We start from the raw sequence: 57671 nt of genomic DNA, 5'->3' as shown, positions 1-57671 counted from the left end.
CCCACAGCGAGCCACGAAGCCAGATCACCGCTTGGGCTACCCGGTCTGACTGGGCACTGGCCAAGTAGTCAATCCCCGCTGCGAACAATTGCGTCACCGCGACGCCGACCAGCACCAAATGCATCGGGCTGACGCCGCCGCGCCATGCCAACCGGTAGACCAGCAGCGCTGCGGCAATGCCACCGGCAAACGCAGACAACGGCAGAAACCACAGTGGCATGTCTTCGAGCACCAGCACCACAAAGGCGGCGGCAAGGCCGGCCCCGCTGGTGACTCCGATCACGTCCGGTGCAGCCAACGGATTGCGTGTTACCCCTTGCACCAAAGCACCAGAGACAGCCAATGCAGCACCAACTGGCCATGCCAGCAGAGCACGTGGCGTTCTGAGCTGCAGGACCAAATGGCTGTATGGACTGGTTTCAGACCATATGGCATGCCAAGTGTCGTGCAGTGTCAGCGGGACCGCACCGACAGCCAGCGACAAAAGCGTAAGCACCACCACGCTTGACAACGCGATACTCAGCAGCAGCGGGGAATAGGTGGACGGTCCCCTCATCGCCGCTGCTTCCAGGTCAGGTACAGAAAAAACGGCGCGCCGATCAGAGCCGTGACGATACCCACGGGTAACTCGAAAGGGTAGCTGATCAGGCGAGACACCGCGTCGGAGAGCAACATCAGTACACCGCCCAGAAGACCGGCCAGCGGCAACACAAGACGATAGTCTTGCCGCCCAAGCAGGGCACGCGCTGTGTGCGGCACGATGAGGCAGACGAAAGGAATCGCGCCGACATAAGTGACGATAGCGGCGGCGGCCACCACGACCAGCAGTGCGCACAGTATCCGCACGGTGTGAGTCTTCAGGCCCAGGGCATGCGCGGCTTCATTGCCCAGTTGCAACAAATTGAGCGGGTGAGCAAGCACCAGTGCGCCTAGGGTGGCACAAAGAACCCAAGGCCATAGACCGGCTACATCTTGCCATGTCATCCCATCCACGGAACCGGCCATGAAAGCGACGATGCTGACACCCAGCTCGTCGTTGAGTATCACTGCGCCGTCAGTCATTGCCGCAAGCAGTGAAGACAACGCCACGCCGGACAACACAAGACGCACCCCACTTGCACGACCGCGGTGAAGACCAGAAAGTAACAACACCAGTGCGCCGGACAGCATCGCGCCAGCGCAGGCCATCACCAATGTGGGCAATTGCCAACGCTGCAGCACTCCCAGCGACAGCGCAACGAACAGTCCCGCCCCTTGGTTGATACCCAGCACGTGGGGGGATGCCAGCGCGTTGCGGGTCACGGCCTGAAGCAGGCTTCCTGCCAACCCCAGACCCACGCCCACCAATGCACAGACCAACATACGGGGCAGACGAATGTCGCGCACGATCATTGCCGACATATCCTCGCCCCCCCACAGCCCTGAGAGCATCAGTGGGTGCGGAGAAAACGCCAGCAACGATAGCCAGGCAGCAAATAACAGCGCCAGCAGCGTTACCAAATAGACCAGCAGCGCTCGCTTCATTGCCGCAGCAGACTCTGCAGCTGTGCAGTCATCAACTCGGCGGAGATCAGACCGCGCGAGCGAGCCCACATGTTGCCATCCACCCAGTACACGCGCTTGTTTTGTACTGCCTTCAGTCCTCGCCACAGCGGAGTTTTCGCCCAGTTGTCTATCTGGGATGGCTGGCTGTAGCGCCCGAGCAGCAAGATGTCTGGATTGACCGCCAACAATTGCTCAAGCCCTGTTTTGGCGTAGGGCTCGGACCACATTTGATTACGCCCAGGCTTCAATGGGGTGTCGAAACCGAGACGCTTGAGCACGCCAGCCGCATAAGTCGCCTCGGTGTGCAACCAACTGCCTTTGTCGCTGGTGACGCCAAACACCGCCGTGAGCTTCTGATCGTTCTCTATTGAGCGTGCGTGCTTGTCCATCACCTGCGCGTGGCGTCGCAAACGTTGACGCATCAGCTCTTCTTTGCCCAGAGCTCGCGCCACCATCTGCAGTGTTTGAAGGTCCTCTTGGTAGGTGGAAGATCGAACGTCGATGATCAATGTCGGTGCAATGGCCTTCAACTCGCCGTACACCCCCTGGTGCAGCCGCTGGTCCGCGATGATGAGATCGGGTTTGAGCGCTGCAATCGTCTCAAGGCTTGGCTGGTAGCGACTGCCAACCGAGGTATAGCCTTTCACCGCGTCGCGTAGTGGTTCAATGATGCGGTCTGGCTGACGATCGTCGGCGATACCGGTCGGCGCCATGCCCACCGCCACCAAGGCGTCAACGAAGGAAAACTCCAGCGCCACCACTCGCTTCGGCGGCTCCGACAACACCAGCTCGCCCTGTGCGTGCCGAACGCGTATCTCGGCACGCACAGGCGTCAGCCAAGCAGCCGCCAGTGTCAGCGCCGGCAGCAGAATTCGTGCGCTTCGTGCGTTCATCTATTCGTTCCTTGTTCAAGTTTGGATTTCCATCCCACCATGGTCATGTGATCGCTACCTCCCCTCGTTGCGTTTCTTCGACGCGCGGACTGCATTGATCGCATGGAGTTCGGTGCGTCGTTGCGCGCGGCCGGGCTCGTCAGTCCGGCGGGTTGGGCATTGAATATGTGTTGCACGGATTTTTTCTGGGGAGGGATGAGTCAGCTGCTGGGGCGTAACCGGTGGCGAGTCGCCAGTGTCAAGTAGGCCGCGGCGCAAGCCACCATCGCAGCGCCGAGAAAAAACGGCGTGCCCAGACCGAAAGTCTGGGCAACAAAGCCGGCCGACAGGCCCGCAGCTACTGCACCCCATTTGGAGCTGCTTTCAAACCAACCGAAGGCACGACCGGCGCTACTGCAATGCACAGCCCCGGCGATCAGCCGGTGCAGCGCAATGAAACCCGCTGTCATCGCCAACCCCATCACCACTCGCCACCCGATCAGCGCGCCGAGCGAGCCGGACAGGGCTTGGCCCACCAGGCAGAGTGCCAGCGCGGCAAACGCCGCAGCCAGGATGACGGTTCGCCTCCTGTGAGCGAGCCAGCGGGTCAACGGCAGCGCCGCGAGCAGGTAGACAGCATGCGGCAGGCCGAACAGCAGCCCGGCGATGCCGGTGGATAACCCAACGAAGCGCTGCTGTACATACGGGACGAAATAGGGAAAAGTCACCACCGTCGCAAACACAAAAGTGAACTGCAGGGCAAAGACCTGCCTTGGCTTGGCCTCAACCAACTCCACAGCTTTGTGCACGACTGACATTTCATGCGCCGCGTTGCCCGTTGGCAGCCAGAGCGCCAACGCTAAGGCAGCCAAGGGCAACAGTGCCAACCAACGATACATTTCGATCGGTGAGCTTTCAGCCGCCTGTAAGGCCAGGCCTAAAGTCAGAGGCGCGACCACAAGAGCAGCGCGCGCCGACCACTGCAAGGCGCTCATTCCATCTGACAAGGTTGAACCGCTTGCAATGGTCGCCAAGTACGCATTGGAAGCCGCAAAGGTACCGCCCAGCAATCCCTGCAGTGCCAATGCAGCGAAGAAAACCCAAATGTCTGTGGCAAAGCCAGCCAACAGAAAGCTGGCGGCTAACCCGAGCTGGGCTCGGATCAGAAGCTTCTTCTTGCCATAGCGGTCCGCAAGCCGACCCCACCAAGGACTGCTCAGCGCGGCAAACGCGATCGGCACAACGTAGAACCAACCGACAAGATGGTGCGCCTCGCTGTTCAGTGACTGCTCTAGGATCAGTGCGAAGAACGGCGGCATGCCGAGCGCGGCGAAAGCGGCCATGAAATGACCCACCATCACCGCCAGTAAGACAGTGCGCGGTACAGACGGCGGCGTCATGGTGGGACCTTCAGAAAGTTGGGCACGCTATCCCCATCAAACTTGTTGACGTCGGCCAAACAGTTCATGCCCCTATCAAGCAGAGTCGCCGCGCCACAGCAGATACCAGATGAGCAGCCCACTTTTGTCGATCTGTATTTACAGATCCATCTGCAGGCTCGCCAGAACAGCTCGGCCCGGTTGCGGCATGCGCCCCTGGCTGTAGTCGACGCCACGGAAGTAGTAGTCACGATTGAACAGGTTGTTGAGCGCAAGACCAGCCTTCATACGGGTACCGTTCCACTTGAAGGCATACCCGACTTGCGCATTCCACAACCAGTACGATGGGATTCGGCCCACTGAGCCGCTCGCGTTCTCGGCTACTGTGTTGGCGCCATCGCTGAACATCTCGCTCTGGTAATGCCCGTTCAGGCTCCAGGTCCAACCTTCGCTCCGGTAGGTGGTGTCCAGTGCCAGTTGATGGCGCGGCGCGTAGGGCAGCTTATTGCCTTTGAACGAGCCGGACTGCTGCTCGGTGTCCACTTGCGTATAAGCAGTCTTGAACTCTAGCCCTCTAACCGCCTGTGGTCGCCACTTCATCTCGAGTTCTGCACCCTGGTGACGCGCCTGTCCGAGATTACGGAATCCGACAGTGGCATTGACAAACTCCAGCTTGTTGTCGAACTGGAAGCGAAATCCTGTCAGCGACAGATCCAGCTCGGGGGTGACGGCCCAGCGTACGCCAGCTTCAATGTTTTTCGCACGCTCTGCCGCCAGGTCGCCACCGAACGTAATCTGGGTGAACTGGACTGGGCGCAGCGATCTGTGAGCATTGGCAAACAAGAACACGTCATTGTTCGCCTGATAGCCCACATCCAGACCCGGCAGCCAGTCCTTGGTCGTATCACGCGTCTGTACGCCAGTGGCATTGTTGCGATAGGAAAGCCTGACGTCTTCGTGACGCACACCCGGTGTAATTTTCAGTTTGTCACTCAACAATGAAAAGGTGTCGCTGACGTAAGTTGCGTAGGCGTCGTTCTCGAAGCGCCAGTCACGGGTGACGGTGTAGGCGCCACTGGCGAGATTGGTGCTGTCGACCTTGTAATCCACTTCCTCGCGCATGTAGCGCATGCCCAGCATGATTTTTTGCTTGACTGGACCATCGATGTTGAAGCTGAGTCTTGGCTCGGTGCCATACACGGAGAATTCCCTTGGGGACGATTGGCGTTGAGTGGATGCAACGTCTGCATTGCTCGCATTGCCGAAAGCAAAGGTGCGCAGGCTGCGATGACCGAAATTGCTCCAGCTGAGTTCTGCCCCATCGCCGAATTGATGTGTGTAAGTCGCGTAAGCACGCGTGGTATCGCCATCGAAGCGATCGTGCGGACGGGTCGATTGCGTCCGGTCCAGTTCGTATGCGCGCGGCGTTAGAGCGCCGGGCAGTTCGTTGCGAGTCTTGTAACGCTGCAGTCCCGCTTTGATCTCTGTAGTGTTATTTGGAAACCAGTTGGCATCGAGCGTCAGGTTTTGTACGGAGGTGTCGGAATGGGCGCGTTCGCCCTGCCCGTCGATCACATTGGCCTGTACCTGCAGTCCTAAACTCTCGGTGACAAAACCGCCGGCTCTCGCGTAGGTATCGCTCAAGATCCTGCCGCTCTTGGCAAAGGACAAAGTCTCCTTGAGCGAGAAGGATGGCTTTACCGGAATGCGCTTGGTGACAAAGTTGATCACCCCCCCGACGTTGTTGGGGCCATAGTGCACCGCCACTCCTCCACGCGCCACATCCACCGCCTCGACAGCATTGAGCGTGAGGGGAAACAGCGACGCGCCGGTTTGGCCGTATGGTGCGAGCGTCATCGGGATGCCGTCCTGCAACAACAGCACCTGCTCGCTGCGTAGCGGATTGAGGCCGCGCACACCAATGTTCGGCAGTACACCCGTGCCACTCTCGTCAAGGACGGTCACGCCAGGCACTTGCCGCAAGATTTCGTCCAAGGTGCGTGCACCGGTGTCCGCTAGGTCATCTTCACTGATGACGGTTCGGGCACCAGGATGTTTCTTTGCTGCATCGGAACTTGGCGCACCCAACCAATCAGTAAAAATATTTACCGTCGGTAGTGTCGTTGCCGGTACGACTTGCTTCACTGTTTCAGCCTGAGTCAGTTCAGCGGCGTCGGCATGGGATGCGATCACGCCAAACATCATTTGTATGGCAACCATGACGGGATGTCGGGCAAAGTTACTGCGCATTTTTCTCTGGGCCTTTACTGTTTTGTAAACCTACAGCCGTGTATTCACCCATACGGGACATTGCACCAACGGCTTACGAATTGCGAATGCGATTGATTCGCATCATGTACTGTAACATGATGGAAATGTCATCCTCAAGTTTTGACACGGTTTCGCCAGGCCAACATCGTCAGGTCCGGTGCGCTGCGCTGCGCGCTAACCCACAGCCCGTGTACCGCGTATGCCCCGGTATCCCAGATCCACATGCGCCATAGGGGGCTTCATGCCCGTGTCCTGCATCAGAACGGTGGCCTGCTCCAGCTGGGTGCTCAGCGTGTAACCATCAAACGGGTTGCCAGTGAAGGCGCGTGCGCCCACGATCAGGTTGTGCTTCAAGGTGCAGCGATGCCTACCTTCACGCCGAATTCGTAATACGTCCTGCTCTTGCCCTTGGCAATGCACTCCACCTCGGGTGGCGTGCCAAGCGTGGAGCCTGGATGCTCCGCTGGTGTTCTTGCGGTTGCGCGATAGATCGATGCGTATTTCGGTCGCTGCTGGACACACAGTTCGGTTTCTATTGGACAGCGGGAACGGTGGGACCTGGCCACTGGCAACGGCTCTCTTGGGCTCGCGTAATTTGATAGTAGGGGTCGACTCTGCAGCGCGCAGTTGCCATGCAGGTTGGCCGGGCAGGTGCGCGGCCAGCTAGACTTCAACAATCGGTCATGAGCAGGCGTTTGCAGGAGGGCCGGTTCGGAGCGGCTCAGTCGATGAGTTGGGCCAAGCTGCTCAATCCTGAGTTCGAAATAGATCTGATGCACCGCCCGTACTGCGGAGAAGGGTTGAAGACATCGAGGAGATTCTGGAGCAACCGGTGATCAAGAAACTGCTCGCCCACTTGGATCGGCAGGCCCGAGCGCCATCACGAACACCTGCCCGCGCGCCAAACCGTCAGGCTGCGACGAACATCGTCGCGACACCCCAGATGATCAGCAGCAAGCCGGCGCCGCGGCCGATCCAATGTCCGGCGGGGCTGAGTTTTTCAACCATCACGAACAGCGCGATGCCGGCAATCCAGGCCAGGTTCATCACACCGCCGACAAACAGCAGCAGCATCAGCATCCAGCAACAGCCGACACAGACTGTGCCATGGCGCAGACCCATCGCGAATGCGCCGCGCGTACCCGGGCGCCATTGGGTCATGACGAAGTCGAGCGGCGAGCGGCAATGGCGTAGGCAAGCCTGCTTCAGCGGAGTCCACTGATACAGCCCAGCGGCGATCAACACCACACCGGCGAGTACGCGGCTGCTGGTCTGCATCATCGGCGACAGCAGCGCAGCTTGCTCGAGCGCGTATTGCAGCGTCGTCGCCGCCAGGCTGAAGGCAACCCAAGTGGTGAGGTAACCCGCCGCGACGGCGCCCGAGGCTGCGGCCGGTTCGCCGCGTTCGCCCTGGCGCCGCGCCAGCGTTGCATGCAGCAGGAGCATCGGCGCGGCGCTGGGCAGCATCATCGCGGCCATCATCACAGCCCACATCGCCAGCACAAGCAGTGCATGGCCTGGCGTCCACGGCCCGCTGCTCATCGGCATCAACATGTCGCCCATTTCCTCCATCATCCCGGCACCCATGAGCAGGTAGGCCCAAGACAAGGAGATCACGAACAGGAGGCAGCCGACGACGAGGGCGCGCTCGCGACGCAGCGCCCCTTCGATCAGTGTGCCTGCCGTCACGATGGCGCCTGTTCCATGCGCGAGCGTCAGGCGACCACGCCCTGCGGCGTCTGCACCACATGGGCCAGCGTGCTGTGCCCGCCCCTGGTCTCGAACTTAATGGCGCCATCGCTGCGGATGTTGGAAGAAGCCACCTCGCCGACGCGGTGCTCGAAGCCTTCGGGCATCACGATCTGGATGCGGTGGTCGGCGCCCGTTACCGGATTCTTGATCGGCTCAACCTCGGTTTCGAGCACGCCGGGGATCACGAGGCGCGCTTTCCGCGCGGCCTCGTCGAACTCAAGCGTGATCGGCGCGAAGATCGGCTCGTGCATCTTGGTCACGATCAAGCTGCAAATGTGGAACAGCGTGCCTTCGGCTGAATTCTGCCCCGACATGATGTTGAACAGCGCCTCGCGCTGTGCCGGACTGGCGCGCTCATCGATGATCGGCTGCAGCTGGCCGTTGCCTTCGTGCAGCGGGCCCGGGAAGGACACGACAGCGAAGAAGGTCACGCCGTCCATGCTCGTGTTCTCAAAGTGTCCCTTGATGATGCGCATGCCCAAGAAACCCATGCAATGACCCTGTGTCGGCCGGGCGTTGAAGTCGCATGGGCAGCCGTAAGCACAAGTGCAGTTCTTCAGCCATTCGCCTTCGAGGCGCCAGTTTGCGTGTGCCATGTCTCGTCTCCTTGAAGTTGGGTCGTCACGATGTCAGCAGGGAGCCGGGGCCGACGACATACCCCAGCGTTTCAACCCACGCAACCGTCCTGCGTGAAGCGCACCGCCGCAACGGCGCCATACTTGTCCGCGTAGCTCGCCAGCAGGTCGTCGTCACGCCACCACCAGCGCCGGGCGTTGGTCATCAACCCACGCTTGAACTCGATGCCATGCGGCAGGTCTTCGGTCGGGCGGATGACTGTGCCATCGGGGTAGCTCAGCAATTCGCTTTCGGCCGCACCGTAGCTGTCGATGTCCACGCGCCCGCGGCCGTCGTTCAGCTCGAACTCGATCGCAGCGCGCTTGGCCGGCAGCCAGGTGGTTACCAGCTCGGCGCCGAAGAGGACAAAGATGCCGCCGCCGGCCTTGCCCATGCCGATCTGCTCGAGGGCCTGCTGCTGCGCCGCCGTGGCGCGACTGTCGACATACGCGCAGGCTGTTCCATGGCCCTCTTCGACCCGGCCCGGGAACTTGTAAAACAGGGCAAACCTCGCGCCATCTAGTGAGACGTCGCCGAAGCGGCCCTGGTTGATGGCCCAGGCCCCCCAGCCCATGCACCGACCCTCCGTCGGTCGGGCGTTGAAGTTGCAAGGGCAACCCCAGTCGCAATTGCAAGCGGTGAAATAGTCAGCCTCAAAGTTCCATTCCAGCATGGCTCCTCCTCGCTGCTCGGCAGCCCGGGGGTTATCCCAGGTCGGTCTCGCGCGATGTCCATGGTAGTCCCTCGCCGGGCGAACATCAATCCCGCTGAGCACATCCCCCGCCGCCGACTCCTCGAGACGAGTGCAGCGGACACGACCTTGACCACGCGGGCCAGCGGCGTACGCGTTATCACGTTTGGGTTGCCGCATCTGCATACCGCGGTGGTCGGCGTAGTCCATTGAAATTTGTACAGCAGCTGATTTCACGGAGCCGAGCTCGGATCGGCCTGTCGTAGGGCGCCTCGGTGACGTCCCGCAAGAACGGCTGCTTCGCCCCGACCAATCCGGGCCGGTGAATGTCGCCGATGGGCCGAGGCTGTCTGAAAACACTTACTCAAAGTGCATCCCAAAAATAAAAATCGACCACCCCATTTGCAGTGAGGGGACCCATGAAATGATTCATCGAAGGCGCAGACCGACACCAAGTCACGTTGTTGCCAGAGTGCCTTGATGACTACGTCGACGAAGACAAGCCGGTACGCTTCGTCGATGCTTTCGTCAATGAACTCGATCTCGGCGCTCTTGACTTTGAGGGCGCAGATCACTCCTCCACTGGCCGAACTGGTTATCAACCGGCAGTTCTTTTCAAGCTCTACATCTAAGGCTACTTCAATCGCATCCAGTCCAGCCGCCGGCTGGAGCGCGAGACCCAGCTAAAAGTCGAACACATGTGGCTGATCGAATGCGTCGATGGCATGGTGGTGAGCTGGACGCTTGGTACCCGACCGGATTCCGAGTTGGTGAACACGATGCTCCATGCGGACATTGACATGGTGCAATCGTGCGACAGCAAGCCGATCATTCACTCCTACCGTGATGCCCATTACCGCTGACTGGCCCGGCTTGACCGGATGCACAGTACAAACCTGACACGGTCGATTTCGCGCAAGGGGTGCTCACCGGACAACGCGGCCTGCGAAGGATTCTTTAGACGCCTGAAGAATGAGATGTTCTACCCGCGGGATTGGAAGTCGACCACCATCGAGGTGTTCATCCGAGCGGTGCACGAGTACATCCTCTGATACAACGAAAAACGGATCAAGATATCGTTGGCCCCCTCAGCCCCATCGAATACCGCGAAAGTCTGGGCTTAATCAACTAAAACCAGTTCAAGAATTACGCTGCACCCGCAGTGGGTCAGTTTTCAACGGAAGCCAACATGTTATGCAACGTAAAGCAGAGGCAGTAATAAACAAGAAACCAACTCTTATGCGATGGCTAACAAACTGGTGTCACACGGAGAAACTGCAGCGGACTGAGACTGCGAGCAAGCAGCACTGTATGCATTGGAACCATGTGATCTGGGGCTTTGACGCCGGCAATGTGCGAAGCACCACGTTGGCCTGAATCAAAGTAGACAGCAGTTACGACATAGGAGAGAAAAAGCACCGATTGCTCAGCGAGCATGAAGTAATGGGAATAAAGATCTGACAGTGGTTGACAAAGCCCGCAATGTACAAAGCATCCAGAGTGCGTGTAAGCAATCGAGGCGTTAACCAGTAAATACCATCAGGAACAACGACTAAAGCGGCCGAGTGATTACATCAATGTTAAAAGTCATTATTTTAGAGTTTTATTTTTTAACTCTTCCAAATCGGCGCAAATTCTGACTTGACGCATCCGCAATAAAGGCGCTAATACCCTCCATTTTAATATCACTCAATACCGTATTCAAAGCTTCTTGATCAGTTTCAAATTCACCATCCCACACTGTCGTGTTGTGATTTTCGTCAATCACCTCAACAGTCCAGCCTGTATTCGGTAATCTGTAAATTCGAATGACAACACTACGAGAGTTCCATGTACAAGTCTGATTTAAAGCCGAGTAAATTAGTTTGTTTTCGTCTTGCATGGCAGAAAATGATGTCATGATCCGTTAATCGTGACAAATTGACGTTAATTTAATCTTTCGTGAATTGAATTTATATCAAATCGAATTGATGAGAACTCCAGTCAAACTTATAGTGGGCGAGGCATATATTCATCCCCATAAAGCTCGGAGAGCCGTGTAAGGTCTTTCACATCACAGCGAAATAAACGACCGTCCTTCATCTCGTGCAACCCGAGTTTTTGGAGTTTGAACATAGTTTTGTTGGTGTGAACAAGAAACAAACCCAACGCATCAGCAATGTGCTGCGGCGTCAGCGGTCAAACCAACCCACTTTTGCCAGTGTCGCATTGAAACGCAGCTGCGAGCAAAAAGCCTGTACCAAAGCTATTCGTTCACTTGCTGTCCGCTGTCTTACATACAAGAGCATATCGTCAACCAATGATTCTTCATGTACCGAAAGCCAAGCCGCAATGAAACCCATAGCGGGTGAGCGACGGCGGATGTAGGGAATACTCCTTGCATAACATTGCCGAAGAAAGTACTTTGTCGGTCCAGTCTTGCGGAATCAGGATGGGCTCAAGAATGGTGGCATTCATATTCACGACAGCCAGGAGTCACCTTAAATCAACAAAGTGGATTAGAGAAATTTGTCATGGATACAAGAAAGACACCAAGCAAACAATGAATTTGAGCTGGTTAATGCCGTTTAGACTGACTACTTGATGACCATCAGATTCACTATGAGTGAACCTGAATACAAAGATTACACCTCACAGCACAGCCCACCATCACCAACGCTTGGTATTATCAGCCTCGCAGATTGTAAAGGTCCGTAAATGAGCTTGTATCCAGACGATGAATTGATGGAGCTGATAGATCGTGTCGCCCTGCGTGACGAGTGCGCGCTCAAAGCCCTCTACGACCTGACCTCGTCCAAGCTCTATGGTCTGTCCATGCGCGTGGTCGGCAAGAACGAATGGGCCGAAGACGCACTGCAGGAAACCTTTTTGCAGGTCTGGCGCAGCGCCGGCGACTACCGTGCCTCGCTCAGTCCGCCAATGGCCTGGCTGGGCCTAATTGTTCGGAGCCGCTCGCTCGACTGTTTGCGCCTGCGCAGCGCCGAGCGCAGCCACCTCACCGACGAGTTCGATGACGCGATGTCCGACTCCATCGAAGGCAATTCGCCCAATCCGATGGACACCACCCTCGCCAGCCAACAGGCCTGGGCGCTGCACCAGTGCCTGGCCAAGCTGGAGAGCCGCCAGCGCGAGGTGGTGAGCCTGGCTTATCTGCGCGACCTCAGCCACAACGAACTGGCCGAACAACTCAGCCTGCCCCTGGGCACCGTGAAGACCTGGATCCGCCGCGGGCTGGACCAGCTGCGCACCTGCATGGGTCGCTTTGCCTGAGTATCGACACTGCGTTCTCCCAACTATCCCAAGCGTAAGTCCTGACGGAGTATCGGATCGCCATTTGCGGTGCACGATCGCTAGGACATGGCGTCCAGAGCATCGTTGGACAAAATGGTCGAAGCGGCCAGTGTGCAGGTGTCTTTATTATCTTCGAGTGTTGTCGAATGATAACGCAAGATTCAATTTCGGTTTGATAGTTCTTGTACGACCAAGTCGCGCAATCCACCCAAGATGGCCGTGTCCATCCGATCAAATATTCTCGGGGTCTTGTCCATGATACACAAGGTACCAACGTTCAATCCATTAGGTAACCGCAACAAAGCACCAGCGTAAAATCTGACACACGGCTCACCAAGAACAACAGACATTGCGTTAAAGCGACGATCTTCCAACGCATTTCGTACAATCAGTGTTTCCACCATCGACACAGCATGACTGCAAAATGACTCCTGGCGAGCACCCTCGCTGAAACGGACACCAACGGTTGATTTATACCAAACTCTTTCTTGATCAACCAACGAGATCAGTACGATGGGCACATCAAATTCGCTTGCTGCGAATGCTGTAATTCGATCAAATCTTTCTTCGCGCGGTGTGTTCAGAAGTAATAAATCGTGCAATGTCTGTATGCGTAAATTTTCATTCACAGCATGAAGATCGAAATGCATTGGACTCCGTAATTTATTCTTGTGATGTAAACAACATGCTGCAACGAGAATATTCCTCAGATCTTTCGCCGACCAACACCTGTAGAGACACCGTTTAGGTCAGTTGGCTTCTCGGGATCGCAAACGCGTCTCATGCGCGGGCCAAACCGGTCTTGAACACCGCCACCGAACCCACCAGCTGCAGCGCCTGTTGTTTGAGGCTGTCGGCCGCCGCGGCGCTTTCCTCCACCAGCGCGGCGTTCTGCTGCGTGCCCTGGTCCATGCGTGTGATCGCCTGGCCGACCTGCTCGACGCCCGAGCTCTGCTCGGAACTCGCCGCGCTGATCTCGCCCACGATGTCGCTCACGCGGCGGATCGAGGCCACCACTTCCTGCATGGTGGTACCGGCCTGGTCCACCAGGGCAGAGCCCTGCTCGACACGGGCCACGCTGGCGCCGATCAGGCCCTTGATTTCCTTGGCCGCTTCGGCGCTGCGTTTTGCCAAGCTGCGTACTTCGGCGGCCACCACCGCAAAGCCACGGCCTTGTTCACCCGCACGCGCCGCTTCCACCGCCGCGTTGAGCGCCAGGATGTTGGTCTGGAACGCGATGCCGTCGATGACACCGATGATGTCGCTGATCTTGCGGCTGCTCTCATTGATGCCCTTCATGGTCTGCACCACGCGGCCCACCACCTCGCCACCCTGGATCGCCACGCTGGAGGCGCTCTGGGCCAGTTGGCTGGCCTGGCGCGCGTTGTCGGCGTTGTGGCGCACGGTGGTGCCCAGCTGCTCCATGGTCGCGGCGGTCTGCTGCAGCTCGCTGGCCTGCTGTTCGGTGCGGGCCGAGAGGTCCTGGTTGCCCGCAGCGATCTCACCACTGGCGTGCGACACGTAATCGGAGCTGCGGCGCACATCGGTCACGGCCTTGGACAAACCTTGCTGCATGGCCTGCAACCAGGCGAGCAAGCTGTCGGTGTCGCCCTTGCGCAGATGGATCGGCGTCGTCAGATCGCCCTCTGCCACGGCCCTGGCAATGCTCACCGCGGTGCGCGGCTCGCCCCCGAGCTGGCGCAGCATGTTGCGGGTGATCATCAACGTCAGACTGATGCCGACCACCAGCGACAGACCAATCAGACCCATCACCGCAAACCGTGCCTGGTCGTACACCGTAGTCACCAGCGTGGCGGAGGCCTCGCCGCCGTCGTAGTTGTACTTGAGAAGCGCCGTGAGGTTCGTGATCACCTCATCAAATGCCATGCTGGACAGGCCATCGGCAATGTCGGCGGCGTCCTGCTGGAGTTTGTCGCGACCGAGCTTGATGACCTTCTCGTTGGCCTGCAGGTAGGCGGCCCACGCGGTGGTCAACTTCGTGTTCAGTGCCGTCTCTTCATCACCCGACACGCGGCCCTGATAACCGGTAAACAAGGCCTGCAGAGACTTGCCGGACTCCTTCATTTTGTCTTCGTACTCGGCGTGGTAACTGGTGTCCCCGGTGCGGCTGTGCTTGATCTCGAACTCCCGAAATTCAACCGCGAGCGCGCGGGCGTCCGACAGGGCGCCCACGCCCTTGAGCCATTTCTGGGACAGCGCGATGGCTTCGCCATCCACGCTCTTCAGACCCACCAAAGCGGTGGCGCCGAGCGCAGCCGTCAACACCAGGATGGACGCAAACGCGCCGAAGAGCTGCTGGGCGACCGTCAGTCGACGGAGCCAGCCAAAGGGATGGGGAAGTTTTTTCATCGCGCCACCGCCATCACTTCTTGTGACCGATGTAGCTGGCGCCGATCACCTTGCCGCCTGCGTCCTTGATGGGGTTGTAGCAAGCATCAAAGGCGGTGCCGAGCACGTCGATGGGACCGCAGAACTGCTGGCCCTTGCTGACGGATTCGTAGGCGGCGTTGCGCGCGAGCTGGGTGCCCACGCCGCGCTTGCCTTCGGGCGTGAGCACGTTGGTGCTGACGCGCACAAATTCGTCGCCCTCTTTCACGAAGACGGTGGCGGTGGCCTGGTGGCTCTTGCGGATGCCGTCGACCACGTCGAAGTTGTTGTTGATCTTGCGCTCGCCGAAGAACAGGGCTGGCACGGTTTTGCCGGCGACGGTGTCTGTGCCTTCAACGCGCGGAGCGCCGATTTTGCCCAGGCGACCGTCGAGGTCGGCGATGGTGGCCTTGGGGTCGTTGGCGTGGGCAAAGGAGGCAGAGACAGCCAGCGTGGCCAGCATGAGGACGCGATTCAGTTTCATGAGAACTCCAGCAAGGATGGGTTGAAGGTCGACCTTTCGATGGCCGTGAGATGTATATCGACGACCAGCCTTCAAACTTGACACGAGTCGCGTGATTGATCCCACACCTGGCCGCGGTGGTGCCAACTATTCCTTCACGTTCTCTCTGGCTGAGTAAAGAAGAACGCTGCAGTCAAGCGGATCTGAAGGGACCATTCACACCCTTATTTTTACGAGATCTTGGATTCGGGGGATGTGACAAGCTTTATTGCCCAGAACCCAGATGCTGGGCAACCTTCTTCAGAAGCAAATCGCGATTGAAGGGTTTAGCAATGAAGTCCACTGCGCCAGCCTTTCTGCTATCCACGATCACCTGCTTTGCAGTCTGACCGGTGAGCATGATCACAGGGATGTCCAAATTAAACTGGCCACCCCTGATCTCGCGCATCAGAAGAATTCCATTCGAGTCAGGAAGTAGAAAATCCATCAGGATGAGGTCTGGCCTGTTCGTTATCAAGAAACGCTGGGCGTCCATCGCTGTGCCCACCGCCTCGACCTCATAGTGCGCGCTAACAAGCAACTGCTTGAGCAGACGACGCATGTACTCATCGTCATCCACCACAAGCAATTGTGGTCGGCTCACTTTTGCGTGCTTCACCAGATCACGCGTTGCCTTCAAGGGTTCGGCCAATTCACTCGTGATGGTGTCCACCCACTCTCGCAAAGGCTGCGTTGCTTGCACCATGTCTTCTAGCGTAGGGATCAACGACTCACGCTGCAGTACGCCAAAAGCCTGCTCCACCCGCGAGGCGTCCCGCACGGTTAAAGCGCTATCAAGTCCGGTAGACAAGATTCTTTCAGACAGGCCGCCCATGGCTCGATTGACCGAGGCCTGAGCCTGGCGTGCAGTGGATTGCGCGTTTTGAGCGTGGATGCGTCCAACTTTGACCTGCTGCGCCAGCTGTTCCTCCAGCGCTTCAGCGCGGCGAGCCAGCGTAGCCAATTCCGACAGCGGTGCCAACGCGAGTTCTTGGTCAAGTGCTTCAAGCGCCAGATGCACTGACATTGCCAGACGCTTGGCGTCGTGGACGAGGGGCCAAAACAGCACGTAATCGTCAAAGACATCCTCAAGGCAGAGATCGAATGCGCGGCGAACGCTTTCTTTATCGCAGAGCAACAGCGTGCGGTGCATGAGCGACTGGATCACATCACTACGTCGATACAAGCCAAGGTAGAAGCGTTCGCAAGCTTCTACCGACTTGAAGGCCAGCACCAGCACTTGCGGCCTCACCCTGTCAAACACCGCATCCGACTTCATCGGATCTGTCGTTGCTTCAACGTGTGGGTAACGATCGCGCAGCATGCTGCAGACCTGTTCCCCGTCTACCGCGTTGTCGCCAACAACAAGGATGCGGGCTTCTCTGTGGCTCATTGGGTGTCCTTGTGGGCCCAAATGCCAGTATCCGAATACTGTTCAACGGATTGCTCGGTAAGACGGGTCATCAAGTGTGCTAACGCGTCTTCCATCAGGGCCAAATGCCCGTGCATCTGGTTAGCCACACCGGTGGGAGCCGCGCGCTCAATACGTTCGCAGCAGGCACCCAGAGAGACAGCCCCGATCGCACGCGAGGACGATTTGAGGCGATGTGCCAGATCGGCCATCCCCACAAAGTCACCTCGACTCGCAGCGCGGCGCATTTCGTCCATAGTGCTCAGGGCGGACAGCACGAAACGCTGTCGAAAATCGGCCAGCAAGTCCGGGTCGTCACCCACCAGCCGCGCTAGAGCTTGGTCGTCGTAAGCACAAAGTCCCAGCTCGACGCTGAACACATCTACTTCCTCGCAATCTACATGCTCCAGAGAATCCAGTCTGGTCATTTCCTCTGGAGGAAGCCATCGCTTGAGCATCTCACCAAGCTGTTCCGTTTGCACGGGTTTGCTCAGGTAGTCATCCATACCGGCAGCACGGCATCGGTCAATCTCGCCGATCAAGGCGTTGGCAGATAGGGCTACGATGGGCATGCGCAGCCCGCCTATCTCTTCACCCCGGATAGTTGCAGCCAGCGTATAGCCATCAATGCCCGGCATGTGCAGATCGGTCAGCAACATGGCGTGACGCTGTGTGGCTCGGCCGGCACGCCATCGTGTCAGCGCATCGAGGCCGTTATCGACCATCTCCACCGCCACGCCCAACAAAGCGAGTTGGTGACCAATCACTTTTTGGTTGATCTCGTTGTCTTCTGCCACCAGCAGCAACGGACCACCCGCAAGAGCGAAGCGCGGCCCAACTGGCATTGTTGCAGTCATCGGCTTGTCGTTTTCGATCTGTTTTGGTGCCAGTGCCAGCTCGAATGGCAGAGTCACTTTGAAGCAGGAACCCTGGCCCTCCAAGCTCTCAGCTTCTATCCAGCCACCCATCATGCTGGTCAAGCGTTTACAGATGGACAAACCCAGTCCGGTGCCTCCAAAACGACGCGTGGTAGTGCCCTCGGCCTGCACGAAAGGTTTGAAGATACGCTTCAGTGCCTCCGGGGGCATGCCAATACCATTGTCGATAACGCTCAGTTCCAGATGCCCGGGCAGCTCAGGTCCGCACAGCTGGACCCGGAGTTCCACACGGCCCGCGCGCCCAGTATCGGTCGAGAACTTGATCGCGTTGCCCAGCAGGTTGTAGAGAATCTGACGCACCCGACCGTTATCGCTCTGAATCCAGTCCGGCACACCTTCCCCGACGTTCGCATGCAATGCGATCGAGCAAGACGCAGCCGTGGCGCGTAAGGCATCGCACACGCTGTCACTGAGCCTTTCGAGGGAGACTGGCTCGCGTTTCAACGTCGCATGGCCAGCTTCGATCTTTGAAAAATCCAGGATGTCGTCAATGATGTTCAACAGGGCTTGTGCTGATTCGCCAACGGTATCCACCAGGTCTCGTTGATAGGGTGAGAGCTCCGAACGCTGGAGCAGATCGACACTTCCCACGACGCCGTTCATGGGTGTGCGGATCTCATGGCTCATTGTTGCGAGGAACGAACTCTTGGCTTCACTGGCAGCCTCGGCTGCGCGGCGTGCTTCCACTAACGCCACGGTTCGCTGCTCCACCAAATCTTCCAGATGATATTGGTGACGCTCCAATTCCTCGGAGAGGCGCCGTCTCTCCGTCACGTCGAGCATCAGCGCCAGATACTGGGTCACCTGGCCCTTGGCGTCGCGGATCGGTGTGATGGTCGCATCTTCTACGTATTCTTCGCCGTTCTTTCGGCGGTTGAAAAGTAGACCGCGCCAAGGCTTGCCAGCCAATAGCCGATCCCACATCTGGTCGTAGGTTTCTCTTGGCGTCTTACCTGATTGCAGCAGACGCGGGTTGCGCCCCAATAATTCGCACATTGTGTAGCCCGAACTTGAGAGGGCTGCAGCGTTGACGTACTCGATGTTGCCATCCAGATCAGTGATCACCACGCTTTGCGCGCTCTGCTCCACCGCCATCGACAACAAACGAACCTCCTGTTCCTGTGCATGGCGATGTGTGATGTCGCGCATGATCACAACGAAGCGCTGCTGGTCCAGCACACGGACACTAACCTCCGCCATGAGGCTGCTCCCATCGCGCCGAAGCACTTGCCAATCAGCCCACGGCTCTGTGCCCTTGAGCACATGCCTGACGGTTCGGGCAAGGCGCGCGTGTTCGCTGGCCGGCAGCAATTCGTGAAGAAGCATGTGCCGCAGGTTGTCAGCGCTGTATCCCAGCATTCTGGCGGTCGAGCGGTTGGCGTCAATCACGCGGTAGTTGCGGTCAAGTAGCAGCATGCCGTCGCCCATCTGGTCGAAGAGATGACGGCGGTCGGCGTCAACGCGCTGAAGCCGCATGGCGATCTGCTGGCTGCGCAGCCAATGTTCGGCCGATCGCGCCAAGTCTCTCAGCAGAGCGCGTTGCTCCAGTGTGAGTTCGCGCGGTTGGTGATCAATTACGCACAGTGTTCCCATAGCGTGACCGTCCACCATCAGTGGTACTCCAGCGTAGAAAATCACCCTGGGTTCACCGGTCACCAGCGGGTTATCTGCAAACCGTTCGTCTTCCTCGGAATTGCAGACCTCGAACAGGTCGTCTTGGAGAATCGCGTGGGCGCAGAACGCCAACTCGCGCGGAGTTTGCTGCGCGGCGAGTCCCTCGCGCGCCTTGAACCACTGGCGGTTTTCATCGACGAGGCTGACCAACGAAATCGGACACCCTATCAGTTGGGCTGCAGCGCGCACCAGACCGTCAAGCACAGGGTCGGCAGGCGTGTCCAGCACGTCCAGGGCGTCTAGAGTGGTGAGCCGAAGGGCTTCATCGGGTCTTAAAGTTGCGGATTGCATAGTGACTCTTGAGCAAGGTTGACGATAGGGTGTGTCCAGGCACGACGGGCTACCTGCGCAACACCTGTGGCGAACTTTAAAAAGTCCCCAGTTCGGTGTCTGTCAGGAGTTCTTGACGCCTAACAAGGGCTGACACGGTCGCCCGGGCTGTTGCGGCAGTGCTTAACGAACGGTCGCAAGGGTCGACTACAAAACGACGAAAGCTCACCCCGTGGCACGAGGCCATGCTTCTGCTCTTGAGCGATAGCTACACAGGGTAGCGCTCCCTTCAGGGCCCTGAACCGCCCCGGCCGGGGCGGTTCTCCCTGTGTAGTTGTACCTGCCTTGTGTTGATTGACGACCTGCACTTCGACGCGCACCAGCCAAGCGTGCGGGCGTGTTCTTGTCAGTTGGAGGCGGCTCTGAGCTCGGGTTCCGAGCGCACCGGGTCTGCCGCGCCAGGGGCGACTCGATGCGCGACGCGGGTATCCTGGACAAGGACATGCTCGACGTGGAGCGCAACACGACCACAGAGGAAGGCGACACCGTGGTGGTCGTGGTAGACAACGAGCCCATGGTCAAGACCCTCTTCATCGATTGCGAGTAAGGTGGCTGGCAGCTCCAGCTCGCCAACCCGACCTACACCGTCATTCAGGCGCCGTCGTCCCTGGGGGTTCTGGGCGTCGTGAAGGGCGTGTTCCGCCGGTTCGACCGTTGAGCGGCCTTATGCGAGGTACCTCCACATGCTCCGCACTCATGGCAGCCAGCAGCTTCAGCGCAAAGGCAAAGCTGAATTTCAACTCCACAGGTTCGCCAACGCCCGGTCAAGCCATGCCTCAAAGTGACAACGCAGAAGCCGATTTCGCTTCCGTTGAATACCACCGCTCAACCCTGTGGACTCAGTGCGACTGAAGACGAGTACGTAATGTCGAGATAGCGCTGCTGCGCAGTTGGCACACGCGCGACTCGGTGACGCCCAGATCCAAGGCTATCTCGCGCAGCTTGCGATCGTTTACGTAGCATTCCACCATCACATATTGTTCGCGCTGAGGCAGATCGCCAATGGCCTCAACCAGCGCCGTGCGCCGACGCTGGCTCTCGATCTGACTGAGAGGATCGGCCTGCCAGTCGCCACAGGCACTGTCCAGCAGCGACTCGCTCTCATCGTCGAGCGAATCTATGTCCTCAAGATGCACGAACTCCATGGAGTGCACCTTCCCCATGAGGGCTTGATACTCCTGAATGTCCATATGCAGTTCGCTGGCGACTTCTTGCGCTGCCGGCTGGCGCAGCAAGCGTTGTTGAAGCCGCTGTACCGCCCCATCAATCTCGCGACGGCTCCTACGAGCGCCCCGAGACATCCAGTCGCACTCGCGCAATTCGTCGATCATTGCGCCCCGGATTCGGGGCATGGCGAATTTCTCCAGCTCGCCTACCTCTGGAACGCAGCGGTCCATGGCGTCGCACAAGCCAATCATGCCGGCTTGAATCAAATCATCCACCTCCACAGAAGCTGGAAGCCTTGAGACCATGTGATAAGCAGCTCGGTGCACTATTGAGCTGTACTTGCGGAGCTGCGCTTCGCGATGCTGCAGGGTGGTGTTCAGGGCCATGGGATTCTCCAGTTGGACCAGACCTTCACCGGGGGGGGGACAGATCGTGCATCCATTGCATGCCTCAAGCGCGAGGCCATGGTTGAACTTTATGGAAGCGCGGCGAAGGTGTCTGTCGGGAGTTCTCGACGCGTCAAGTTGAATGGGCCAGCTGCGTCTGCAAGCGGCAGGTCACCCTCAACAATCAGGGATGTCAGCAACGGCTTCACCTCCAAAAAGGATCGCCTTCATGGTTGCTCGCGATGTGCTGCACTTGGGGGTTGCACAAACCGACGCACGCTCGTTCAGCCATGTGGTCGAAGGCTGTACCCATGCTTTGCTCCTAGAAATGTTCGGCGACGGCATTCCAGACCGTCCAATGTCGACGGGCAGCTCGAGTCATGACCCGCTTGGGCAGAGGTGGGCGTGCCCCGAGAGTGCCCCGTCGGTTGCGTTTCAATGGCACACTTCAAGGATGTTTGTTAGTGACGTTTAGATGGATCAATCTGCTCCTATGAGCCGCTGCTACTTACTCGATGACCACGCACTGCTGCGCGATGGTTTGCGCTTGGTGTTGGAAAAAAATGGCCATCAAGTTGTTGGTGAGGGGGGCGATCTCACACGTGGCAGTGTGGAGATCAGAGTGCTGGAGCCTGAAATCGTGGTACTCGATCTTCACCTGAACGGACGCTCAGGCCTGGAGCTGCTGGAAGAGCTGCGGAAGCGCCGATCAACCACCCGTGCAATCGTTCTCACCATGTCTGCACAGCCGCGCAACGTGGCTGAATGCATGCGCCAGGGCGCCAGCGGATATTTGCTCAAGGGTGGTCCCAACCAGGAGCTGCTGCTGGCCCTTCGACAGGTGCTAGCCGGAAAAACATTCCTGGGTGAAGGTGTGTCTGACCTCATGGCGGCAGCGCCGCCCGAGGGCGATGGCGTAGCCTCGTTGTCGGCGCGGGAACGCCAGATTGTTGTCCTGGTGGCACAGGGCCAATCCAGCACTGAGATTGGCCGATTGTTGCACCTATCGCCCAAGACTGTGGATACATACAGAAGCCGACTCATGGCCAAATTGGGAACCCCCGATCTTGCAGCGCTCGTGCGTTACGCGTTGACCAAAGGCATGATCGAGCCCGAAGGTTCGTAAACTCTAGGCGCAGCTGTACTGTCGCAAAGCGCCGCATTGCTCGTATTGGATGTTCCGCAAAACAGCCGTCGGCGTCTCCTCTGACATGGTCTTGGGTAGTCGATACAGTAATTATTAAAAATCTGTTCGCCTCGGGCGGACTTGTCTAGCCTGGAGTCCGAACTGTGTTCAAGTCTCCCCCGTACGCCAACAACCGCGTGACCTCCAGCGGAGTCGTTTCGACTGCGTTCACCCGCCCTCCAACGGTGGTACTGGTCTGCGAAGACATTCTGCGTCTCAAGAGCCTTCGCAAGGCCGTGACCGCGCTGAACATTTGTTGCTACATTGAATGTTTCCCCGCATTCGGAGACGCGGTGTTGCGCGCAATCATTCAAGAACCGCATTGCCTGCTCGTCGATGCCAATCCAAATTCGATGCTTGGCTCCACCATGCGGAGGTTCATCGCGCACAGCCTTCCTCGGTGCACCCCGCTTTGGGTAGATGACGCTCAGAACCCAGACCTTTCAGAGCTACGTCTGGCACTGGTCCGCTTGTCTGATCAGATGCAGTAGCGTTTGCAACGACGTTGTATTCATCCTGCGTTTCAGCATTGCCCTCCAAGAGCTGCATCGTTTAGCAGACGCGTTCCGACCGCTCGCGGAGTGCAAACCCATTCCGACCCGCAGTGAACAGCCTGAAACTGTGTTTGCCGTCCCTGTAAGGATCGAGATCTGCCCACGGCAAGAACGGGCTGTACTTCTTGATCCAGAGTTGACCCTCTTTGTCGATCTGGCCCTGTCGGACTCTAGCCAGCCCCAACATCCCCATAAAAGAGCACCAATCTCCGCAGCTTGAGAGCCTAAGCCAGTTGCAAGGTGACAGTGATGGTCGCACCTTCGCCTGGGGCTCCGCTGGCCACCACCTGACCACCGTGCCGTTCGACGATACGCTTGACGTTGGCCAGACCCATGCCCGCACCCGAGAATTCACTTCGCGAGTGCAGCCGCTGGAAGGGGCGGAATAACAGCTCGGCATGCTGTGGATCAAAGCCTACGCCGTTGTCACTTACAACAACATCCACATGACTCTCCCCACGCGGGTGTGCCACGACGGACACCCTGGTTTGCGGCTTGGGCGCGCTGTATTTGATAGCGTTGTCAAGGAGGTTCAGGAACACCTGAAACAGCAACCCCTCATGGCCAAGCACGGACGGCAATGGGCCGATTTCTAGATAGAAACGCTCAGGAGGAAGATTCGGTGCTGCTGCCTCTATGCAGCGCGTCAACAATGGCTCCAACGGCAGCGGCACCAATCTCAGGTGGCCATGTCCCAGGCGCGCGAAATCCAGCAAGTCACTCACCATGCGCAGTGACTGGTCGCCCGAACGTACTGCGCGGTCCAGCAGTTCCTGCAGGTCGGTTTCCAAGTCGGCTCCTATCTCTTCGCGCAAGAACGCCACGATGCCGCGTACGTTGTTGATTGGGCCGCGCAGGTCGTGCGCCAGTCGAGCAGCAAATGCATCCAGATCCTGATTCACAGTCGTCAGTTCTGCGTTTCGCTTCAGCAAAGTGGCCTGCAGTGCGCGGTTCGCGCGTTGCAGTTTTTGTACCTTGAGCGCGCGGACCACCACCGCCTCCAGCGCGGAAAGTGCGAAAGGTTTCTGCAAGTAATCGACGGCACCGCCACGCATTGCCTGCACTGCTGAATCGACCGACGCATGACCGGTCATCAAGACAGCCGACAGATCGGGATGTCGGGCCTGTGCTTGGCCGATCAGCTCAATCCCGTCCATTTGCGGAAGTTGTAGATCAGCGAGGAGCAGATCGATTTGCGAAAGCGCGGGGTGATCGAGAGCTTGAGCGGGCGTGGCGCATGTCTCGACCTCATACCCACGCATGCGCAGAAACGTCTGCAGCGTGCGCACAAGAAGGTCTTCATCGTCGACGATGAGCAGGCGCGGCGTAGATTTATTGTCGATATCGTCGTGCTCGACCATGTTTTGATTCCGTGATAAAAGTTAGCGTCTGCTGGAAGCACAATGCGGACCAACACAAGAATACCCTGTGTGATACCGATGGAAGACTCTAAACCTCTGCGTGTGCTCTGCATCGAAGATGATCCCGACGACCTGGTGCTGGTGCGGCTGGCGGCGCGGCGTTTTGCCAAGCCATTGCAGTGGCAGTGCACCGACAATGCTTTAGGCGTGACAACCGCACTCGCGCAGGGGGTGGATATCGTCCTGAGTGACTACCACTTGGGCGGTTACTCGCCACTCAGGGCAATCGCCGAGATCACCGCGCGAGGCTTGGACATTCCCCTGATTGTGGTGAGCAACGCGGTAGGTGAAGGTGCCGCGGTGGAGGTCTTGCGAGCTGGCGCGGCCGACTATGTGAGCAAAGATCGTCTTGCCACTTTGCCGATGGTGATCACTCGGGTACTCGAAGCGCGCGACCAGCGCGAAAGACAGCGCCGTCTGCTGGCTGACAACCGAGCGGTAGCCCAGCGCCTGAAGTCGCTCGCCGCCGAGCTGGTGCAAGCCCAAGAGAATGAGCGCCGCCACTTGGCAGATTCCCTGCATGACAGTTTGGGCCAGACGCTAACGGCCCTGCAGTTGCACATGCAAGCCGCTGATGCGGCCGATAGCACCGACGAGGCCCGATCACTGCGGGAGAAGTCTTATGGCATTCTGCGCGATGCGATTTCGCAGATGCGCACCTTGTCTTTTGCCGTGCGCCCTGCACAACTGGATGATCAGGGACTGGTCGTCACTGTTCAGTCTTTGGCAGAGGTCATGCTGGCGCCGGCTGGCGTGGACTTTGAGTTACAGACCCATGGGGTAGAGCGCAAGCGCGGCGGTGTTCAATCTGCTTTGGGTTTCCGTGTCGTGCAGGAGGCTGTGACCAACGCCATGCGCCATGCTCGACCTCAGCGCATGGTGGTTCGTCTTCGTTTCCGTGATCCTGGTTCCCTTGAGGTAATGGTCGCTGACGATGGCGTCGGCTTCGACACTCGCCGCCCCCATGAGCGGACCGCCATCGGGCGTGGCCTGAGCACCATGGGCGAGCGCTGCGAACTCACTGGAGGGAGCCTTCGGGTGCGTAGCCAGCCGGGCCGAGGTACGGTGCTGCGAGCGTGTCTGGGAGAGATTCGATGATGAATCGGGAGCGCTCCACCTGCGCTGCCCGGCACATCGGTAGACGCATCTGGATACCGCCTCTCGCTTTTGCGCTGCTGGCGCTCACCTTTGCCTTCGACCTGAGCACCCCGCAAGGCTTTGCTCACGGCATTCTCTATCTGCCCGTGGTTCTTATTGCTTTGCTGGGGCGAAATTCAGGTGTGCTGGTTGCCATCACCTTGACTGCTCTTGTGCTGGTGCCCGTGGCAGGCTGGCTGTCGCCGCCGCCACCGGCGGGCTTCCCGCTGCACCTGCTGGTGGCCAATCGGGTAGCGGCCATGCTTGCGCTGCTGCTGGCGATGGCAGTTGGACTCTTCACACTGCGCCTTCAGCGCCGTCTGGTGGCTGTGCATGAGAAAGCCCAGGGTCAGGCAGACCTGCTCGAGATTGCCGGTGCATTGGGGCAGCTGGGCGGTTGGTCGTATGACCTGCGCACCATGCGCGTTGAGTGGTCTGCCGAGGTGGCGCGGTTGCACGGCCGCCCGCCCGGTCACCAGCCTGACGTGGAAGAGGGTCTGTCCTATTACTTAGAGGCCGACCGTCCGCGTATCGAAACGATGTTCAATGCCTGCCTGCAAACAGGCGTGCCTTTTGACGACGAGTTCCAACTGAGAGCCTTTGATGGGCCGGTGCGTTGGGTTCGGGTGGCGGCACGCGCGCAGCGCGACATGCGTGGGAAGATCATTCGCCTGCATGGCGCGATTCAAGACGTGAGCGCGCACAAGCAAACCCAGCGCCAACTCGCCGAGAGTGCGCAGAGTTGGCGCCGCCTCGCCGAGGCCATGCCTTTCATCGTATGGACCTCCAACGCCCAGGGGCACATTGACTACATCAGCCCCGCGATCACTGAGCTCAGTGGCGTGGCCCAGCGCGATGCGATGGGTGAAGGTTGGCTCGACTTGGTGCACCCCGATGACCGCAACAACGCGATCTCGGTCTGGACAGAGGCTCGGCAAAATAGCAATCGCTACGAGAACGTCTTTCGATTGCGTGCTCTCAACGGTCAGTACCGCTGGCATCTGGCGCGCTCCATCAAGCAACATTTTCATCCAGACCAGGAAGAAGCCTGGTGCGGGACTGCAGTTGACATACACGACCGCGTGGAGCTGGAGCGCCATGCGGTGGACGCGCGCAACCGATATGAGGCAGTTCTTGAAAGCACCAATGACGCGGTCTTGGCCCTGGATGCGCAAGGGCGCGTGACCGTGGTCAACGGCCGCGCCGCTCATCTTTTGCAACGCGACCGGCAAGACTTGATCGGGACCACGGTGTGGGACGAATTTCCACAAGGACGAGGTTCGGTTTTTCAGAGCGAGTACGAACGTTGCCGGCGCGAGCAGGTCACGGTGAGGTTCGAAGAATACTTCTCACCGCTGAACGCTTTGTTTGAGGTCACCGCATACCCCAGCCAAGACGGCGGCGTCACCATCTTTTTTCGCGACGTGACTGAACTGCGCCGCGTTGCTGAGCAAATGCGCCAACTCAGACGACTGGAAGCCATTGGCCAGCTCACTGGTGGGGTAGCGCACGACTTCAACAATCTGCTGACTGTGGTGATGGGGAATGCGGAAATGCTGCGCGACCGATCCGCCGAGGGGAGCATCGAACGCGAACTGGTTGACACCCTTGCTGAAGCGGCCGCGCGTGGCGCGGCCATGACTCAGCGCTTGCTGGCCTTCGCGCGCAAACAGGCCTTGTCGCCCCAACCAGTGGATGTGAACCGGCTGGTGAGTGAGATGGCGCCGCTGTTGCGCCGCGCTCTGGGAGAGCACATCCAGATCGAAGTGGTGCAAGGGCTGGATCTGTGGCCCGCGTTGGTGGATCCGGGTCAATTGGAGAACGCGCTGCTCAACCTGGCCATCAATGCACGCGACGCCATGCCCGGGGGTGGTCACTTGCTGATTGAGACCAATATCGGTCACCTCGATGCCACCTACGCAGAAAAAAACCCCGGCGCGCAAGTGGGAGACTACGTGGTGGTTACCGTCACGGATACCGGTATAGGCATGACGCGCGAAGTACAGCAGCGGCTGTTCGAGCCTTTTTTCACCACGAAGCCCAAAGGCCAGGGCACGGGGCTTGGTCTGCCCATGGTGCACGGATTTGTGAAGCAATCCAGTGGGCATGTGTCTGTGTACAGCGAACCCGGTGAGGGAACGGCCATGAAGATATACATCCCGCGCTCGCACGCCGCTCCTCCCGAGCCAGTCGCACCGGCTCGGGAGGAGGTTCCCCTGGGAAGGGGCGAGCTGGTGCTTCTTGTGGAAGACGACGATCTGGTGCGTCACTTTGCCAGCGCTCAGCTTCACTCCCTTGGGTACCGCACATTGGTAGCGGCCAACGGACCGGCAGCACTGGAACTGTTCAAGCAACATCCCGACATCGATCTGTTGTTCACGGATGTGGTGATGCCTGGTGGCATGAGCGGACGCGACCTGGCCGATAACATCCAGGCTTCTCGGCCTGATCTGCCTGTGCTCTACACATCGGGCTATACCGACAACGCCATCGTTCACCAAGGCCGGCTGGACGCTGGCGTGATGCTGCTGAACAAACCCTACCGGCGGGGAGAGCTTGCCCATCGCGTGCGTCAAGCGCTTTCACCAGACCGCGACAAGTGATCTTTCTTCACAGGCTCAATGCCGAGCCGTTTCAAGCGCTTTCCGAACAGCCGCCATCAACGCGCTTCGCGTAAATGGTTTTCTTAAAAGCGCAATCTCATCTGACGCCTGAGGAGGATGCCCCATTTCCTCTGGAACGAACCCGCTCATCAACAAGCGCGCAACGTTTGGCGCTGTACTGTGAACTTCATACATCAGCTGGGAGCCAGTAATCCCACCTGGCATGACCACATCTGAAATGATCAAGTCCAGGTCGGGCGTTTGGGCAATTATCCGAAGCGCTTCCCGCGCAGAGCCCGCCACGCTGACATGGGCGCCTTCTTCGCTAAGAATGTTAGCCGTCTGTTTCAGGATGAGTTCGTTGTCATCCACAAGGAGCACTTTGAGTGCATGGATCGACGTTGAGATGTGGATCGTGGCTACAGTCCGGTCAGAGGGGGCAAGGGGCGAGTCCTGAACTGCGGGAAAGCGCAATGTGAATGAGGCTCCCTGCCCCTGCACGCTGTTGACCGTCACATCCCCCGCAGCCTGATTCATCAGACCCTTGACCATCGCAAGGCCGAGACCCGTGCCGTGTCCGATGGCCTTCGTTGTGAAGTACGGATCAAAAATTCGATGAACAATGTCGTGTGAGATACCACTGCCGGTGTCGCGGGCGGTAAGAACGACAAATCCCTTCTCGACATCGTAGAGCGTGGTGAGGGTGAACCGCCCTATGCCATCCATTGCGTCGCGGGCGTTCGCTGCCAGGTTCAAAATGATGGTGGTGAGTTGCGTGGGGTCGAATGCACACAAGGGCAACTCAGTGGCCAGGTCGAGAAACAATTCATGGGAGCCCAGCAAGCTTTCAAGCAACTCGCGCGACTCGACCACGACATCGTTGATCTGTATCGTACGGCGTTGTTGTACTTGTCGACGCGAATACGCCAGCAGCTGGTTGGTCAAGGCGGCGCCACGATGAGCCGACTTGATTGCATTTTCAATGAATGGGCCGATACCTGCGTCCTTCGTCACATTCATCTCGATCAGCTCGATGCTGTTGAGGATAACAGTGAGCAAGTTATTGAAATCGTGTGCGATCCCACCCGTCAGTAGCGACATTGCCTCATAACGCGCTTGCTCAATTCGTTCTTGCTCCATTCGCTTGCGTTTCGAAATGTCGCGCATGAGCGAGACAGATCGAGTCTGCGAGTTGGGCAATTCGATCAGCCGAGAGGAAATTTCCACCAACAACGGACTTCCGTCCTTGCGCCGGCAGGTCATCTCCCCGACGAAAAGTTTGTCCTGGCTGCGTGTTCGAACCGCCTCAATCAACGACGCATCATCCGGAAAGAACAGGTGCTCACGCCGCATACCGACAAGATCGCTGAGTGGGTATCCCAACAGTTCACTGGCCTTGTGATTGGCCGCAGCGATGATCTCGACTTCTTGTGCCGCGCCCGAGTTGATGGTGTAGAAGGCAGCGTCATCAATATTGTCGAAAAGAAAGCGGTAAAGCTGCTCATTGCTGGTGAGCTCAGCGCGGACTTCGTCAACTTCGTGTGCGTGGGATTGCAGCACGCCAAACACCCGGCTTGCTCTCTCTGCGAGAGATCTTACGAAGTCCAAATGGCTTGCGTGTGGCACTAATCGATGGGGCACCAGTTGCAACCATCCCGCTGGCCGGCCGTGCTGATCCAGTAGAGCCATCAAGACCCCTTGTTTGGCGCATGACTCCTGCCCCAGCCCAGAATTGGGCAGCTCAAACCGCTGGACTTGTTTTTTGAGCTGCAGGTTGTACGGCAGGATGTCTCGAAGTGCTTGCCTGTCGCAGGGTTCCACTCGAATGGTCCAGAGAACGTCGGTCGCAGCGCCCGTGTGAGGGTCAGCGCCGTACAGTGCACCTACGCAAATATCCATCTCGTTCCCGCTCAGTACCGCCTTCAATGAATTGGCGACAGCGAACAAAGGATCTGAAACGGTATCGGGCACAGAAAGCGCCAAGCTCTCGCTACGACGCCGGGAGACAACCTCGGCGGTTTTATCGGTGGCCACGGACATGACCCCCAACACGTGTCCACGCTCGTCCGACAGAGGGCTGTAGCAGAAATCGAACCAGCACTCCTCTGGATCGACATGTTTAACGAGCGCCAGCATGGTGTTTTCAAACCACATTGCCTCTCGACTGGTGCAGACTTGGTTCAGGGCCGGCTCCAGGAACGGCCAAATTTCAGGCCAGCTTTCTCGCGCGGCACGTCCGAAGCAGGTCGGATGCTTGTCACCGTAGATGGCGTTGTATGCCTCGTTGTAGATCTGGATGTATTCGTCGCCCCAAGCAGTGCAGATCGGGAACTCGGAATCCATGATGGCGGTGATGACCGCGTTCATGCTCACCGGCCAGAGTGCTCTCGGCCCTAGCGAAGTCTGGCTCCAGTCGATACGGGTGAGCAATTGTTTGTTGTTAGACATGGTGAGGAACAAGATTTGATGGGCCCGGGTTGGATCTCACTGTCCACAGCCATTAACGATGCTCCAGAGGATGTGCAGTTTAGAAAGGTACTGCCCGCTCTCCGTGTCCGGTCGAGTATTTGCCAGAGAGTATGCGCCCGTGCCAGGTCCGCGATGACTGCGTCGCTCTCCGAACAAAAGGATAGTTGGGCACATGCAGTGAAGCGCACACGGGCACTGGGTTCTCCGTGAACGGGATGATGCGGATAATGAATGCCACAGGCAAGCCGTCGAAACAAACGCGCAGCGCGTTGCCCCGTGGTGGGGTGCGGCGCTCCAGTGCGCAGACCCAAATCCCCAATTCAAGAACGGCGCACCCATTTAAGAACGGCGATGGTAGACAGGAGAACCGACAACCAATCCGGCGTTTTCCCCAGCCCAAGATTACCAACCGTAGATGCGCACGTAGCCATCCTCTGCAGGATCCGGATCGTCGCGTTTGGCCCACATCACAAGAACTACCTTGCGCTGGACGGCCTTACCCAGTTTCATGTCCAGTTCCTCAAAACGCTTGAAAACGCCTTCCAACCCATCAGCTTGGACCTTCATGCGCGCCGTGATCTCGATAGGCTGATTGGTGCTTTGCAAAATCCCGCGCGCGGCAGCACCTGTTAGCCACGCGATGTCTGTCCCCTGCTCCCGGAACACGTCGGCCACACGCTCGTTCTCCAGCACGTTCACCAGATTGTTGAGCAGCATGCGCCCCTCTCTCGTCATCTTGCTGCCCGTCAGTTGGAATCGTGAGCCGTTGTAGGCACCTGAGACGGCACGCCGCGCATGACCCAAAGCTCGGGACACAGCCAGCTCCGCCTGATCCACTGCGCCCAGACGGTCCTCATACTCTTGCGGAGTGTGAACACCTTCAACGGGTGGACGCAAACCGGAAACTTCCTCGTACAGATTGGCTGCAAACTCGTGACGCAAGCCGTGGCCGGTGACGCCCAATTGGGACTTGGTCACACCGATCTTTTTCATTACCGTGTAAAACCTGTTTTTTGCTTGCCGCACTGTCTTGCGTTTGGGCATCAGCACGCCGCGAGGGTGCTCTTGGGCAACGATTTTGGCCCGTGCAACAAACTCTCGCTGCTGAGATTCACGTACGGGGTCACTCGAGTACTCTACTGAGCGAGGAAGTCCACCCTTCGCCCCATGGAAAATGAAAAGATGCCGTGGGTCGCTCGATGCGTTCGGCTGCCAGTGAATGGCCTCGTTCAGTCGCATTCCAAACAAGGCCTCAGCTTCGAGGTACATGCCTACGTACATGTCTTCGGCATAGGCGTCTTTCAGGACGGTGTTCGCGTTAACGCCCTTCATGGTCCAGCTTTTGCTCGTGGTAGCGATCTGCGATCGACGCAGCCCACTGTGATCGATGCCTTTCTTCGCGAGGATGCCGTACAACTTAACTGCCTTGGGCAGCATCTCCTCTTTGCCGACCAGCAAGAAGAACTTTCTCATCGCGCTCAACTTGGTCTGGATAGTTGCGGCTACATGCCCCATTTTTTTCCAATGAACAATGAGAGCGATGGAGTGCTTAGCACTCAATTCGCTCAAATTCTGAATCGGCATCCCAATTTCTTTGAGCTGAATCACCGCACGCATAAGGTTGTCGCCGAAGTCGCTCCGCGTCTTGTCACTCACCTGACGCACACGACCTTTAGCCGCCGGCATCGATGACCTCCTCATGAACTGCGTGACTTGGCGCTTTATGTCACCGCGATGCTTGGTCACGATCTCCTTGAGCAGCGCCTCGCTCACCCCTGCCCCGGCTCGCCGACGCTGTGCAACGTGCTTTTCGCTTTTGGCCTGGGCAGAGATGCTGGCATTGGCCTTCTTCGCCTCAACCTTCTCTCTTGTGACACGGGCTTTCCTGCTTTCTCCCTCGTGCGGGCCCTCACTTGCTGGCATATCGTCCGACTGTCCAGTGAAATCCTCGTCCCACATGAAACTCATTCCTTCCATATAAAAAACAGCAACTTTTTCAAGGCCCGGTGTGCTCTAAGCTCAACCAAAAAAATACTTCTTTGAGCCTCACCTATGCACCCTGCAAACCACTCGCGACCCGCTTACGCAGCACGCGCCCTTTCACCTCTCTAAAGCAGCTTTCCGGTGCTCCGGGTGTAACCGCACATTGCAATCTCGTCTTTCGCTGTACACGCCTGTTCAATCCACCCCTGTTTAGGCCCAGAGGCACAGCATTCCCAAGTCAAATCTGAAACGTTCGTTAGCAACATCTCCTACCCAGCAAAACTTTCTTGCATGGATCCCTCTTTCAAGGGCAACTCAACGCCCTGATGAGCGTGGAGAAGGGTTAACCGCACGCCCTTACAAGCGCACAGAGTCGAGAGGGCGACCACCCAGGAAGTAGCTGTTCGCTACCCAATCTCTCTCACTTCACCCCCGGACTTGATCGGAGGCGCCAATAACAATCTATGTCCCGCAAATACCGAATTACGCCTTACTGGCTCCCGACTAAAGAGTCAGGCGGTAGCGCCCGTTTGCAGCCGAACCCCTAGAGGACCGGCAATCAAAATCATGTTGTGGTACGTGAGATAGCGATTCCGCGAAAGCGGCCACACAAACGCCATCGCAGGGGATGAGGCTTGCAGGTAGGCCTGTGCAGGCCGTGGGTTTTGTCGCTAGTGGGCAAGGTCAAAACAATGACTTCACCACTTCCGTTCCTCATCAAAGGCTCGGCTGCTGGCCACATTGGACCGGGGAACGGGCCATTTAGGGCTCGCTGTATTACTACATGCACAAGGCTTGCAGCATGGGGCCTCACGGTGGAGGATGGATGGAGCTAACCAACCTGTTAATGGAGGGGACTTGCCACTCTGAGATGTCACATGGACATGCACAAACGAAAGATAACCGGCCCAGCCGAAGACGGCAACCCGATCGGACCAGTTGGTGTTAGCAACTCGTTCTCACAGGGCACAATCCTGTTCCAAATTTAGTTTCACTGTGTGTTTCACTGCTTGCGATCCCCCGGGAAGCCGCATGTCTCCTGGCTTTATGCATCACTCTGTCTGGGAACGAACCTGTAAAGCGAGAATTTTTAAGGCTGTGAATAAGCGCTGCAGCTAGCCCAAAACCAGAACCCAGTCCTTGGCGGCGACCGGTTTGTGTTTATCGCCGGGCCCGCCCAGTTTCGTCCTCAGGCGACCAGCTTTCTGAGTCGGACTACCGAATCTCCACGGTGGAACAGCACGTTGGGTTGTGCGGCCCTGCTGAGCCGAGAGAATGTTAGGCCGGTCCCGGGCCCTCCACGGGCTGTGGGCTTGACGTTGTGAGGCGTCAACGATGATGTCGGTCATGGATAAGCCTGAGCGAGGCCGTGGCGGGCCTCTAACGGGCCCGAAAAAAATGGCTCTCGAAAAAAGGTGTCAAAACTGGTCCGATTGAATTGCAAGCAAGAGGCAGTCACCGGAAACTACCTCCAGCACATAGTCGTGCAGGCAAACAAACTGGAGAGTTCAGATGCAACGTGACATGAAAATCGTGGAAGTCGATGCCCGAGCGATCGATGTGGGGTACTTCAATGTGAAATACACGACAGGTCGAAAGTCCTTCGAGTCGAAAAGCCTCATCAGTGCTCACATGTTTCCCTCCCTCGCCCCTCGCCAGGCCAGCAATAAACGGACGACGAGTGCGGTCGAAATCGCCAGCGATGGCTGTGTTGTCGAGATCGAAGGCATCTCCTACTTCGTTGGTCGTGACGCAATTTTTCACAGCTCTGGCAAGGATCCGCGCAAGGTGCTTCCTGAGTACAGCATGTCAAAAAAGTACACCGCATTAATGCGAGGTGCACTGTATTACATGGCCAAAGACGCAGGCGCAGCTCAGGAATTGGTTATTGACCACTTGGTACTTGGGCTGCCAATGAACAACTATGGAGAGATGGCGGAGGCGCTTGAGGAGCGCGCCAGGGGGGAGCACCTCGTGAACTCTCCGGGTCGTGAGGGGTCCATGCTTCGCATCACAGTCAACCGTGCATCTGTCATGCCGCAACCCCGGGGCTCGCTCTTCAACTTTGGTGTTGAGAATCCTGGTTTCACGAGCAAACCAGCATGGAGCTTGGTGGTCGACGCAGGCGGTGGCACCCTAGACTGGTTTCTCTCACATGGCAGGACTCCCAACTGGGAGCGTTCGGGTGCCTATCCCAGTTCAATGCTAGCTTGCTCATATGCGGTGGCAGATATGATTGACCCAGACTGGAAAGAACGCTTTGATATCGTTCAGCAGATTGACGAAGCGATCCGAAGACGTGCGGCGACCTTCACCGTTGGAGCACGAGAGTTCGACATGCGCAAGTATCAAAGCGCGGTTGATGAAGTGCTCTACGAATCTGTACAAGCCATGCTGGCCAAAGTCGAGGACACAGACAACCTCTCGACCATCTTGATGACTGGCGGTGGCGCAACTGTCTATCACGATTTCATCGCCAAAAACTACCCGAAGTTGCGGCACAGCATGGTTCTGGAGCCGGATCCAATCTTCTCCAACGTGCGTGGGTTTCAGATCGCTGCAGAGCTCTACCATCCTCAAAAAACGGATCAAATTCGTTAAGAGGACAAGATGAAAAAAACGACTGGACAGGTAATAAAGGTGCAGCTTGACGTGAGTATGGGTGATGTCTGCTCCCATTTTGAGCGAATGCCTGTTCGTGCCAGAGCACGGGAGGCCGCCTACTTCCTTCGAATCGGTTATCTGGTGGGCAATGGCCTGATGACCATTGGCGCGATACCGACTCATGCAAAAACGGTTGAAGCGGTCGGCGGCCGCGGATCCGCAGAATTGGAAAGTGTGCCGGTGGCGCTCCCATCGCAGCGTGATGTCCTTGAGCAAGCTTTCACGACTGCCTTCGGCAACGACATTGAGGCAGCAATGATGGGGCCGCGCAAGAAGAAAACTTCCCACCCACGTTATTTAAACAATGAGTCAATGGATGAGCCTTCACCTTCGTGAAACGGCATTTCTTCACCGTAGCTGAACGCCAACTCCAGTTGGCCGGGCGGGTGCGAGGCCGGCTACACTTCGGTAACCGACTGGGAGCGACCACCAGTTTCGTGTTTTCTAACGTCCGATCAAGAATGTCGCGCACAAACGCCCAAGAATTCTTGAAGGAGTTCAGCCGCGATAACCAGTTATTGGGGCCATGAGCACTCGAACGGCGACAAATCATTCAAAAACGGTCGCTTCATCACTTGGAAGAAGGTGCATTAATGTCTTGGCACCATGTAACCCGAGGAAATCAGACTGACCGCCTACTTTAAAATCGAAAGGATCTGGGTTTGTCGACCGACCTGATACATCAGCAGTTTTTGGGTGGCTGATCTTCTTTAGGCTGCTTCGGCCAGTTCTGGCGCCAGCGGGCAGTTGATAAGGCCCTTGTCAACGCCGCTCATAACTACCGAGTTTTGAAGCAGGTTGGTGTCTATGTTCACCACACTGCCCCCGCGTGTGCGCAGGCTTGCAAGGTGTTCAAGGCGCCCTGCGACGCGCCTTTAGCTGGGCATCAAACGCTTCCCAGCGGATAGAGTCAAGCTTCTCCCGGGCGTCGCGATTGAAGGAAAAGTCCACCAGTTCGTTTTTGACCACCCGCAATTCGTTGGTCGGCCAAGCTCATCGCAATGCCGTGATCGCTTGCGACCAACCCTGCCAAAGTGACATTAAAACGAGGTGCGATGCGTCGGGTCTGACCCTGTGGATCAAGACGACAAAACTCGTGACGCGCGCGCATTTCGCCCATGACTTGAGTTCATACAATCGGGTCGCGCGCTTTGCGCTTCACATCACTCGAAAGAACCACTCTCCATGGCAACTGCAAAAACCCCCGCTACCCCAAAAAAGGCATCTGCCACATCGAAGAAGCCTGTAGGGACTTCCCAGAAGACCGCTTCTGCGAAGAAGCCAGCCACAGCTATTGCACCACTGAAGCCGATCAAAACAGTCTTCAACAAGACCACGCTGCAAGCTCACCTCGCAGACTTGGCCGGCGTCGAGCCCAAGTCAGTCAAAGCCGTGATGTCAGCGCTGGAAGCCACAATGGTCGCCTCTCTAAACAAGAAAGGCTTGGGCGAATTCACTCTGCCAGGTCTGCTCAAGATCACTACTCAAGCCATCCCAGCGAAGAAAAAGCGTCGCGGTATCGATCCATTCACCAAGGTCGAGCGAGAGTTCGCGGCCAAGCCCGCGTCTGTGCGAGTGAAGGTCCGTTCACTCAAGAAAATCAAGGATGCCGCACTTTGATTGCCTCGGGCGCGGGGCTTTTAGTCTGGCGACCGATCGATCTAAAAGACCAGAACTGAAATGAGAGTGGCGATGTCCGAGCAACGCATCGCCACTTTCACCCGACTCTTTACACAGGGTCCTTAGGTTCGTTCCTTTGTTCGCGAATGATCTGCAGAGCGATCTCGACAGAAAGCGTCTCTGCGGCTTTCTGCCATGACCAGGTCGAGGGCATCGATCCCATGTCAATTTCAGCCAATGCGAGCGTCAGCCGTTCTTCCAATGTCTCTCGGATGGCGGTCATACGTTCCAGATCAATCGTCAAGCCCTTGGCTATGCGGTGAGCAGCCACAAGGTCAAGCGCAAGCCGCATCGAGCGGCGCAACTCAAGTGGATCGAACTCGTTTTGGTGCATACAGTCGCAAGCTACTCGCCTCAGTGGTCTTAGGCATTCAGGTGAAACCCGACCTACCGTGTTGAACCTCTGAAATCCACTGCTGGACTGGAATTTCGGTCTAGTGATTCTGCGCGGGGATTTGCCCTATCGGGATCGCGCAGCGATACGACCAAACATCCTGACCAGCCAACTCTTCTCCACCTCCGACGGCGGGAGCGCGGGGGCACCGAGTTCAATCAACTTGGCCTCCAGACTTACCAGCCCAACATGCCGCGCTGCTTGTATAGGCGTCATGGCATCGAACTCAGAATGCAAACAGGGGTTGGCGCCAGCGTCGAGCAAGTAGACGGCAACTTCTTCCTGCCTGGCGAGGATGGTGTCCACCAGCGGGGTCGACAGAAACTCAGGGTGGGCGTAGTCGATGTCGACACCCAGCTTCACGTAGTACTCGACCAGCGGGAGATCACCGCTTTCGGCAGCGGCATACATTTCTTTCCAGTTACCTCCAGACATGCAGCCTCCCTGATTGAAACAGGTAAAGGCATTGACCAGCATCGGTGACTGCCGAATGCCCAGCGATGATCTTTCCGGACCACACCGTTGAAGCCATGAACCATGGAAAAGCGGCATTACTTCATGGCTGCGCGATCTAAGGAAAATCATCGTAGCCCAACCCAGACGACGACACACCACAATTAGGTGCTCAAAAATGCAGGCTCGTGAAGAGATTTCAAAAAACATGTGTGTTGACAGCATTCGTTGTTCGCAACCTCACTTGCATGAAGTGATTGCGCAATGACCTCAAAAGAACCATTTGCAAACCACGTTCTAAATATGAGGAACGCTGCGACTCCTCGGGGGGAAGCACACGGGACTCTGAAATGCGCTAACGGGAATGATGATCCGATTGCAGCCTTCGATCCGGTGGAAGAAAAACAAGCTGTGTCCAATCGGCCCCCAGCAATGCAGCTCGGGCCTTCTTCGTGGGATGGTGGTCAGGATGGGGGCGTGCGGAGTAGCTGGTTCCAAGAGTTTGAGCATGCGCTGCGCGTTTGGAATGAGTCATTTCATCCGGCCCGCGGGTGAGCCGATGTCTTGCCTTACACGTCGGGCCTTGCACTAGGCAAGTGGCTCACGGACAAGGAATTCATCAAAGAGGCCGGGCTTGTGCGGCATCGTCTTGGGATGGCCAAAAAAGATGCCGACCTGCAGCACCCGCTGCACATTGGAATGATCCAATCGACCAACGCGCTGATCGAGGAAATCCAGGCCATCGCCAAAGGGACGATGAAACCTTCCGAGCGGGTCCTGAGCAACACCAAAGATACCGTGCCCCTGGTCACCCACCTCTACGCCGCGTCCAAACAGGCGGCGAAGGACGTGAGTGGAGGAAAGCAAAAGCTCCTCACCAACGGGCGTCCGTTTCCCGCACCCATCTCTAGTATTGGCACGGCAGTATCAGGGGTGGTCATCCCCATTGATGCCAAGGCTCCGCCCGGATACAGAGACGACAAGGAAAACTGAGTGGCGCTACTTTGAGCTCCATCTGCCAGCGAAGAAGCTAGGCACCGCGGCGATCGTGGCAGCAACGACCGTCCAGGCCGCGGACCGAGCGCCATCGGTGTCAGCGGTGATGCCGGCATACGCTGCCGCGCTTCCCAAGCCGCCAACAAGCAGTACAAGGATCCACCCCAATGCAATGGCATTGAGATGGTCTCGATGATCTTTTGCCAGGCGGTGACTTCGCTCTTCGGGAGTCTCGTCCGACTGCCAGGTGACGGTCGTTTTTCCTGGAATGGAATTGAGATCGAGGGTGTTAGGGGTTTGAGTGTTGAGGGTCTGCTGGGTCATTCATAGTCCAATTACCTCGGTGTCGAGGCGGTCCGCCTGCTTCGCGAACCCGAACTTCATACCCTCGCGCTTCTTCTCGACCGCCACCATATACAGGGTGAGGGCCTTTCGAACGATCTCGGAAGCGGTTGTGCCGCTGTCCAGAGCTATCTGGGTAAGGTTCCGGTCCATCTCTTCAGGAATGATGAGTTGCTTACGTACTTGCTTCATGGAGTGCCTTCCAGATTAATTTCCACGGCCTGTTTACCGCGCCACGCTGAGCCGAACGTGGTCCTTTAAATGACTCTGGTACACATTATATGTGTATGCGTGCCGCATTTCAACAGTGATACTATGAGCGCTGGTGCAGCGCAAGATCAGGCCTTGATCACCAGGCCGGGCTTGAAGAATGGGCTCTCGCTTCCACTTTCATCCGATGGAGAGCAGCGGCAATGCGCTCCGCATTTCCAGGCGACGCGATCCCGCGATGCTAGTCCGTCACGATCACGCGGTCGCTGGGGTGGTCTGGCCAACCCTCATCAGTGTCATCCAGTGCCAGCCAACCAATAGGACGCCGGCGAGCAACATCCTCGATCATTTGCTTCCCCCTGGGCTTCATGAGAAGGAGCTGCTCGTTCATTTGATTGTGAAAAGTGGCGCCGATCACGCGGCGCCCAAGGCCTTCAGGTAGGCGCTGCGCAGCTCCATAGCAGCCATACGTGCGAACCCAGGAGGTGCTCGGAACGATGCTCATCTGCGGGTAAGGAGCCATCAGCTCGTCGAGGAGGGCTGCGTGCTCGAACAGCACGAACCCTGGCGGTCCGGCATAAACCACACGCCGCGGGTGCCAGAGGACGTTCTCATGGTGGAGCACCCCGTCGTAGTCCAGGTAGAGCACGGTGGTCCCTTGACGCGAGGCAGCTTGACTCTTTGGGAGTGCTGAGGGTCGATGGTGTCGATCATGGTGAGCAGAATAGCCCTAAAGGTACAGAGCTGGCCCCATGCGAACGCGCGCTCCTGTGCAGCCTTTCGGGGTGAACTTGCGGGCCCTCGGGCAACCAAGTCATTCCTCTTGTTCCTCCAATCCCCGCTTCCAGACGGGAGGCATAGCGGACGCTATAGCAATTTGCTAATATCTGTGGATGACATGGTTCAAACGTGGTTGATCCGTGGTCGGACGCAATCTCTAGAGGACTCCATTCATGATGCAAGCATCCTTCCAGGCTGCAGCGAAAGAGGCTGGCGGCCTTGGTCTCTTTGGCACGGTGCCGGAGGATTTCCTCCATCTGGGTGTCGGGAAGTCCCTCGATGCGAAGCGCGTCACCTCTCTTCTTGCCCTCAAGAAGGATGACGTCTCCAAGATCTCTACCGTAGCTCCCGCATCGGTTCGTTACGACGAATCGATGCCGCTTGCTGTGCGTGAGCGGATTGAGGAGATTGCCAACATCATGAACATGGTCGCTCAGACCTTCGAGGGGAGCGAAGACAAAACCGTCGCCTGGTTCAAGGCTCGCAATCCCATGCTTGGGGACATCTCTCCTCGCGACATGATTCGACTCGGACGATACGAACGGCTTCGGCGGTTCGTTTTCAATGCAATCATGGCAAGGCGTGGGGCATCCGCACAGCTTGACTTGGCAAGCGCCTGAGTGCACCGTCCAAAACAGCTACCTCCGTGGAAGGGGCCGCCAGCTTCGACTGAGCCGCAAGGCCTATATGAGCTTGATCGCTTCAGTGAGGCTAATCTTTGCAATTGGGCGACCCTCTCCAGCGATCTGGATGAGTTGCACGACGTCCTCTACTTTGGCTTGGAGCCTGAGCGCAGACGTCTTCACAAAGAGATCATCGATGCGCTGACATGTACTGAGCCGGCGACGCTTGTGATGGAGAGGTGGGTCCGCATCGTGACCTATCAATACGGCAACGCCCCACTTTCCGCAGCAGGCAGCTTGCACGGCTACGGAGGACGCTTCAACCTCGGTCTGGATGTGGATGCCTCGTCGCTCAACCCATGGCCAGCGCTGTACATCGCGCAGGACTACGAGACTGCATTCCGAGAAAAATTCGTGTTGCCCAGCGATGAACTGACGCAAGGCCTTACACCGCAAGAACTGGCGCTTGAGCACGGAGTCAGTCACTCCACGGTTTTTGTACACGGTACATTCACCCGGCTTTTTGACGTTCGAGAGATGATCTCGCTCACCGCGCTCGCAAGAGTTCTGGGAAGAATCAAATTGCCGGCCAGAGCGGAGAAGCTGAAGAAGAAGTTGCAGATCCCCGCGAACAGCCTGTTCATGATCAACACGCCACTTCGCATCCACGAATCGGTAGCGAAGCACAATTGGCGTCTCTGGCCAGCTCAGTTCGGATTGCCGGCTCCAAGCCACATCTTGTCGAACCTCGTGCGCCAAGCTGGATTTGAAGGCATCATTTATCGAAGCAGCAAGGCGCCTGGCGACTGTGTGGCCATCTTCCCAGATCAGCTTGCCAGCGCTTCGTTTGTTGAGCTCTCAGATCCTGCTCCCGACGGGGTAAAGCATGTTCGCCTTGACGAGTCATCGGCTTCTGAGCTCGAGGGCTGGGAATCTGTTGTTCCGAGCATGAGGCCTTGAATAAGCTGAATTCAATCAAGTTCTACAGAAACCAAAATGAACCAGCCTGAACCCATGAAGGCCCCTTCAGTCGATCACGACGCGTTCATGACCAAGCGCCTGGCAGACCAGGAGTAATGGCTGCAGTGCGCGAACACAGCACAGGCGCAGGCAGCCCATGCGTTCGCCAGGTTGCTCAAGATCGCCGAGGAATGCGATACCGGCCAGGCGAAAAAGATCGCGCTCTTCCTGGCTGGCACTTTCAACGGCCGCGCTTACCCTTTCGACCTCTGCGAATTGCGCAGCGTGGATGTGGCCATCGGCGACGACATGCTTGTGTGTCTGGACGCCCTGCGCTGGGCGCGAGCCGATCTGTTCAAGCTGGTGCCCGAGGGTGAGTCGCGGGTTGAGGCGATGATCAAGTTGTGGGGCATCAAGCTCGTGACGAGTTAGCCTGGGCCAGCTGGTTCAGGCGCTCAACCATCATGCGGTTGAGATAGAGCAGGTCCTCCTCACCCATGGGGCGCAGGGCCTGCGTGAACAACTCGCGATCCAGAATGGTCTGCTTGGAACTCATCATCGGTGCAAATCTCGACCGCCTGACGGTGGCGGTGCACCGCAAGTCTATGGGAGCCAGCGCACTCCCCAGGTTGGAGTGATGACCATCAACAACCGTCATGTGCAAGATGGGTTGGCCATCCGCTTACCTCCGAAACTCAAAAAGATGTTTCAGGTAGCTTGCCCGGCAACAAAAAGGGGCGGCAAAACACCCGCGCTGCTGCTCGAGTCCAACGCCATTCGGTACCCCATCGCGCGGTAACCGCGCTGGCGCTTCTCCCACATCCGCACCAACGCCGGGTGGCCCGTATCGACGAAGTCGATGATCCGCACGTCGACCTTGCTGGCGTGCTCACGATGCAGGCGGCCAGCGTACTGTTGCAGCGTGCCCTTCCAGGACACCGGCATGGCAAGCACCAAGGTGTCCAGCGGTGGGTGATCGAAACCCTCACCCACCAGTTTTCCTGTGGCCAAGAGGATACGAGGGGCCTCGGGCGGCAGTGACTCAAGCTCTTCGATCAAGGCGGCCCGCTGCTTCTTGGACATCCGTCCGTGCAATACAAATGGCTTTGCCATTCTGGTGCCAAGGCACACGAGAAGGGCGTCGAGGTGCTCTGTGCGTTCGGTGAGAACCAGTACCTTGCGGCCTTGTTCAAAGGCCGCTGCGATCTCAGCAGCAATGGCTTCGGTGCGAGCGAGGTCCGAGGCAATGTGCCGAAACACGTCTTGAATTCCAGCTGTGCCCGGTAGGTCGATGCGGGCGAACCGAGATCGCGGCACCACCTCCAGGTCGTGCGGTGCACTGGCCGGTCTGGTGGCCGTGTGTCGAATGGGACCACATTGCATGAAGATGATGGGCTGCTGGCCATCACGGCGCACCGGCGTTGCCGTGAGTCCGAGAACGTATTTGGCCTTGGTCCGCTTGAGAATCGCATCGAAAGAGGTAGCACCCACATGGTGGCACTCGTCCACAACGACTTGCCCGTAGTTCTCGACCAGCGCATTCACCTCACCCTGGCGTGATAGCGACTGCATCACGGCAATGTCGATCTGGCCGGTGGGTTTGGCCTTGCCGCCGCCGATGGTGCCGACAACCCCATTGCGGCCACGGTTGTCCAGGCCGAGGAAAGTCTGCAGACGCTCCTGCCATTGTTTGAGCAGCTCGGTGCGGTGAACGAGCACCAAGGTGTTGACACCACGCCGGGTGATGATGGCAGCCGCCGTCACTGTCTTCCCGAACGCTGTGGGTGCGCACAGCACCCCGGTGTCGTGCTGCAGCATGGCAACGACGGCCTGCTCTTGATCTGGCCGAAGCGTACCGACGAAGTCCGCGTCTATGGCCTCACCGCAAAACCTTTCGTCTCGCAGGTCGCAGCGAATGCCGTTGTCCTTCAACAGGGTTTGAGCGGCCTCAAGGCATCCGCGCGGCAGAGCGATGTGTTGTGGATAGTTCTCGGCATTTCCGATGACTCGCGGCTTGTCCCATACCGACATGCGCATCGCCTGAGCCTTGTAGAACTCAGGGTTCTGGAATGCGGCGAGGCGGATCAGCCGATTGGCCAGCGCCTGGGGCAACGCTGGCTTCTCAAAATAAACCAGATTGGCCAACGTCACCGTCAGGGCATCGGGCATCGCGCCCATCAACCGATTGGCCTTGATGACCTCGCGCTTCCAAGGCGTCGCCAAGTCCTCATCATCAATGAAGGTGACATCCAGGGGATGTAACCCCCCGGTGGCGCGCAGGATGGTGGGCTCGATGTCGTGCGGCGCCATCGGTTGAACGGATGCGAGAAACGCCCACTGGTCGCGGTACGGTCGCAACTCCGAGTCCACAAACACACTGCATCCGTTCTCGCGCGGGTGCTTCTGCAAGGGCAAGGCGATCAGGTTGCCAAAGCCGCCTTTGGGCATGGTGTCCTGGTTGGGAAACAAGCGGTCGTAGGACGCCAGCTTCAACTGCCGGGTGCGCGCACAAGTGTGGCTGATGATGGCGGTGCCCATGCGTCGCGCATCGCGAGCCGGTACACGTCCAGCGAAGAACACCCAGGCATGTGCGCCCTGCCCCGAGCGCGAAATCTCCAGCGCCATTGGGACGCCCAACTCGTTGCATGACTGCATGAATGCGAGGGCGTCCTGTCGCCATTCGGCTTCGTCGAAGTCGACCGCAAGGAAGTGACAAGCGTCGTCTTCCAGAAGTGGGTAGACGCCCACCGTTTGTTTGCCTGCCAGATGGTCATAGATCACCGCATCTGACAGGGGAAGCAGGAGCCGTTGATTGCAGTCACCGCACTTGATGCGAGGCTTCTCGCAGACGCCGGCGCGCCATTCGTTCCCACAAGCCGGGGCATAGCCCGACTTGCCCGAGGTTTTGCTTTCCCAGCGAACTGGGTACACGTCGGTGCGTCCCCGGAAAAGCCGCTGGAACAGGGCCACTTTTTCAGCAGTGGTGAGACTGGAACGCGCCGGTTGCGGTTCGGCCTCGGCTGCTGACACGGACCGATCATCTGTCGAAGGCCGCGGATGCCATTCGATACCGTGCGCTTCCAGCAACGCCACCAGCCGCGCGTTCTCGGCCTGCAGCCCCGCGATTTTTTCGGTTTCAGACATCGTCCACGTGCGCAGCCCACAAGTCATGCATTTCGTCGCTCACTCCGTAGCCAAGGTCGTGACATCGCTGCCGGACCGCATCAAGGCGCAGCCAGTACGCGGGCCGCTGTGCATCAGGCAAAGTGCCGATGGCTCGTAACGCCTGCTCAAACATTCGTACCATTGCATTAAAGAAGCCTTCGTCTTGCAGACCGACCTCGCAAGCGAAACCCGAGGCCTCTTCACAATAGAACACCTTGAGTTCTGCGAGCCCGATAGGCTGGCCACCGGCCTTTTTGTAGTCAGCGATCGCCTTCTTGGCTTTGGCTACTGAGGTGTCCTGATTCTTGAACACATCAGGCCACAGCCAGCGGGTGATGGCGGCCTTGTAGGGCTTGAGGGCATCGTCGCCCAAATGCATTCGGGCGTGCAGAAATGCCTGGTTGTCCTTGCTGGCCGTGTAGAGGTCTTGAACCAGGGCAAGCAGGTCGGTTCGGTCCAGGCCGGCAAGACTGGACTTGATATCACTCCATGTGGGACTTGTTTTCTTCGTGGCCATTAGGGCGTGCTTGGTCTGGCGGCTTCGCTGGCAATGACATGCGATGAGGCGAGCAACTGCTCAACCAACCGTTGCGCGCCGAGAAAAGGCCTTGATATCAATTCTGGCGTCACATCGTAGAGCACTGTTGAACGTGCATCCCACGGCAGAATGGGCGAATGAAAGTTTTTATCAGCTCATTGATCGGCGGCTACGAAGCGCTACGGCAAGCCGCGCGCGACGCAATCACCTCCCTTGGCCACGAGCCAGTGATGGCGGAGGACTTCCGCGCGCAAGCTACCTCGCCTCAGGTCGCCTGCCTTCAGGCGCTGAGATCGGCGGACCTTGTCGCCCTGGTCTTGGTCGACCGATACGGGCAGGCGCAGCCCGGCTCAGGCATCTCACCCACCCACGAGGAATACTTGGAGGCGCGAGGCAACAAGCCCATCCTGCTGTTCGTACTGGAAGGCGTGACCCCAGAGCCCAAGCAGCAGGAACTGCTCAGGGAGGCACAAGGCTGGCAGGGCGGCTTGTTCCGCGAGGGGTTCAAGACGCCTGAGCAGCTGAGGACCCTGATTACGCGCTCCATTCACACCTACGAACTGGCGCATGCATCAGGGCCGATTGATGGCTCCGCGCTTGCTCGGGACGCAGAGGCTCTGCTATCACGTCACGAGAGGGATCGCGGACAGGGGGGAACGGCGCTGCGATTCGCATTGACATGCGGACCAGTGCGCCAGATCCTTCGGCCAGCGGAACTGGAGGCTGAAAGTCTGGCCGACGCCATCCAGCAGCAGGCAATGTTCGGCTCCCCGAGAATTTTCGGGAAAGAAGAAAGGGTGGAGACCTCAATCGAGGAGGACGCATTGGTCCTGTCGCAAGAGGGCGGGGCGTTGGCGAGGATCGACGAGAAGGGGCGGATCGAGTTGCGGCTCTTGCTCGAGCGCGGTAGCCGACGGGATCAAGGCTTTGGCTCAATGCTAGGGGTGATTGAGGAGACGGTTCTTCGCGAACTTGCCAACGCGATCTCCTTCTCCGCCTGGCTCTTGGACCACGTGGATCCGACACAGCGCGCCATGCACGTCGGCATCGCGGCGATGCTAGACGCCTCGGATCATCTGGGATGGCGCACACAAGCCGAGCAAGACGCTAGCCCGAATTCGGGAACCATGAGAATGTTCTCAGGGCCGGACAAGCCTGTCTCGCGAGACCGCCCGCGAGCGTCGCTGAAATTCGATGCCGCACGCTTGGCAGAAGACCTCATGGTGCCAATGCGCAGGCAGCGGAAAAAGTAAGCGACCGCGGTTGGACGTTCGCTGATGACCGTCATCTAAGCCATCTACCCCCCAACATCGATCAACACTCATCCAATGGCACCCCCGAACGCCATAGCGCGACTTGCAACACCTGCAGCAGGCGATTGGTTCCTGGCTTGACGAGTCGCTTAGAGCTTCGCTTGCTCAGTCGGGTGATGCCGGAACTGAACAGCGCAAGGCAGGTGTGCTGGGGATGTTGCGCAGAGGCGTACACCACCCCATCGAGTTCCATGGCTCTGCATTCTGCAGCCAGCTCCTGTGTTTGAGACACACGAAGCGACTGCAGCACAGGGTATGGCTCGGCCAAGCCACGCGCGTCGGCCAAACGCAGTGGTCCTGACGTGACGAACTCCACCAGGCATCTGCGGCGCAGTTCCGAGAGGGTTCTGCTCACTGTTTCGCGCCTGAGCAGAGATTCGTACAGTGCCGTCTCCGGACTATTGGCCAGATAGGCCACCGGCTCGCTGGACAAACAAAAGCGCCCTTGCATCAAGCCAAGCGGGGGCAGGGACAAGCCATTCATTCGAATGCTGTGGGCGCGGGGCCGAATCAGCTGGACGCGATGAAAAACGCAGGGTGCAGGCAGTTCAATAACAGGCGGCTTGAGATCTTTGAATTTCATGGGCAGTCAGGCTCAATGCCCTTCTGCTGTTGCCAGTTCAACAATGCGCCTGCCAGACACGCCCTGCTCCAGGGCAATGCGTGGCGCCAGTCCGTCAAGTGCCTCATGCGGTGTTTCCAAGAACGACAGCAGTGGCCACCCATCGGTGGTGCCCAGGACTTCAGACAGTGCCTGAATCACGGGGAACACGTAGGGCTCAAACTGCCATTTCGGCATCTTGAAGCCTCGACGCAAATGCGTCACGCCAATGCAACGGCCGCTCTTGATCCAAGCGTTGATCGTGACGCGGGTCGTCCCGCTCAGTTCAGCAGCTTCATCGGTCGAGACCATGTCCGAGGCATTGATGCGTTGGCGCCTGTACTCGGCACCACGGCGCAGCAATACAGCGGTCTGCGCCTCACTGGCGTAGGGGTCTGCCGTACTCGCGCGACGTGGGTTGAGAGAGTCAAAAGCAACAGAAAAAGGGGAAGTTAAGGTGTTCATGGCGATTGAGTCTTGAGCACCGGTTCAAGGTGCGTTGCGCATGTCGGGTTTGCTGCTGCCGAAGAAACTTCGCTCCTTGCAGTGGCCTTGCAGCGAAGTCACCAAGAGAGGTCGTTCAAGCCCAATGGCTTGATTGACTGCATGTGCGCCGACCTTGGATGGTTTGATTGCGCGCCATAGACCGTGGAGCCATCCACTGCAGGCGCGCTGAGCGAAAGCCACAACGCCGTGCACCGCCAGGAACGCCGTCATCATGGCGTGGGCGAATCTGTTGGGCTCAAACGGCGTCAGGCCGCCACTGCGGCGAATGATCTGATATTGGGCAAAAACCCCTGCGATGCGAGGCAGGCCAGAGACCCTGGTCTCATCCCAAGTCAACATAAGTTTTCTCCGGTTCACGAACTGCTCTATTGCAGCGCATGGGCACAATTTTCGTTCAGTCGGGATTCTTCGTCAAGTTCGTTAAGTTGGCAAATTTGATCGCCTTGCCGCACACACCAATCGATGTGAACAGGGCTCAAGCCTTCACGTTCTCACGCCAAAAATCGTAGCGCCCGGGGCGTGATATGCCCGCGAGCTCGAACCATGGATCGCCTCCCAGCCTCGACGCTGTCGCACGACTTGGAGACATGCTTGCGAAGCGCCCTACACGGGATGCTTGCATTGCATCGCTGCTCTTCAATAAATCCATCGGCGAAAGGGCCACATTCTTGGAAAACCCGCCGCTCAGGTTTGATGAAGCGAATTGCTGGTCAGGACTGTTTGTGATGAAAGGTCGGCGCCAGTACTGCGACGCGATTGCACCAGGTCTGCCGGATGAACGGGTCGGTGATTGCATACCGTCCGTACCCCTTGCGAACGATGATGTTGCGGTCCTGCAGAAGCTGGGCAGTGCTCTGGACCTGATCGGCGGAGACAGCCCGCCCTACCGCGCCGGAATAAGCACTGAGTGCGGAGGCGGAGAAAAGGCCTTTGGCGTCCTCCTCTGCAAGGGCGATGCGCTCGAAGACGGCACAGGCAAGGACGCCAATTTCCTCGACCTTCGTGATCTCGATATCGGCAGCAGCCTCCATGAGTGTGGTGGCGATGACCGGAAGGTACTGGTCGGCCTCCTGCGGCTGGAATTGCTGCAGGGTGCGCAAAGCGCGCCGCAGTTCCTCGGGGCGGCAGCCGAGTCGGACGAACGACTCGCAGGTCACCGACAGACTGGGGATGACATTGGTGCCTTCACTCAACAGTGTCTCGAGGACAGACTGCACGTAGTCCTCGCCCAGCGTCGGGAAATCGGCAGAGGTTGCGCCCTCGAAGGCGCTTCTACCTTGCACCGTCATTCCCATGACCTGGGCGCGGTGTGATCCGGCCCCAATGAAGATGAAGTGGCCGGGGGTTTGGGGCCGGGCGTTGACGGCATCGCGTGCTGCCTTAAAGGCGTACGTGAGCGCAAGGCCGGCATCTGATGTGTGCATGTGCTGGACCTCATCGACGATGAAGACCAGATCGGTTTTGGCCTGGTCGACGATTTCCGTGGCTGCTTGCGCAATGGTGGCACCTGTGGGGGTGCCAAGGTCGGAGATTTGGAAGTCGAACGTCAAGCCTGCAGCTCGGCCTTGCAGATTCCCTCTCGTGCCTTGCAGACCCTCCAGCGCCGAGCACAGGGCGGCGCGGATGAGTTTGCTGGGTTCTGCGCTGGTATCCGACCACAGGTCCACGTAGATCACAAATGCGCCAGCGTTCTTCAGCGCCGGTGTCAGGTCATGGCGCAGGAAGGTGGTTTTTCCGGTGCGGCGCGGGCCAGATAGGAACAGGCCGGAGCGAAGGCCCTGGTCGAGGATGCCGGGACTCAGCAGCTGCGTGGCAATGTCGAGCGCGAGTTTGGGGCGGTGATGAATGCGGCTCATGGCCAGGCATGTCGGCTTTGAATCTTTGGCCATTCTGCGTAAGTGTGCGAAAGATGGTGGCTGCAACTGCCGCGATCAAGGTCGTTTGATGGAAGGCAGGGTCTCGGTGGTATTTGCCGCTGCAGAGCGCGCTCATAAAAGTGCTGGAGAAGCAGGCAAAAACATCGCGGGACGATAGTCAGTCACTTTCCACTGATCTCGAACCTAGACTGAATACATCCATCCACGCGCCCTGATGAAAACAGATGACTCGTGGAGGCACCCACGGCCGATCAGCGTACCAACTTGCTGAGAACTGCTTCCCTCCTCCACGAGGCCAAATGTCAAGCAACGATGAGAGACTGGGTTCCACGGGAGACAACAGAATGTTCTCAACAAGGCTCAGCCTGTAGCCAAGCGATTCCCACACCCAACGACTTGGCTCAAGTGCTGTGGCGGGGTGATAAGTGCCATGTTCACGAATCTTTGGAACCAAGATCCGTACAGCATTTGTAGCGACTTGCAGTCGTTCAATTCGTTTCATGTGCGGCGTCTTTCTCGGCAGCCTGCCCGGGTTTTCCTGTGGCGAAAAGAAGGGGAACGGATGACATCGCTGACTTGAGATTGATAGTCTTGGCTCCTGTGCATACAAATCGCTTCTGTGAAACGCACATCAAAAAAGCGGCAACTGCGAGAGCTGCCCGTATTGGCCCGACCATTTCGTGCGCCCACCTTGCCTCAACACGGAGCCCAGGATCGAGAGTGCAATGGATCGATCCTCCGGGCATGTTGCCTTGGTCATGGCTTCAGATAGCAGCGCCACTGTCACAGGGCGTTGACTCACCCTCAGCTCTATCCGCTCCCCCTGTGCAATCCTCTGTACCAGCCGGTCCGCCGCCTGGAGCACCTGTCTGCCATGAAGCAGTGACGTCTTCTTCTTGACTCGCTGGCCGCCCCCGCTCAGTGGATACTGGCATGCACTGGCAAGTGCATAGGTGAGTGACAAACCGGCCCCGAGGGACAGCGGTCGAAGCAGCCTCAGCAATGCAAACCCTGCTCCATCAGTGTTCTCGACAGCGGCCTCATCGCGGGCACCTGGGGTCACGAACGCGGACACCCATTGCGCAAACGCCAGCTCAAGCGTCGGTGGCACAACGGACTGCGCCTTCCAACCACGCAAATCTGAGTAGCACTGACACGCCGTCAGGCTCGGCCGGTTCCAGTCCACCGCTTTGTCGCACACCGGGCACCTGTCCGCCAAAAGGCAAGCGTGCCGCGGACAGGCCACCACGAGGACAAAATCCCATTCCGCTCGACAGAAGCCATGCTGCGACATGCACCGGGGACACACTCGCGGACGTCCTCGATTGAGAAAATAGCTCCGGCCGATCTCTTGGCCCGCATACGAGAACCCGGTTTTTGCGGCATCTCTGGAAATGTGCCCCAACGCCTCTGCGAGTTCTCCCTCCGGCGCTCCAAACCATTTGGAAATCCTCGCTGCATCATCTGCATCCAGCGTGTGGAAGCGAGACCGCCCCAATCCGCTTTTGACGAATGGCAAGCCGCGCAACCCATTTTCGGACGCCATCCTCAGAACATAGCCTTGGCCTGATTCACCAGGTCTTACGGTAAGCAGGACCGAAGTACCAGCCAACTCTCCCTAAGACCCTTCACGTAAGACCTAAAAAATCCACCCCGGCCTAGAGCCGGGGTTTTCATTTGGGCTTCGCCTCCAACTATGCAAACTCGCCGAAGCGGCTGGGCGCTCCGACCATGCCAATGTCTGGAGTGCTCATGCCTTTGCAGATAAGAGCGCGAGAAATCCGAACGCGCTGCCCAGAAACGCCCATTGCTGCAGCTGAGGGCTCTCCACGGGTACGCCGTGCGCGTAACGGACGAAGTGCTCGCAGTTGAATTTTGTCCATGAATAACCCTGTACCTGCTTCAGCCGCGCACGCTGCATCACGGTTCCGGGCGGCAGGCCACCGAGATATCCGTCTACCGTTACAGGGCGAGCGGCCGCGAATGTCGATATGCATTGCTCGACGAGCCCACAGCTTTGCGCCGAAAACGACAAGACACCACGCTCCCCGCCAATCCATCGATCACTGAGCAACGCCACATGATCATAGAAACCGCAGTTAACCCGAATGACGGTTCCTGCGGGAAGTGCCCAGATCTTTTGATGGTTTGAAACGGGAATCATGGTATCCTCCTGTTGAACATATTTGCATTAAACGCATACATGCAGGAAAAGTCAATCCCCCCTCAAAAACCGTTGGTCACCTATCCCGCTTTGGTCGGCAAGATATTGGCGCAGCAGCGTGAGGCTCGCGGGATCAAGCAAGGCGATCTCGCAGCAACCCTTGGACTATCGCAGTCCGCCTATTCCAGACTTGAGTCAGGCGACTCCGTACTAAACCTCTCGCAACTCAGGAACGCGGCAACACAGCTCGGCTTGCAGCCTGGCCAAGTGTTGCAGTGGGCCGATCAGTACGAGGCGCGCCTTCGGCAGCAAGGCGTCGATGTGATTTCAGAGAAGCCGGACAATCCAGCAGCGATTGCGATCGGTTTGGGATTGCTTGCTGCGCTGCTGATGAGCGCGCGATAGGTCACACCGGCCACAGAGTAGGGGTACACGCAAGAACGGGACGTTGTGGAATTCAACGATACCGCTTGAGCCGCCTTTTCAGGCTAAGTTCTTGATTTACAAGGACTCTGGGCTAACTTGGGATCGTCTGAGAAACAGAAGTGGTGCCTGGGGCTGGATCGAAAAATCCTCTCCAACCCGCGCCAATGCTCGCTCTCACGAACGTCTCGATTCTCGGGGTACACCTTTGGGTACACAGATCTCGATACGATATTCTACCTAGCCAGGACGGGACGTGAAAGCTGGATTGAACGTCCAGGCGGAAAGCGAAACCGCCTGGCAACCCAGATGTCGCCTAACGCACGGACAGTACCGCTCGTCGCACTGAGTCCGCGCAACTTGGACTTAATCCAAGGTCATTCATCAACTGGAAAAAGCTGTCCGACAAAGCAGATCCGAGCCCGGACGATCGAGCCAACTGTCGAGCGAGCTTGCGCGCCGGCTCAAGGTCACCACTGGTGAAATACGAGGGGTCGCCGACCAGCTCGGCCATCTGGCTTTTGATGCGCTCAGGCAATGCCGCCCCGTGGATGAAATAGCGGAGATGACGGAGAAAGTTTCCGTGTCCAAAGATGTCAACTCCTACAGTGCCGTTGCCTTCGAACACCTGCAGACGGGACTTTCTTCCTCCATTGAGCTCCGGATCGTCAAAGTAGCGCAAACGGCGCTCGGGGATCGCTTTGCGCTGCAAAAGCAACGGCATCAACCTTGCAGCCGCGTCACACGAACGCCGGCCACTGTCATGGGAGTGCCAGTTGAAATCGATTTGTTCAAGAAGGGCAAGCTCTTGTTCGGCCAGTTCGATCGTGCCTATCGTCATTCCTATCTCCCGAGATCCGTTGGCCGTATGCGCGAGTGATACACTGTGCTATGGAGCGCATGCGCTCCATAGCATAACCTATTTAGAAAGGAATTGCAAGAGTAGGGCTATGGTTTGACTGCTAGGCTGGGGCATATATGCCCCAGCCTAGCAGTCAACGAGCTCCCTGTAAACAACGCTTTGACCTGGCTCCTTGGCGAAGATGCGATTTGACTACCCACGGTGCCTATGTTATGCTGTGCAGCGTGAACGCTGCACAGCACAGCGTTACAACACCACATTTCCCATCCCGACTTCGAGGTAAATGGCTTGTAGCCTCGCTTCATCAATGGCATACTTGGCAGCATGCATGCTGCCAAGTACGCCGACCACATTGATTCGCGAGCTCACCCTGTCGGATGAATCGCACTCGAATCCAGATCGCAAAGCCGGACATCGTTCGGCACTTTGACGCGCTTCCCGACCATGTCCTGAAGCCGAAAGAGATTTACGCAATCCTCACGGAACAGCGGGATTTCTGGCGGCTTGCACAAAACACAACTGCTGAACGATTTATCGAATTTCTGGAGAAGCATTCGAAGCTCAAACAGTATGAGTTTCTCTTCCCTCAGCGGGCTGAGAAGTGCTACGTCTGGGACCAAGCCCCTTTGCTCGCCATCTTGCTAGGCCTGAAAAAAGACCTGCACTTCAGCCACTACACGGCGATGCGCGCACACGGGCTGACCGAGCAGTCACCCAAGTCCATCTATCTCACGGACGAACGAACCGCCTCGCATGCAAGCGAACGCGACAGCAAGATCAGCCAGGCAGATATTGACAACGCCTTCAAGAAGCCGGCACGCGCCTCAAGTAACTGGGTGGAATACGACGACAAGAAGATCTACTTGCTGAACGGCGCCGACACCGGCCACCTGGGCGTCGTCACCGAACTGATGACAGACGAAAGCGGGGCCGAGGTCCAAGCCCGGCTGACGAATCTAGAACGCACCTTGATCGACATCACAGTGCGGCCGGTCTATGCGGGCGGCGTCTTTGAGGTGGCAAAAGCGTACGAGCTGGCAAAGGAGCGCGTGTCCATCAACAAGCTGGTGGCGATGCTGCACAAGTTGAGTTTTGTCTATCCCTACCACCAGGCCGTCGGCTATTACCTGCAGCGCGCGGACTACAAGCCTAGCCAGATCGACCTAGTGCGGCGTCTGCCCATGGAGCAAGACTTCTATCTGACGCACGAGATGAACGACACACGCTACGACAGCGACTGGCGGCTACACATCCCAAGCGGGTTTTAGTTTGTTGATCAGGGCCAACGCATAGTCAAAGTAGAAGCGAAACTCCTGGAGGTCGAACCCCGGCGTGACGGTCGCCTCCACTGCGGCGAAACCGGCCCGGTGGAACTCGTACACCTCCGGCACCTTGCCCAGGAACGCCAACGGCACCTTCTTGACCTCGAACATTGACCTCAAGATCTGGGCCACCTTGTCCGTCGTCGGGTCCAGCTTTAGGGTGTCCATCAGCACAAAGATGTCAACGAAGTCCCGGGCGCGAGCGCTGCCGGCACGATCCCGCTTGATGATGGGACCGTATTCGGGCATCTGTTGGCAGATCGCCCGAAGCTTCTCACACACGATCATCACGGGCGAGTACACGTAGATCATGTAGCCCTCGAAGTCGACTGGCTGTTTGTCGTCGACATACTCGAAGCGGCTGATGTCAATCAGGAACTTGGTGCCCAGCCCGAGGTTGACCGCACGCCGGCGCAAGACCTCCAAGTCGTCGCGATGCTCCGCGAACACATCGGCAGTTGCCAGTTTGAATTCGACGGCGTAGCCGCCCCAGAAATGGCGCATGTCCTCGGAAATTGCCCGCGGCTTCTCGATCATGCGGAAGTCGAATACCTCGTACCCACTCGCGCGAAAGTTCTCGGTCAACGCCTTGTGGATACGCGCTTCAGCAGATGCGACGTCATCGCCGAAGTCCTGTTTCAACGAAAAGTCCAGGTCAACTGAGGCGCGCGCGCTGATTTGATGCACCAGGGCCATAGCGTTCCCACCCTTAAGGACCAGTTGCTCTAGCAGCTCATCGTCCGAGAACATCGCCTGAACCGCAAGGACCTTGATCCTGTCCAGCAACGCGGCAGCCTCGGACGTCTTCACATCAGCTTTCTTCATAACAAGGACGGTAGCACAGCCATATCGAAGGTCGGGACGGCCGAAGCATCAGTTGCTTGACGGATCCGGTGTGCGTCCTTGGGGTGGCCAATGCCCGGATGAAGGAAACTTTGAACTCTGGGCGCGATGCACCTTGCACGGAACAACCCGAACGGACAGGATCGTCAACAGATGTAACAATGCAGGGTCAGATAACAACAGCGGATATAGCCGCACACCGGAGGAGATTTTCTTGGACACTGTTAACAACGTCATCGTCCACAAGTTGGTCAAGGAAAAGCATGGCAAAGCAACGGTCGTCGAAAGAAAAGCCGCGCTCAAGGTTACTGATCCCGTAAAGAAATTGATCCTGGCGATTCATGACCTCTATGCGGGCAAGGCCAGCAAAGGATATGGGCGCTTCGAGGCTGATGAGGTTAACTATCCCTCCTCCGCTATTTTGAGAAAAACATTCATCGAGAAAAGCACCGGTTTCCTAGAAGCGTCAAAGCTGCTGTTGAGCGTTCTTTCGGCCAAAGCGGGGGGCGTGCCGCTCGCAACAGGCGGTTATGTCCTCATGGCACAGGTGACCAATGCAGCCCATGTGACTTGGTTTCTAGTCGCCATCATCAACAATGTGGATGGGAGCGTCATTAACGATGAAACCCTTGAGGTCGTAGATGCAATGCACGTTGATCTCAGCAACCTGCGCGTCGCGGGCCGCGTCAATCTCACCGACTGGGAGAAAGCGGATGAAGACATCCGCTATGTCGGCTTCCTCAAGCAGCGTGGCGAGATAGCAGACTACTTCAAGGTCTTTCTCGGTTGCAATGAACTGATCGCCGACACGGAAGAAACCAAGAAATTAGTCAGCGCCCTGAAGAAGTTCGCAAAAGGCCAAGGGCTGGATCAGAAAGCCGAAGAAGATTTTCTGCAGTCAGCTTTCAGCTATTGTGAGGAGCGCAACAAGAACGACGAGCCGTTGAGTCTGGAAGCCCTTTCGAATGTCGCGTGGCCAAACGAACCCAAGAAGCTGCAAGACGCTTTCGTCGAAGATGGCGTGCAGATATCGGACGGTTTTGTGCCGGACGGCCGCAGTATCAAAGCCTTGATGCGAATGAAGTACAAAACCGACTACTGGGCCGTGGATATTGATCGCCACGCTCTATCGCAAGGCTATGCGCATTACAACCAGAAGAAGGGTGAATTAACCTTGCTAAAGCTGCCTGATGGACTGAAGGCAGAGTTGGACCGTGAGATAAAAGATGGCGACTGAGGCAACCTGGGACGACCTGACCCAGGTTGTTCGGGGTCTTGCCAATCGGCAAGACGGGCCTCCTGTTCGTGGAACCTTCTCGATCAGCACAGCATCGGATCTCGCCGCGCTCAAGGCGTGCATTGATGCGCCACACGATGCGCATCTTTTGCTTGCCAACGAAGAGGATCCATCCACATTAGCCGTCGGGCAATCGGTTGAAATTTCGGTTTCGCCCCGGCTTGGCTTTGGTGTGCTCAAAAATGATGTCGGCGATCTGCTTTCTGGGGCTCGCAAAGCGCGTATCAAAGAGCCATCGTTCTTCTTGATGGCCGAGGGAATTTCCAGCAACGATCTCGTCGCGGAAGATCATGTTGTGGCACGTTACCGCACGGTGCTCCGTTTTATTCAAACGCTAAAACGATCGGCTGCGTTTCTGGACGTTGACGAACCAGCACTCATTTTCATCAAGGACGGTAAGTTCGAACTGCCCATTGAATACGGCGCGGATGACCTGAGAAAAATGTCTCTTCCTGTAGTGCGGGAAATTCTGGATCTCATTCCATCTGGCACACATGAGAAACAGTGCGCGTCGATCCTCGCGGAGGCTGTGATCTCTATCACCGAACATCTGTCAGGTGCACAGCGGTTTGGGCACCTACTGGCTAACGCAGGCGAGCTCAAGAAGAAGTTCGAGCAGGGATACCAGTTGTTTGCAGCAGGATTCTCATACGAGAAGGTCAGAGACCAAGTCGAAGCAGCGAGGGTGGAATACAGCGGGAAGATCCATAAGGTTTTCTCGGAGATACAAAACCAACTGCTCGGAATCCCGGTTGCCACGATCATCGTGGCAACCCAGATGAAAGACGCCAAGGCAGTTGGCTACGAGTTTTGGGTCAATACGGCGGTTCTGCTTGGTTGTTGGGTATTTGCCATTCTGATGATCTTCTTGCTGCATAACCAGTCGCATACGCTGGCGGTTCTGCGGGATGAGATTGATCGGCAGAAACGGCAACTCAAGAAAGAATTCGCCGCCGTTGCAGACTCCTTTACCGGAACATTCAACTACCTGTCAAAACGCGCTTTCACGCAACGGGTAATCCTTTGGGTCATCGACGCATTTGTCGTCGGAGGGCTCCTGCTTTCGCATGTGATTTATCTCAAACTCACGCC

At 57.7% G+C, this 57671-nt stretch carries 52 protein-coding genes and 3 pseudogenes (2 of these 55 cut by a window edge); 20 read left to right on the top strand and 35 right to left on the bottom strand.

Translation table 11 applies throughout. The features are described 5' to 3' along the window. The 9 genes and pseudogenes from IV113_RS11350 to IV113_RS11310 form a co-directional block, all read right to left on the bottom strand. Positions 1–502 carry the 5' portion of an iron ABC transporter permease gene (locus IV113_RS11350; RefSeq protein WP_291084718.1) on the bottom strand. Its footprint begins 434 nt before the window's first position, so the window shows 502 of its 936 coding nt (coding positions 1–502); it begins with the start codon at positions 500–502; its stop codon lies off the left edge, out of view. 50 nt (positions 503–552) lie between these two features. Continuing rightward, positions 553–1524: an iron ABC transporter permease gene (locus tag IV113_RS11345; RefSeq protein WP_291084650.1), complete on the bottom strand. Its 972-nt coding sequence runs from the start codon at positions 1522–1524 to the stop codon at positions 553–555. Next, positions 1521–2438, bottom strand: coding sequence for a Fe(3+) dicitrate ABC transporter substrate-binding protein (locus tag IV113_RS11340; protein ID WP_291084647.1), 918 nt, complete (start codon positions 2436–2438; stop codon positions 1521–1523). The genes IV113_RS11345 and IV113_RS11340 overlap by 4 nt, the downstream gene beginning before the upstream one ends. A gap of 200 nt (positions 2439–2638) precedes the next feature. Continuing rightward, a complete protein-coding gene (locus tag IV113_RS11335) occupies positions 2639–3817 on the bottom strand; it encodes an MFS transporter (RefSeq protein WP_291084644.1) in 1179 nt (392 codons plus the stop codon). A 138-nt stretch (positions 3818–3955) separates the two neighbouring features. Beyond that, the gene (locus IV113_RS11330) at positions 3956–6016 is read right to left on the bottom strand and encodes a TonB-dependent siderophore receptor (protein ID WP_291084641.1); all 2061 of its coding nucleotides are present in this window, start codon (positions 6014–6016) and stop codon (positions 3956–3958) included. A gap of 252 nt (positions 6017–6268) precedes the next feature. Further along, positions 6269–6498: pseudogene (locus IV113_RS11325) on the bottom strand (IS5/IS1182 family transposase); the annotation flags it as partial. A 478-nt stretch (positions 6499–6976) separates the two neighbouring features. Beyond that, positions 6977–7756 carry a DUF2182 domain-containing protein gene (locus IV113_RS11320; protein ID WP_363318607.1) on the bottom strand — a complete coding sequence of 260 codons (780 nt, stop codon included), beginning with the start codon at positions 7754–7756 and terminating at the stop codon, positions 6977–6979. Between the two features lie 26 nt (positions 7757–7782). Next, the gene (locus tag IV113_RS11315; RefSeq protein ID WP_291084638.1) at positions 7783–8415 is read right to left on the bottom strand and encodes a DUF1326 domain-containing protein; all 633 of its coding nucleotides are present in this window, start codon (positions 8413–8415) and stop codon (positions 7783–7785) included. 71 nt (positions 8416–8486) lie between these two features. Further along, positions 8487–9107: a DUF1326 domain-containing protein gene (locus IV113_RS11310; protein WP_291084635.1), complete on the bottom strand. Its 621-nt coding sequence runs from the start codon at positions 9105–9107 to the stop codon at positions 8487–8489. Between the two features lie 449 nt (positions 9108–9556). On the opposite strand from IV113_RS11310, the pseudogene IV113_RS11305 reads away from it, so the two are divergent. Together IV113_RS11305 and IV113_RS11300 are read left to right on the top strand one after the other, a co-directional pair. After that, positions 9557–9832: pseudogene (locus IV113_RS11305) on the top strand (transposase); the annotation flags it as partial. Continuing rightward, positions 9824–10257: pseudogene (locus tag IV113_RS11300) on the top strand (IS3 family transposase); the annotation flags it as partial. The pseudogenes IV113_RS11305 and IV113_RS11300, both read left to right, overlap by 9 nt. A gap of 471 nt (positions 10258–10728) precedes the next feature. Here the strand turns inward: IV113_RS11300 and IV113_RS11295 are convergent. After that, the gene (locus IV113_RS11295) at positions 10729–11025 is read right to left on the bottom strand and encodes a hypothetical protein (protein WP_291084632.1); all 297 of its coding nucleotides are present in this window, start codon (positions 11023–11025) and stop codon (positions 10729–10731) included. Positions 11026–11822: 797 nt separating this feature from the next. Here IV113_RS11295 and IV113_RS11290 point away from each other — a divergent pair. Then, entirely contained in the window at positions 11823–12395 is a 573-nt protein-coding gene (locus tag IV113_RS11290) for a sigma-70 family RNA polymerase sigma factor (protein ID WP_291084629.1), read from the top strand. A 182-nt stretch (positions 12396–12577) separates the two neighbouring features. On the opposite strand, the gene IV113_RS11285 is transcribed toward IV113_RS11290, so the two are convergent. From IV113_RS11285 to IV113_RS11265, 5 genes are all read right to left on the bottom strand, one after another. Continuing rightward, positions 12578–13066: a GAF domain-containing protein gene (locus IV113_RS11285; RefSeq protein WP_291084626.1), complete on the bottom strand. Its 489-nt coding sequence runs from the start codon at positions 13064–13066 to the stop codon at positions 12578–12580. 130 nt (positions 13067–13196) lie between these two features. Beyond that, entirely contained in the window at positions 13197–14786 is a 1590-nt protein-coding gene (locus IV113_RS11280) for a methyl-accepting chemotaxis protein (RefSeq protein WP_291084623.1), read from the bottom strand. 13 nt (positions 14787–14799) lie between these two features. After that, positions 14800–15288 (bottom strand): Cache 3/Cache 2 fusion domain-containing protein, encoded by a 489-nt coding sequence (locus tag IV113_RS11275; RefSeq protein WP_291084620.1) that lies wholly within the window; start codon positions 15286–15288, stop codon positions 14800–14802. Between the two features lie 244 nt (positions 15289–15532). Continuing rightward, positions 15533–16699: a response regulator gene (locus IV113_RS11270; protein WP_291084617.1), complete on the bottom strand. Its 1167-nt coding sequence runs from the start codon at positions 16697–16699 to the stop codon at positions 15533–15535. After that, the gene (locus IV113_RS11265; RefSeq protein ID WP_291084614.1) at positions 16696–19620 is read right to left on the bottom strand and encodes a PAS domain S-box protein; all 2925 of its coding nucleotides are present in this window, start codon (positions 19618–19620) and stop codon (positions 16696–16698) included. Before IV113_RS11265 ends, IV113_RS11270 begins: the two co-directional genes overlap by 4 nt. Before the next feature lie 376 nt (positions 19621–19996). On the opposite strand from IV113_RS11265, the gene IV113_RS11260 reads away from it, so the two are divergent. Then, positions 19997–20206, top strand: a complete 210-nt coding sequence (locus IV113_RS11260) for a S24 family peptidase (protein ID WP_291084610.1) — start codon at positions 19997–19999, stop codon at positions 20204–20206. 292 nt (positions 20207–20498) lie between these two features. Here IV113_RS11260 and IV113_RS11255 read toward each other — a convergent pair whose 3' ends face one another. Then, positions 20499–21212, bottom strand: a complete 714-nt coding sequence (locus IV113_RS11255; protein WP_291084607.1) for a FliA/WhiG family RNA polymerase sigma factor — start codon at positions 21210–21212, stop codon at positions 20499–20501. Positions 21213–21687: 475 nt separating this feature from the next. Here IV113_RS11255 and IV113_RS11250 point away from each other — a divergent pair, with 475 nt between their 5' ends. Then, positions 21688–22338 carry a response regulator transcription factor gene (locus IV113_RS11250; RefSeq protein WP_291084604.1) on the top strand — a complete coding sequence of 217 codons (651 nt, stop codon included), beginning with the start codon at positions 21688–21690 and terminating at the stop codon, positions 22336–22338. A gap of 164 nt (positions 22339–22502) precedes the next feature. After that, positions 22503–22889 (top strand): hypothetical protein, encoded by a 387-nt coding sequence (locus tag IV113_RS11245; RefSeq protein WP_291084601.1) that lies wholly within the window; start codon positions 22503–22505, stop codon positions 22887–22889. Positions 22890–23176: 287 nt separating this feature from the next. Here IV113_RS11245 and IV113_RS11240 read toward each other — a convergent pair whose 3' ends face one another. Next, positions 23177–24313, bottom strand: a complete 1137-nt coding sequence (locus IV113_RS11240; RefSeq protein ID WP_291084598.1) for an ATP-binding protein — start codon at positions 24311–24313, stop codon at positions 23177–23179. A 78-nt stretch (positions 24314–24391) separates the two neighbouring features. On the opposite strand from IV113_RS11240, the gene IV113_RS11235 reads away from it, so the two are divergent. Then, a complete protein-coding gene (locus IV113_RS11235; RefSeq protein WP_291084595.1) occupies positions 24392–25471 on the top strand; it encodes a sensor histidine kinase in 1080 nt (359 codons plus the stop codon). After that, positions 25468–28113 (top strand): PAS domain S-box protein, encoded by a 2646-nt coding sequence (locus IV113_RS11230; RefSeq protein ID WP_291084592.1) that lies wholly within the window; start codon positions 25468–25470, stop codon positions 28111–28113. Before IV113_RS11235 ends, IV113_RS11230 begins: the two co-directional genes overlap by 4 nt. 15 nt (positions 28114–28128) lie before the next feature. Here the strand turns inward: IV113_RS11230 and IV113_RS11225 are convergent, their stop codons facing one another. Beyond that, positions 28129–30561 carry an ATP-binding protein gene (locus tag IV113_RS11225; RefSeq protein ID WP_291084589.1) on the bottom strand — a complete coding sequence of 811 codons (2433 nt, stop codon included), beginning with the start codon at positions 30559–30561 and terminating at the stop codon, positions 28129–28131. A gap of 423 nt (positions 30562–30984) precedes the next feature. Then, entirely contained in the window at positions 30985–32550 is a 1566-nt protein-coding gene (locus IV113_RS11220) for an integrase domain-containing protein (protein WP_291084587.1), read from the bottom strand. A 1527-nt stretch (positions 32551–34077) separates the two neighbouring features. Between IV113_RS11220 and IV113_RS11215 the strand changes: the two genes are divergently transcribed. From IV113_RS11215 to IV113_RS11205, 3 genes are all read left to right on the top strand, one after another. Further along, on the top strand, positions 34078–35166 hold the full coding sequence (locus tag IV113_RS11215) for a hypothetical protein (protein ID WP_291084584.1): 1089 nt from the start codon (positions 34078–34080) through the stop codon (positions 35164–35166). Positions 35167–35175: 9 nt separating this feature from the next. After that, positions 35176–35565 (top strand): hypothetical protein, encoded by a 390-nt coding sequence (locus tag IV113_RS11210; RefSeq protein WP_291084581.1) that lies wholly within the window; start codon positions 35176–35178, stop codon positions 35563–35565. Positions 35566–36414: 849 nt separating this feature from the next. Continuing rightward, positions 36415–36849, top strand: coding sequence for an HU family DNA-binding protein (locus IV113_RS11205; RefSeq protein WP_291084578.1), 435 nt, complete (start codon positions 36415–36417; stop codon positions 36847–36849). 109 nt (positions 36850–36958) lie between these two features. Here IV113_RS11205 and IV113_RS11200 read toward each other — a convergent pair whose 3' ends face one another. Together IV113_RS11200 and IV113_RS11195 are read right to left on the bottom strand one after the other, a co-directional pair. Further along, on the bottom strand, positions 36959–37243 hold the full coding sequence (locus IV113_RS11200; protein WP_291084575.1) for a hypothetical protein: 285 nt from the start codon (positions 37241–37243) through the stop codon (positions 36959–36961). A gap of 126 nt (positions 37244–37369) precedes the next feature. Then, on the bottom strand, positions 37370–37966 hold the full coding sequence (locus IV113_RS11195) for a hypothetical protein (protein ID WP_291084572.1): 597 nt from the start codon (positions 37964–37966) through the stop codon (positions 37370–37372). Between the two features lie 354 nt (positions 37967–38320). On the opposite strand from IV113_RS11195, the gene IV113_RS11190 reads away from it, so the two are divergent. Continuing rightward, positions 38321–38749, top strand: a complete 429-nt coding sequence (locus IV113_RS11190) for a hypothetical protein (RefSeq protein ID WP_291084569.1) — start codon at positions 38321–38323, stop codon at positions 38747–38749. Between the two features lie 6 nt (positions 38750–38755). On the opposite strand, the gene IV113_RS11185 is transcribed toward IV113_RS11190, so the two are convergent. From IV113_RS11185 to IV113_RS11175, 3 genes are all read right to left on the bottom strand, one after another. Then, positions 38756–39076 carry a hypothetical protein gene (locus IV113_RS11185; RefSeq protein WP_291084566.1) on the bottom strand — a complete coding sequence of 107 codons (321 nt, stop codon included), beginning with the start codon at positions 39074–39076 and terminating at the stop codon, positions 38756–38758. Then, complete coding sequence (locus IV113_RS11180) at positions 39077–39286, bottom strand: hypothetical protein (RefSeq protein ID WP_291084563.1); 210 nt, start codon at positions 39284–39286, stop codon at positions 39077–39079. A 259-nt stretch (positions 39287–39545) separates the two neighbouring features. After that, complete coding sequence (locus IV113_RS11175; protein WP_291084560.1) at positions 39546–39953, bottom strand: HAD domain-containing protein; 408 nt, start codon at positions 39951–39953, stop codon at positions 39546–39548. A gap of 304 nt (positions 39954–40257) precedes the next feature. Here IV113_RS11175 and IV113_RS11170 point away from each other — a divergent pair, with 304 nt between their 5' ends. The 3 genes from IV113_RS11170 (at position 40258) to IV113_RS11160 (ending at position 42099) form a co-directional block, all read left to right on the top strand. Then, positions 40258–40704: a hypothetical protein gene (locus tag IV113_RS11170; RefSeq protein ID WP_291084557.1), complete on the top strand. Its 447-nt coding sequence runs from the start codon at positions 40258–40260 to the stop codon at positions 40702–40704. Positions 40705–40839: 135 nt separating this feature from the next. Then, complete coding sequence (locus tag IV113_RS11165; protein WP_291084554.1) at positions 40840–41667, top strand: RES family NAD+ phosphorylase; 828 nt, start codon at positions 40840–40842, stop codon at positions 41665–41667. A 171-nt stretch (positions 41668–41838) separates the two neighbouring features. Beyond that, entirely contained in the window at positions 41839–42099 is a 261-nt protein-coding gene (locus IV113_RS11160; RefSeq protein WP_291084550.1) for a hypothetical protein, read from the top strand. Here IV113_RS11160 and IV113_RS11155 read toward each other — a convergent pair. The 3 genes from IV113_RS11155 to IV113_RS11145 all read right to left on the bottom strand — a co-directional run bounded on the left by IV113_RS11155 (position 42080) and on the right by IV113_RS11145 (position 45349). Then, the gene (locus IV113_RS11155; RefSeq protein ID WP_291084548.1) at positions 42080–42226 is read right to left on the bottom strand and encodes a hypothetical protein; all 147 of its coding nucleotides are present in this window, start codon (positions 42224–42226) and stop codon (positions 42080–42082) included. The two genes, IV113_RS11160 and IV113_RS11155, sit on opposite strands and share 20 nt — an antisense overlap. A gap of 149 nt (positions 42227–42375) precedes the next feature. Then, positions 42376–44811, bottom strand: a complete 2436-nt coding sequence (locus IV113_RS11150; protein ID WP_291084545.1) for a DEAD/DEAH box helicase family protein — start codon at positions 44809–44811, stop codon at positions 42376–42378. Next, positions 44804–45349: a hypothetical protein gene (locus IV113_RS11145; protein WP_291084542.1), complete on the bottom strand. Its 546-nt coding sequence runs from the start codon at positions 45347–45349 to the stop codon at positions 44804–44806. The genes IV113_RS11150 and IV113_RS11145 overlap by 8 nt, the downstream gene beginning before the upstream one ends. Positions 45350–45507: 158 nt before the next feature. On the opposite strand from IV113_RS11145, the gene IV113_RS11140 reads away from it, so the two are divergent. Next, positions 45508–46623, top strand: coding sequence for a DUF4062 domain-containing protein (locus IV113_RS11140; RefSeq protein WP_291084539.1), 1116 nt, complete (start codon positions 45508–45510; stop codon positions 46621–46623). 61 nt (positions 46624–46684) lie between these two features. Here IV113_RS11140 and IV113_RS11135 read toward each other — a convergent pair whose 3' ends face one another. From IV113_RS11135 to IV113_RS11115, 6 genes are all read right to left on the bottom strand, one after another. Then, positions 46685–47266, bottom strand: coding sequence for an RES family NAD+ phosphorylase (locus IV113_RS11135; RefSeq protein ID WP_291084536.1), 582 nt, complete (start codon positions 47264–47266; stop codon positions 46685–46687). A 12-nt stretch (positions 47267–47278) separates the two neighbouring features. Beyond that, the gene (locus tag IV113_RS11130) at positions 47279–47749 is read right to left on the bottom strand and encodes a hypothetical protein (RefSeq protein ID WP_291084534.1); all 471 of its coding nucleotides are present in this window, start codon (positions 47747–47749) and stop codon (positions 47279–47281) included. A gap of 24 nt (positions 47750–47773) precedes the next feature. After that, a complete protein-coding gene (locus IV113_RS11125; protein WP_291084727.1) occupies positions 47774–48130 on the bottom strand; it encodes a hypothetical protein in 357 nt (118 codons plus the stop codon). A gap of 371 nt (positions 48131–48501) precedes the next feature. Next, complete coding sequence (locus tag IV113_RS11120; RefSeq protein WP_291084532.1) at positions 48502–49647, bottom strand: ATP-binding protein; 1146 nt, start codon at positions 49645–49647, stop codon at positions 48502–48504. 652 nt (positions 49648–50299) lie between these two features. Beyond that, positions 50300–51280, bottom strand: coding sequence for a TniQ family protein (locus IV113_RS26240; protein WP_363318606.1), 981 nt, complete (start codon positions 51278–51280; stop codon positions 50300–50302). Between the two features lie 138 nt (positions 51281–51418). Beyond that, entirely contained in the window at positions 51419–51832 is a 414-nt protein-coding gene (locus IV113_RS11115; protein ID WP_291084529.1) for a hypothetical protein, read from the bottom strand. 12 nt (positions 51833–51844) lie between these two features. Between IV113_RS11115 and IV113_RS11110 the strand changes: the two genes are divergently transcribed. Further along, positions 51845–52237 carry a helix-turn-helix transcriptional regulator gene (locus IV113_RS11110; protein ID WP_291084526.1) on the top strand — a complete coding sequence of 131 codons (393 nt, stop codon included), beginning with the start codon at positions 51845–51847 and terminating at the stop codon, positions 52235–52237. 334 nt (positions 52238–52571) lie between these two features. On the opposite strand, the gene IV113_RS11105 is transcribed toward IV113_RS11110, so the two are convergent. Next, positions 52572–53096 (bottom strand): hypothetical protein, encoded by a 525-nt coding sequence (locus IV113_RS11105; RefSeq protein WP_291084524.1) that lies wholly within the window; start codon positions 53094–53096, stop codon positions 52572–52574. A 398-nt stretch (positions 53097–53494) separates the two neighbouring features. Here IV113_RS11105 and IV113_RS11100 point away from each other — a divergent pair, with 398 nt between their 5' ends. Then, on the top strand, positions 53495–54385 hold the full coding sequence (locus IV113_RS11100) for a hypothetical protein (RefSeq protein WP_291084521.1): 891 nt from the start codon (positions 53495–53497) through the stop codon (positions 54383–54385). Here the strand turns inward: IV113_RS11100 and IV113_RS11095 are convergent. After that, positions 54362–55264: a nucleotidyl transferase AbiEii/AbiGii toxin family protein gene (locus IV113_RS11095; RefSeq protein WP_291084518.1), complete on the bottom strand. Its 903-nt coding sequence runs from the start codon at positions 55262–55264 to the stop codon at positions 54362–54364. The two genes, IV113_RS11100 and IV113_RS11095, sit on opposite strands and share 24 nt — an antisense overlap. A 232-nt stretch (positions 55265–55496) precedes the next feature. On the opposite strand from IV113_RS11095, the gene IV113_RS11090 reads away from it, so the two are divergent. Beyond that, complete coding sequence (locus tag IV113_RS11090; RefSeq protein ID WP_291084516.1) at positions 55497–56519, top strand: nucleoid-associated protein; 1023 nt, start codon at positions 55497–55499, stop codon at positions 56517–56519. Then, positions 56509–57671, top strand: partial view of a hypothetical protein gene (locus tag IV113_RS11085; protein WP_291084514.1) — the 5' portion only. It continues 55 nt past the right edge of the window; 1163 of the gene's 1218 nt are visible here — the first part of the coding sequence; the start codon lies at positions 56509–56511; its stop codon lies off the right edge, out of view. Before IV113_RS11090 ends, IV113_RS11085 begins: the two co-directional genes overlap by 11 nt.

The sequence above is a fragment of the Hydrogenophaga sp. genome (genome assembly GCF_018780385.1).
Taxonomy (GTDB): Bacteria; Pseudomonadota; Gammaproteobacteria; order Burkholderiales; family Burkholderiaceae_C; genus Hydrogenophaga.
The sequence above is the reverse complement of the archived record's forward strand: the minus strand, read 5'-3'. Positions and strand labels throughout refer to the sequence as shown.

Bases quoted from the DNA above. Each gene is read 5' to 3' on its own strand.
- IV113_RS11345 (WP_291084650.1), bottom strand. From the start codon at position 1,524: ATGAAGCGAGCGCTGCTGGTCTATTTGGTAACGCTGCTGGCGCTGTTA.
- IV113_RS11340 (WP_291084647.1), bottom strand. From the start codon at position 2,438: ATGAACGCACGAAGCGCACGAATTCTGCTGCCGGCGCTGACACTGGCG.
- IV113_RS11335 (WP_291084644.1), bottom strand. From the start codon at position 3,817: ATGACGCCGCCGTCTGTACCGCGCACTGTCTTACTGGCGGTGATGGTG.
- IV113_RS11330 (WP_291084641.1), bottom strand. From the start codon at position 6,016: ATGGTTGCCATACAAATGATGTTTGGCGTGATCGCATCCCATGCCGAC.
- IV113_RS11315 (WP_291084638.1), bottom strand. From the start codon at position 8,415: ATGGCACACGCAAACTGGCGCCTCGAAGGCGAATGGCTGAAGAACTGC.
- IV113_RS11310 (WP_291084635.1), bottom strand. From the start codon at position 9,107: ATGCTGGAATGGAACTTTGAGGCTGACTATTTCACCGCTTGCAATTGC.
- IV113_RS11295 (WP_291084632.1), bottom strand. From the start codon at position 11,025: ATGACATCATTTTCTGCCATGCAAGACGAAAACAAACTAATTTACTCG.
- IV113_RS11290 (WP_291084629.1), top strand. From the start codon at position 11,823: ATGAGCTTGTATCCAGACGATGAATTGATGGAGCTGATAGATCGTGTC.
- IV113_RS11285 (WP_291084626.1), bottom strand. From the start codon at position 13,066: ATGCATTTCGATCTTCATGCTGTGAATGAAAATTTACGCATACAGACA.
- IV113_RS11280 (WP_291084623.1), bottom strand. From the start codon at position 14,786: ATGAAAAAACTTCCCCATCCCTTTGGCTGGCTCCGTCGACTGACGGTC.
- IV113_RS11275 (WP_291084620.1), bottom strand. From the start codon at position 15,288: ATGAAACTGAATCGCGTCCTCATGCTGGCCACGCTGGCTGTCTCTGCC.
- IV113_RS11270 (WP_291084617.1), bottom strand. From the start codon at position 16,699: ATGAGCCACAGAGAAGCCCGCATCCTTGTTGTTGGCGACAACGCGGTA.
- IV113_RS11265 (WP_291084614.1), bottom strand. From the start codon at position 19,620: ATGCAATCCGCAACTTTAAGACCCGATGAAGCCCTTCGGCTCACCACT.
- IV113_RS11255 (WP_291084607.1), bottom strand. From the start codon at position 21,212: ATGGCCCTGAACACCACCCTGCAGCATCGCGAAGCGCAGCTCCGCAAG.
- IV113_RS11250 (WP_291084604.1), top strand. From the start codon at position 21,688: ATGGATCAATCTGCTCCTATGAGCCGCTGCTACTTACTCGATGACCAC.
- IV113_RS11240 (WP_291084598.1), bottom strand. From the start codon at position 24,313: ATGGTCGAGCACGACGATATCGACAATAAATCTACGCCGCGCCTGCTC.
- IV113_RS11235 (WP_291084595.1), top strand. From the start codon at position 24,392: ATGGAAGACTCTAAACCTCTGCGTGTGCTCTGCATCGAAGATGATCCC.
- IV113_RS11230 (WP_291084592.1), top strand. From the start codon at position 25,468: ATGATGAATCGGGAGCGCTCCACCTGCGCTGCCCGGCACATCGGTAGA.
- IV113_RS11225 (WP_291084589.1), bottom strand. From the start codon at position 30,561: ATGTCTAACAACAAACAATTGCTCACCCGTATCGACTGGAGCCAGACT.
- IV113_RS11220 (WP_291084587.1), bottom strand. From the start codon at position 32,550: ATGAGTTTCATGTGGGACGAGGATTTCACTGGACAGTCGGACGATATG.
- IV113_RS11215 (WP_291084584.1), top strand. From the start codon at position 34,078: ATGCAACGTGACATGAAAATCGTGGAAGTCGATGCCCGAGCGATCGAT.
- IV113_RS11210 (WP_291084581.1), top strand. From the start codon at position 35,176: ATGAAAAAAACGACTGGACAGGTAATAAAGGTGCAGCTTGACGTGAGT.
- IV113_RS11205 (WP_291084578.1), top strand. From the start codon at position 36,415: ATGGCAACTGCAAAAACCCCCGCTACCCCAAAAAAGGCATCTGCCACA.
- IV113_RS11200 (WP_291084575.1), bottom strand. From the start codon at position 37,243: ATGCACCAAAACGAGTTCGATCCACTTGAGTTGCGCCGCTCGATGCGG.
- IV113_RS11195 (WP_291084572.1), bottom strand. From the start codon at position 37,966: ATGTTTTTTGAAATCTCTTCACGAGCCTGCATTTTTGAGCACCTAATT.
- IV113_RS11185 (WP_291084566.1), bottom strand. From the start codon at position 39,076: ATGACCCAGCAGACCCTCAACACTCAAACCCCTAACACCCTCGATCTC.
- IV113_RS11180 (WP_291084563.1), bottom strand. From the start codon at position 39,286: ATGAAGCAAGTACGTAAGCAACTCATCATTCCTGAAGAGATGGACCGG.
- IV113_RS11170 (WP_291084557.1), top strand. From the start codon at position 40,258: ATGATGCAAGCATCCTTCCAGGCTGCAGCGAAAGAGGCTGGCGGCCTT.
- IV113_RS11155 (WP_291084548.1), bottom strand. From the start codon at position 42,226: ATGATGAGTTCCAAGCAGACCATTCTGGATCGCGAGTTGTTCACGCAG.
- IV113_RS11150 (WP_291084545.1), bottom strand. From the start codon at position 44,811: ATGTCTGAAACCGAAAAAATCGCGGGGCTGCAGGCCGAGAACGCGCGG.
- IV113_RS11145 (WP_291084542.1), bottom strand. From the start codon at position 45,349: ATGGCCACGAAGAAAACAAGTCCCACATGGAGTGATATCAAGTCCAGT.
- IV113_RS11140 (WP_291084539.1), top strand. From the start codon at position 45,508: ATGAAAGTTTTTATCAGCTCATTGATCGGCGGCTACGAAGCGCTACGG.
- IV113_RS11135 (WP_291084536.1), bottom strand. From the start codon at position 47,266: ATGAAATTCAAAGATCTCAAGCCGCCTGTTATTGAACTGCCTGCACCC.
- IV113_RS11130 (WP_291084534.1), bottom strand. From the start codon at position 47,749: ATGAACACCTTAACTTCCCCTTTTTCTGTTGCTTTTGACTCTCTCAAC.
- IV113_RS11125 (WP_291084727.1), bottom strand. From the start codon at position 48,130: ATGTTGACTTGGGATGAGACCAGGGTCTCTGGCCTGCCTCGCATCGCA.
- IV113_RS11120 (WP_291084532.1), bottom strand. From the start codon at position 49,647: ATGAGCCGCATTCATCACCGCCCCAAACTCGCGCTCGACATTGCCACG.
- IV113_RS11115 (WP_291084529.1), bottom strand. From the start codon at position 51,832: ATGATTCCCGTTTCAAACCATCAAAAGATCTGGGCACTTCCCGCAGGA.
- IV113_RS11105 (WP_291084524.1), bottom strand. From the start codon at position 53,096: ATGACGATAGGCACGATCGAACTGGCCGAACAAGAGCTTGCCCTTCTT.
- IV113_RS11100 (WP_291084521.1), top strand. From the start codon at position 53,495: ATGAATCGCACTCGAATCCAGATCGCAAAGCCGGACATCGTTCGGCAC.
- IV113_RS11095 (WP_291084518.1), bottom strand. From the start codon at position 55,264: ATGAAGAAAGCTGATGTGAAGACGTCCGAGGCTGCCGCGTTGCTGGAC.